This window comes from Melioribacter sulfuriphilus, from assembly GCF_052656625.1.
This window is the reverse complement of the sequence record NZ_JBQXXK010000007.1, coordinates 5,154-62,824: the sequence shown is the minus strand read 5'-3', so window position 1 is coordinate 62,824 and position 57,671 is coordinate 5,154. Positions and strand designations below refer to the sequence as shown.

At 37.3% G+C, this 57,671-nt stretch carries 59 protein-coding genes and 3 tRNA genes (1 of these 62 only partly in view); 58 read left to right on the top strand and 4 right to left on the bottom strand.

The window, feature by feature from the left end; genetic code table 11:
• Positions 1-1,234, top strand: partial view of a class II fumarate hydratase gene (gene fumC, locus ACUN8G_RS10275; RefSeq protein ID WP_437347521.1) — the 3' portion only. The gene continues 161 nt to the left of window position 1, outside the view; only the last 1,234 of its 1,395 coding nucleotides appear in the window; its start codon lies off the left edge, out of view; its stop codon occupies positions 1,232-1,234.
• Positions 1,215-1,607: a hypothetical protein gene (locus tag ACUN8G_RS10270; RefSeq protein WP_437347522.1), complete on the top strand. Its 393-nt coding sequence runs from the start codon at positions 1,215-1,217 to the stop codon at positions 1,605-1,607. Before fumC ends, ACUN8G_RS10270 begins: the two co-directional genes overlap by 20 nt.
• Here ACUN8G_RS10270 and ACUN8G_RS10265 read toward each other — a convergent pair.
• Positions 1,604-2,218, bottom strand: coding sequence for a YqaA family protein (locus ACUN8G_RS10265; RefSeq protein WP_437347523.1), 615 nt, complete (start codon positions 2,216-2,218; stop codon positions 1,604-1,606). The genes ACUN8G_RS10270 and ACUN8G_RS10265 overlap by 4 nt on opposite strands.
• 377 nt (positions 2,219-2,595) lie before the next feature.
• On the opposite strand from ACUN8G_RS10265, the gene ACUN8G_RS10260 reads away from it, so the two are divergent.
• The 30 genes from ACUN8G_RS10260 (at position 2,596) to ACUN8G_RS10115 (ending at position 31,712) form a co-directional block, all read left to right on the top strand.
• Complete coding sequence (locus tag ACUN8G_RS10260; protein ID WP_437347524.1) at positions 2,596-4,419, top strand: AMP-dependent synthetase/ligase; 1,824 nt, start codon at positions 2,596-2,598, stop codon at positions 4,417-4,419.
• Between the two features lie 163 nt (positions 4,420-4,582).
• Positions 4,583-6,628: a methionine--tRNA ligase gene (gene metG, locus ACUN8G_RS10255; RefSeq protein ID WP_437347525.1), complete on the top strand. Its 2,046-nt coding sequence runs from the start codon at positions 4,583-4,585 to the stop codon at positions 6,626-6,628.
• Between the two features lie 15 nt (positions 6,629-6,643).
• On the top strand, positions 6,644-7,612 hold the full coding sequence (locus ACUN8G_RS10250; RefSeq protein WP_437347526.1) for a DNA-methyltransferase: 969 nt from the start codon (positions 6,644-6,646) through the stop codon (positions 7,610-7,612).
• Between the two features lie 20 nt (positions 7,613-7,632).
• Complete coding sequence (locus ACUN8G_RS10245; RefSeq protein ID WP_437347527.1) at positions 7,633-9,600, top strand: peptidylprolyl isomerase; 1,968 nt, start codon at positions 7,633-7,635, stop codon at positions 9,598-9,600.
• Positions 9,569-10,399: a hypothetical protein gene (locus ACUN8G_RS10240; protein ID WP_437347528.1), complete on the top strand. Its 831-nt coding sequence runs from the start codon at positions 9,569-9,571 to the stop codon at positions 10,397-10,399. Before ACUN8G_RS10245 ends, ACUN8G_RS10240 begins: the two co-directional genes overlap by 32 nt.
• A complete protein-coding gene (locus tag ACUN8G_RS10235; RefSeq protein WP_437347529.1) occupies positions 10,396-11,661 on the top strand; it encodes a peptidylprolyl isomerase in 1,266 nt (421 codons plus the stop codon). Before ACUN8G_RS10240 ends, ACUN8G_RS10235 begins: the two co-directional genes overlap by 4 nt.
• 12 nt (positions 11,662-11,673) lie before the next feature.
• The gene (locus tag ACUN8G_RS10230) at positions 11,674-12,669 is read left to right on the top strand and encodes an AAA family ATPase (RefSeq protein WP_437347530.1); all 996 of its coding nucleotides are present in this window, start codon (positions 11,674-11,676) and stop codon (positions 12,667-12,669) included.
• 249 nt (positions 12,670-12,918) lie between these two features.
• Positions 12,919-13,176 carry a hypothetical protein gene (locus ACUN8G_RS10225; RefSeq protein ID WP_437347531.1) on the top strand — a complete coding sequence of 86 codons (258 nt, stop codon included), beginning with the start codon at positions 12,919-12,921 and terminating at the stop codon, positions 13,174-13,176.
• Positions 13,160-13,438 (top strand): hypothetical protein, encoded by a 279-nt coding sequence (locus ACUN8G_RS10220; protein ID WP_437347532.1) that lies wholly within the window; start codon positions 13,160-13,162, stop codon positions 13,436-13,438. Before ACUN8G_RS10225 ends, ACUN8G_RS10220 begins: the two co-directional genes overlap by 17 nt.
• A 68-nt stretch (positions 13,439-13,506) precedes the next feature.
• The gene (locus ACUN8G_RS10215) at positions 13,507-13,707 is read left to right on the top strand and encodes a M23 family metallopeptidase (protein WP_445480937.1); all 201 of its coding nucleotides are present in this window, start codon (positions 13,507-13,509) and stop codon (positions 13,705-13,707) included.
• 325 nt (positions 13,708-14,032) lie between these two features.
• Positions 14,033-14,200, top strand: a complete 168-nt coding sequence (gene lysW, locus ACUN8G_RS10210; RefSeq protein ID WP_437347534.1) for a lysine biosynthesis protein LysW — start codon at positions 14,033-14,035, stop codon at positions 14,198-14,200.
• The gene (locus ACUN8G_RS10205) at positions 14,201-15,361 is read left to right on the top strand and encodes a hydroxymethylglutaryl-CoA lyase-like TIM-barrel protein (RefSeq protein ID WP_437347535.1); all 1,161 of its coding nucleotides are present in this window, start codon (positions 14,201-14,203) and stop codon (positions 15,359-15,361) included. It begins immediately after the preceding gene.
• 48 nt (positions 15,362-15,409) lie between these two features.
• On the top strand, positions 15,410-16,255 hold the full coding sequence (lysX, locus tag ACUN8G_RS10200; RefSeq protein WP_437347536.1) for a lysine biosynthesis protein LysX: 846 nt from the start codon (positions 15,410-15,412) through the stop codon (positions 16,253-16,255).
• Positions 16,255-17,301 carry an N-acetyl-gamma-glutamyl-phosphate reductase gene (gene argC, locus ACUN8G_RS10195; protein WP_437347537.1) on the top strand — a complete coding sequence of 349 codons (1,047 nt, stop codon included), beginning with the start codon at positions 16,255-16,257 and terminating at the stop codon, positions 17,299-17,301. Before lysX ends, argC begins: the two co-directional genes overlap by 1 nt.
• Positions 17,302-17,312: 11 nt before the next feature.
• Positions 17,313-17,957, top strand: coding sequence for a class II glutamine amidotransferase (locus ACUN8G_RS10190; protein ID WP_437347538.1), 645 nt, complete (start codon positions 17,313-17,315; stop codon positions 17,955-17,957).
• Positions 17,948-18,739: a [LysW]-aminoadipate kinase gene (locus ACUN8G_RS10185; protein WP_437347539.1), complete on the top strand. Its 792-nt coding sequence runs from the start codon at positions 17,948-17,950 to the stop codon at positions 18,737-18,739. Before ACUN8G_RS10190 ends, ACUN8G_RS10185 begins: the two co-directional genes overlap by 10 nt.
• A gap of 9 nt (positions 18,740-18,748) precedes the next feature.
• On the top strand, positions 18,749-19,903 hold the full coding sequence (locus tag ACUN8G_RS10180; RefSeq protein WP_437347540.1) for an aspartate aminotransferase family protein: 1,155 nt from the start codon (positions 18,749-18,751) through the stop codon (positions 19,901-19,903).
• A 131-nt stretch (positions 19,904-20,034) separates the two neighbouring features.
• Positions 20,035-20,403, top strand: a complete 369-nt coding sequence (locus tag ACUN8G_RS10175; protein ID WP_437347541.1) for an NADH-quinone oxidoreductase subunit A — start codon at positions 20,035-20,037, stop codon at positions 20,401-20,403.
• Complete coding sequence (locus ACUN8G_RS10170; protein WP_437347542.1) at positions 20,394-20,906, top strand: NADH-quinone oxidoreductase subunit B; 513 nt, start codon at positions 20,394-20,396, stop codon at positions 20,904-20,906. Before ACUN8G_RS10175 ends, ACUN8G_RS10170 begins: the two co-directional genes overlap by 10 nt.
• A 1-nt stretch (position 20,907) precedes the next feature.
• The gene (locus ACUN8G_RS10165; RefSeq protein WP_437347543.1) at positions 20,908-21,399 is read left to right on the top strand and encodes an NADH-quinone oxidoreductase subunit C; all 492 of its coding nucleotides are present in this window, start codon (positions 20,908-20,910) and stop codon (positions 21,397-21,399) included.
• Between the two features lie 2 nt (positions 21,400-21,401).
• Positions 21,402-22,652 (top strand): NADH dehydrogenase (quinone) subunit D, encoded by a 1,251-nt coding sequence (gene nuoD, locus ACUN8G_RS10160; protein WP_437347544.1) that lies wholly within the window; start codon positions 21,402-21,404, stop codon positions 22,650-22,652.
• A gap of 33 nt (positions 22,653-22,685) precedes the next feature.
• A complete protein-coding gene (gene nuoE / locus ACUN8G_RS10155; RefSeq protein ID WP_437347545.1) occupies positions 22,686-23,159 on the top strand; it encodes an NADH-quinone oxidoreductase subunit NuoE in 474 nt (157 codons plus the stop codon).
• Positions 23,160-23,176: 17 nt separating this feature from the next.
• Complete coding sequence (gene nuoF / locus ACUN8G_RS10150) at positions 23,177-24,505, top strand: NADH-quinone oxidoreductase subunit NuoF (protein WP_437347546.1); 1,329 nt, start codon at positions 23,177-23,179, stop codon at positions 24,503-24,505.
• 71 nt (positions 24,506-24,576) lie between these two features.
• A complete protein-coding gene (locus ACUN8G_RS10145; RefSeq protein ID WP_437347547.1) occupies positions 24,577-25,131 on the top strand; it encodes a flavodoxin family protein in 555 nt (184 codons plus the stop codon).
• Positions 25,132-25,335: 204 nt separating this feature from the next.
• Positions 25,336-27,168, top strand: a complete 1,833-nt coding sequence (gene glmS, locus ACUN8G_RS10140; protein ID WP_437347548.1) for a glutamine--fructose-6-phosphate transaminase (isomerizing) — start codon at positions 25,336-25,338, stop codon at positions 27,166-27,168.
• Between the two features lie 17 nt (positions 27,169-27,185).
• Complete coding sequence (locus ACUN8G_RS10135) at positions 27,186-28,505, top strand: cyclic 2,3-diphosphoglycerate synthase (RefSeq protein WP_437347549.1); 1,320 nt, start codon at positions 27,186-27,188, stop codon at positions 28,503-28,505.
• Complete coding sequence (gene arcC, locus ACUN8G_RS10130; protein ID WP_437347550.1) at positions 28,502-29,449, top strand: carbamate kinase; 948 nt, start codon at positions 28,502-28,504, stop codon at positions 29,447-29,449. The genes ACUN8G_RS10135 and arcC overlap by 4 nt, the downstream gene beginning before the upstream one ends.
• A 48-nt stretch (positions 29,450-29,497) precedes the next feature.
• Entirely contained in the window at positions 29,498-30,430 is a 933-nt protein-coding gene (gene argF, locus ACUN8G_RS10125) for an ornithine carbamoyltransferase (RefSeq protein WP_437347551.1), read from the top strand.
• 84 nt (positions 30,431-30,514) lie between these two features.
• Positions 30,515-30,587, top strand: a tRNA-Phe gene (locus tag ACUN8G_RS10120).
• A 540-nt stretch (positions 30,588-31,127) separates the two neighbouring features.
• Positions 31,128-31,712 (top strand): CDP-alcohol phosphatidyltransferase family protein, encoded by a 585-nt coding sequence (locus tag ACUN8G_RS10115; RefSeq protein ID WP_437347552.1) that lies wholly within the window; start codon positions 31,128-31,130, stop codon positions 31,710-31,712.
• 113 nt (positions 31,713-31,825) lie between these two features.
• On the opposite strand, the gene ACUN8G_RS10110 is transcribed toward ACUN8G_RS10115, so the two are convergent.
• Together ACUN8G_RS10110 and ACUN8G_RS10105 are read right to left on the bottom strand one after the other, a co-directional pair.
• A complete protein-coding gene (locus ACUN8G_RS10110; RefSeq protein ID WP_437347553.1) occupies positions 31,826-32,986 on the bottom strand; it encodes a hypothetical protein in 1,161 nt (386 codons plus the stop codon).
• Between the two features lie 16 nt (positions 32,987-33,002).
• Positions 33,003-34,325, bottom strand: coding sequence for a multiheme c-type cytochrome (locus ACUN8G_RS10105; RefSeq protein ID WP_437347554.1), 1,323 nt, complete (start codon positions 34,323-34,325; stop codon positions 33,003-33,005).
• Between the two features lie 144 nt (positions 34,326-34,469).
• On the opposite strand from ACUN8G_RS10105, the gene pgeF reads away from it, so the two are divergent.
• The 23 genes from pgeF to ACUN8G_RS09990 all read left to right on the top strand — a co-directional run bounded on the left by pgeF (position 34,470) and on the right by ACUN8G_RS09990 (position 55,887).
• A complete protein-coding gene (gene pgeF, locus ACUN8G_RS10100) occupies positions 34,470-35,207 on the top strand; it encodes a peptidoglycan editing factor PgeF (RefSeq protein ID WP_437347555.1) in 738 nt (245 codons plus the stop codon).
• A 3-nt stretch (positions 35,208-35,210) separates the two neighbouring features.
• Entirely contained in the window at positions 35,211-36,125 is a 915-nt protein-coding gene (locus ACUN8G_RS10095; RefSeq protein WP_437347556.1) for a DMT family transporter, read from the top strand.
• A complete protein-coding gene (folB, locus tag ACUN8G_RS10090) occupies positions 36,122-36,490 on the top strand; it encodes a dihydroneopterin aldolase (protein ID WP_437347557.1) in 369 nt (122 codons plus the stop codon). The genes ACUN8G_RS10095 and folB overlap by 4 nt, the downstream gene beginning before the upstream one ends.
• Positions 36,480-36,983: a 2-amino-4-hydroxy-6-hydroxymethyldihydropteridine diphosphokinase gene (gene folK / locus ACUN8G_RS10085; protein WP_437347558.1), complete on the top strand. Its 504-nt coding sequence runs from the start codon at positions 36,480-36,482 to the stop codon at positions 36,981-36,983. The genes folB and folK overlap by 11 nt, the downstream gene beginning before the upstream one ends.
• 9 nt (positions 36,984-36,992) lie before the next feature.
• Positions 36,993-37,643 carry a deoxynucleoside kinase gene (locus ACUN8G_RS10080; protein ID WP_437347559.1) on the top strand — a complete coding sequence of 217 codons (651 nt, stop codon included), beginning with the start codon at positions 36,993-36,995 and terminating at the stop codon, positions 37,641-37,643.
• Positions 37,636-37,845: a hypothetical protein gene (locus ACUN8G_RS10075; protein ID WP_437347560.1), complete on the top strand. Its 210-nt coding sequence runs from the start codon at positions 37,636-37,638 to the stop codon at positions 37,843-37,845. Before ACUN8G_RS10080 ends, ACUN8G_RS10075 begins: the two co-directional genes overlap by 8 nt.
• Complete coding sequence (locus ACUN8G_RS10070) at positions 37,845-38,936, top strand: glycosyltransferase family 9 protein (protein ID WP_437347561.1); 1,092 nt, start codon at positions 37,845-37,847, stop codon at positions 38,934-38,936. Before ACUN8G_RS10075 ends, ACUN8G_RS10070 begins: the two co-directional genes overlap by 1 nt.
• Positions 38,926-40,482, top strand: coding sequence for a Ppx/GppA phosphatase family protein (locus ACUN8G_RS10065; protein ID WP_437347562.1), 1,557 nt, complete (start codon positions 38,926-38,928; stop codon positions 40,480-40,482). Before ACUN8G_RS10070 ends, ACUN8G_RS10065 begins: the two co-directional genes overlap by 11 nt.
• A gap of 78 nt (positions 40,483-40,560) precedes the next feature.
• Complete coding sequence (asnS, locus tag ACUN8G_RS10060; RefSeq protein WP_437347563.1) at positions 40,561-41,859, top strand: asparagine--tRNA ligase; 1,299 nt, start codon at positions 40,561-40,563, stop codon at positions 41,857-41,859.
• Positions 41,860-42,369 carry an NADH-quinone oxidoreductase subunit J gene (locus ACUN8G_RS10055; RefSeq protein WP_437347564.1) on the top strand — a complete coding sequence of 170 codons (510 nt, stop codon included), beginning with the start codon at positions 41,860-41,862 and terminating at the stop codon, positions 42,367-42,369.
• A 20-nt stretch (positions 42,370-42,389) separates the two neighbouring features.
• Positions 42,390-42,698 carry an NADH-quinone oxidoreductase subunit NuoK gene (nuoK, locus tag ACUN8G_RS10050; protein WP_437347565.1) on the top strand — a complete coding sequence of 103 codons (309 nt, stop codon included), beginning with the start codon at positions 42,390-42,392 and terminating at the stop codon, positions 42,696-42,698.
• 7 nt (positions 42,699-42,705) lie between these two features.
• Positions 42,706-44,646 carry an NADH-quinone oxidoreductase subunit L gene (gene nuoL / locus ACUN8G_RS10045; protein WP_437347566.1) on the top strand — a complete coding sequence of 647 codons (1,941 nt, stop codon included), beginning with the start codon at positions 42,706-42,708 and terminating at the stop codon, positions 44,644-44,646.
• A gap of 17 nt (positions 44,647-44,663) precedes the next feature.
• Positions 44,664-46,187, top strand: a complete 1,524-nt coding sequence (locus ACUN8G_RS10040; RefSeq protein WP_437347567.1) for an NADH-quinone oxidoreductase subunit M — start codon at positions 44,664-44,666, stop codon at positions 46,185-46,187.
• Positions 46,188-46,194: 7 nt separating this feature from the next.
• Positions 46,195-47,559, top strand: a complete 1,365-nt coding sequence (locus ACUN8G_RS10035; RefSeq protein ID WP_437347568.1) for a sodium:proton antiporter — start codon at positions 46,195-46,197, stop codon at positions 47,557-47,559.
• A 1-nt stretch (position 47,560) separates the two neighbouring features.
• Entirely contained in the window at positions 47,561-47,926 is a 366-nt protein-coding gene (locus ACUN8G_RS10030; RefSeq protein WP_437347569.1) for a hypothetical protein, read from the top strand.
• 2 nt (positions 47,927-47,928) lie between these two features.
• Positions 47,929-49,359: an NADH-quinone oxidoreductase subunit N gene (locus tag ACUN8G_RS10025; RefSeq protein WP_437347570.1), complete on the top strand. Its 1,431-nt coding sequence runs from the start codon at positions 47,929-47,931 to the stop codon at positions 49,357-49,359.
• A 4-nt stretch (positions 49,360-49,363) separates the two neighbouring features.
• Positions 49,364-50,932 carry an NAD(P)H-hydrate dehydratase gene (locus ACUN8G_RS10020; protein ID WP_437347571.1) on the top strand — a complete coding sequence of 523 codons (1,569 nt, stop codon included), beginning with the start codon at positions 49,364-49,366 and terminating at the stop codon, positions 50,930-50,932.
• The gene (locus tag ACUN8G_RS10015; RefSeq protein ID WP_445480936.1) at positions 50,883-51,320 is read left to right on the top strand and encodes a VanZ family protein; all 438 of its coding nucleotides are present in this window, start codon (positions 50,883-50,885) and stop codon (positions 51,318-51,320) included. The genes ACUN8G_RS10020 and ACUN8G_RS10015 overlap by 50 nt, the downstream gene beginning before the upstream one ends.
• 85 nt (positions 51,321-51,405) lie before the next feature.
• Entirely contained in the window at positions 51,406-52,068 is a 663-nt protein-coding gene (locus ACUN8G_RS10010) for an energy transducer TonB (RefSeq protein WP_445480935.1), read from the top strand.
• 129 nt (positions 52,069-52,197) lie between these two features.
• Entirely contained in the window at positions 52,198-52,995 is a 798-nt protein-coding gene (locus ACUN8G_RS10005) for an ABC transporter ATP-binding protein (RefSeq protein WP_437347574.1), read from the top strand.
• Entirely contained in the window at positions 52,992-54,020 is a 1,029-nt protein-coding gene (locus ACUN8G_RS10000) for a YdcF family protein (RefSeq protein WP_437347575.1), read from the top strand. Before ACUN8G_RS10005 ends, ACUN8G_RS10000 begins: the two co-directional genes overlap by 4 nt.
• Before the next feature lie 75 nt (positions 54,021-54,095).
• Positions 54,096-54,608, top strand: coding sequence for a transcription antitermination factor NusB (gene nusB / locus ACUN8G_RS09995; protein WP_437347576.1), 513 nt, complete (start codon positions 54,096-54,098; stop codon positions 54,606-54,608).
• Positions 54,541-55,887 (top strand): MFS transporter, encoded by a 1,347-nt coding sequence (locus tag ACUN8G_RS09990; RefSeq protein ID WP_437347577.1) that lies wholly within the window; start codon positions 54,541-54,543, stop codon positions 55,885-55,887. Before nusB ends, ACUN8G_RS09990 begins: the two co-directional genes overlap by 68 nt.
• A gap of 1 nt (position 55,888) precedes the next feature.
• Here ACUN8G_RS09990 and ACUN8G_RS09985 read toward each other — a convergent pair whose 3' ends face one another.
• Positions 55,889-56,554, bottom strand: coding sequence for a M50 family metallopeptidase (locus ACUN8G_RS09985; protein WP_437347578.1), 666 nt, complete (start codon positions 56,552-56,554; stop codon positions 55,889-55,891).
• Positions 56,555-56,904: 350 nt separating this feature from the next.
• Between ACUN8G_RS09985 and ACUN8G_RS09980 the strand changes: the two genes are divergently transcribed.
• The 3 genes from ACUN8G_RS09980 to ACUN8G_RS09970 all read left to right on the top strand — a co-directional run bounded on the left by ACUN8G_RS09980 (position 56,905) and on the right by ACUN8G_RS09970 (position 57,535).
• Positions 56,905-56,977, top strand: a tRNA-Gly gene (locus ACUN8G_RS09980).
• 161 nt (positions 56,978-57,138) lie between these two features.
• Positions 57,139-57,213 (top strand) — tRNA-Val (locus ACUN8G_RS09975).
• Between the two features lie 40 nt (positions 57,214-57,253).
• The gene (locus tag ACUN8G_RS09970) at positions 57,254-57,535 is read left to right on the top strand and encodes a GIY-YIG nuclease family protein (protein ID WP_437347579.1); all 282 of its coding nucleotides are present in this window, start codon (positions 57,254-57,256) and stop codon (positions 57,533-57,535) included.
• Positions 57,536-57,671: the final 136 nt, after the last annotated feature.

The following is a 57,671-nucleotide window of genomic DNA, read 5'->3' as shown; positions in this document are numbered from 1 at the left end:
CGCATTAACCAATAATGAATTGGGTCTTTTACCCAACGAGAAAAAGGAATTAATAATTGAAGCTGCCGACGAAGTTATCGAAGGAAAATTAAACGATCATTTCCCACTGGTTGTCTGGCAAACTGGAAGCGGAACTCAGACAAATATGAATGTAAACGAAGTTATATCGAATCGAGCAATTGAAATTGCCGGAGGTAAGCTCGGCAGTAAAACACCAATTCACCCAAACGACGACGTAAACAAATCCCAATCCACAAATGATGCTTTTCCTACTGCTATTCATATTGCTGCAGTTGAAGAAGTTCATCGCCGTTTGATTCCGATGTTAACAAAATTAAGAGATGCCTTAGAGGAAAAATCGAAAGAGTTTGCCTCGATAATTAAGATCGGAAGGACACATTTAATGGACGCTACTCCATTAACGCTCGGGCAGGAATTTTCGGGTTATGCGCAACAATTAACAAATGGATTAGCAAGAATTAACGATGCTTTAAATCGGCTTTATGAAATACCTCTGGGAGGAACAGCTGTAGGTACGGGATTAAATACGCATCCGGACTATGCTGTTAAAGCTGCACAAAAAATTTCTGAGCTTACTGGCAAACCGTTCCGTACTGCTCCGAATAAATTCGAGGCCATGGCAGGTAAAGATGCTCTTGTTGAATTCAGCGGGGTTTTGAAAACAATAGCAGCCTCATTAATGAAAATAGCAAATGATATACGCTGGCTCGGTTCAGGTCCTCGTTGCGGAATTGGTGAAATTATTTTGCCTGCTAACGAGCCTGGAAGTTCAATTATGCCAGGCAAAGTGAATCCGACTCAATCAGAAGCAATGACAATGGTATGTGCACAAGTATTTGGCAACGACGTTACTATTAACTTTGCAGGCGCAAGCGGTAATTTTGAACTCAACGTTTTCATGCCAGTAATCGCCTTCAATATTTTACAATCAATTCGTCTATTAGCTGATGCATGCGAGAGCTTTACGGATAATTGTGTCGTTGGAATAGAACCGAATCATGAAGTCATCAACAAACATCTGAATAATTCTCTTATGCTCGTAACAGCTCTTAATCCTGTTATTGGATACGACAACGCAGCTAAGGTGGCTAAAAAGGCTTACGCTGAAAACAAAACCCTGAAACAGGCTTCTATTGAATTGGGGTTGTTAACGGCAGAGGAATTTGACAAGTATGTAAGACCGGAAAATATGGTTGGTCCGAATAAAAAATAATAGATTAAAAGGGGCTGCCCACATTTATGGCAGCCTGTTTATTATGAAAGAATTGATATTAAATATTTATGTTGAAATCCAGAACAAAAACGTCGTCGGTTTCCGGGCAATTTCATATGAAGCTGAGGGTACGGACACCGAAAAAATAAATTTTTTGAAACAACAGGCGCGTAGCGACTACGAACGAGCAATCAGTTTCGAAGCGCCCACAAACGACGATGGAAACTTCATTTCGTACAAAAAATTTTCGCGCCTCGAATCTAGGGGATATCACTATAAACTCTACGAAGAAATATTTGACTATTTTGGTGTCCCGGACAATCCCTTAATTTGCGTAACTCCCGTTGTCGACGGTAAGATACTCGCAGATTAAATCAGGTATTTTATTGCTACAAATCCACCAATTAGCAATACCGTAAATAGAATAGCCAGGATATTGAAATACTTATCGATAAACGTTCTGATTTGTTCGCCGAATTTCCATATTAATCCTGCAACCAGAAAAAAACGAAGTCCTCTACCAACCACTGAGGCAACAATGAAAAGAAGAAAATTGATATCGAAAGCACCACCTGAAATTGTAAATACTTTATAAGGGATGGGTGTAAAACCGGCGGTAAAAATTATCCAGAAGTTCCATTCGTTATAGAGGTTGCGTACGTTAAAAAATAATTCTTTTGTAAAGCCAGGAACATTGGCAAAGAAGAAATTGGCTAAAGAGGAAAAATTTTCGGGCGAATCCCACCATAAATAGTGACCTAATCCAAATCCCGCTGCAGCGCCAAATACAGAAGCTACTGTACAAATTAAGGCAAAACGGAAAGCTTTTTCTCTTGAACCGAGTACCAGAGCAATTAATAAAGCATCGGGCGGAATCGGGAAAAAAGAAGCCTCGGCAAATGCCAGTACAAATAATGCTGCCGCTCCATACCGAGTTTCCGACCAATGAAGTACCCAATCGTATAATCTTCTTAGAAATTTCATATAAAATAAATTTTAATCCGTAATTATAGCAAAAATATTGTCAGGATAAAATCATTGATGAAGCGGGTGATCGAGAAATAAGCTGGAATAAATATTTCAAATCGCAAAAAAAATTTGCCGCTTCAGGAGTGAAAACTTTTTTGAATGACTTACGGCATCAGAAAGTTATGGCGGACAAAACTGTAGTAATAAAAATTAATGGCACAATACTGCCGGAAAGGTAAAGAAGAGAATTGTGTTATTATTACTTATTGCACTAAGTAACAATTTGAAAAGTAGATAAAAAGTAATACTTCAAATTAATATTGGCCATTAGAATTTGATTGCCTTTTTTATTCTGTCAGTTTATCTTGTAATAAAATATTTTGGGGAATGATATGCCAATTATAAAAGACTTTAAAACAATTCCTGAATTATTTCACATCGTAGCTGTAGAATTTGGTAAGGGTAAGGATAAGCCGGCATTCAAATACAAGGATAAGGACAGGTGGATAGACATAAAATACGATCAAGTGTATGAAGTAACCGAACTGCTGGCTTGTGGTCTGGCTTCGTTAGGAATCAAAAAAGATGATAAGATTGCAATTATTTCAGAAAACAGACCTGAGTGGGTTTATGCCGATATGGCTATATTGGGACTTGGAGCTATCGATGTTCCTCTTTACCCGATATCGACAGCCGATACAATCGAGTATATTCTTAATAATTCCGAATCTGTGGGCATTTTCGTTTCAAATAAATTCCATCTAAATAAAATTTTGAAGATAAAAGACAAATGCAGACATCTTAAATTCATAATTGTGATGAACAATGCCGAAAAATCGCCAGATAAAGGAGTTTATGCTTTTGAAGATATTTTAAATATGGGAAAAGTATTTCGAATGGAAAATCCTGGATATTTCAAGGATAAATGTGAACTCGTAGAAGAAAATCAACTTTGCACTATTATATACACATCTGGAACTACAGGCGAGCCGAAAGGAGTAATGCTTACGCATAAAAATATTGTTTCGAATATTAAAGCAGCACACGAAGTTTTCGATATCAATGAAAACGATATTTTCCTTTCTTTCCTTCCGTTGTGTCATATTTTCGAAAGGATGGCAGGGTATTATACTGCATTTTCGTGCGGCGGAACAATTGCCTATGCTGAGTCAATTGAAAAAATTGCGTCGAATATGCTTGAAATACGACCGACAATTATGACAGCCGTGCCCAGGCTATTCGAAAGAATGTACACAAAAATTAAAAGGAACGTTGAAAATCAATCAGTAAAGAAACAGAAAATATTTAATTGGGCAATCGAAACAGGTAAAGAATATCAATTAGCAAGAAAATCTGGGCAACCGGTACCCATTTCATTGACTTTGAAGCATAAATTGGCAGACAAACTTGTTTTGTCGAAGTTGCGCGAGAGAACGGGCGGAAGAATGAGATTCTTTATTTCTGGTGGCGCAGCTTTAGCCCGCGAGCTCGGAATATTTTTCGAGGCTGCAGGTATTCTTATAATCGAAGGTTATGGTTTGACCGAATCTTCTCCCGTCATTGCAGTTAACAGATTAAACGACTATAAATTCGGAACTGTGGGAAAGCCTTTGCCCGGCGTTGAAGTTAAGATTGCTAAAGACGGCGAAATTCTTGCTCATGGACCAAACATCATGCAGGGATATTATAAAAATAAAAAAGAAACTGAAGAAGCAATAAAAAACGGCTGGTTACATACCGGCGATATTGGCGTCTTCGACGCAGAAGGTTTTCTGATTATTACAGACAGAAAAAAGCATCTGTTTAAGACGAGTCAGGGCAAATATATTGCACCGACTCCAATAGAAAGCATGTTCCTTGCAAGTAAATATATCGAGCAATTTGTTATAATAGGCGATCGAAGAATGTTTATCACGGCATTAATTGTCCCCGATTTTGAAGCTTTGAAAGAATATGCCGATGCCAACAGAATTCAATACAAAGACGAAAAAGAACTGGTGAAGATGAAACAAATTTATGAATTGCTCGATAGAGAACTTGAGCAATTTCAAAAGAAACTTTCCTCTTTCGAAAGGATTCGTAAATTCACTCTCCTCGACAAGCCATTTACAATCGAAGACGGCGAGCTGACTCCCTCATTGAAAGTGAAAAGAAAAGTTATTGAAGAAAGATACCGCGATTTAATCGACGAAATGTACAAAGGGCTGGAGGGTTAAACTTATTCACCGATTTAATCTAAGGTTAACGATGGCTCCAATTGTCGGTTGATGTCAATTTCGGGAAGAACTTTATTATTTATCTCATGGTATCCTTTCCCATTCTCACGATTCTTATTCTTGGAAATTTCTTATATTTGTCCTCAATCATTAATAAAAATGAGTGGAAAAATTGAAGAAAGAAAAGGTCTTAGTTACGTCGGCTTTGCCTTATGCCAATGGAAGAATTCATCTCGGACATTTGAGCGGAGCTTATTTACCGGCTGATATTTATGTTCGTTATAAACGACTCAAAGGCGATGATGTGATTTATATTTGTGGTTCCGACGAGCATGGCGTGCCTATTACAATTACAGCGGATAAAGAAAAAGTAAGTCCCAAAGTTATCATCGACAGATACCATGAATTAAATAAACTGGCATTTGAAAAGTTTGGTATGAGTTTCGATATTTATTCGAGAACGAGTATACCGATTCATCATAAAACTGCACAGGAATTTTTCAAATGTTTTTATGATAATGGACTACTCATCGAGAAAAAATCGATGCAGTTTTACGACCCCAAAGCAAAAATGTTTTTACCAGACAGGTACGTTGAAGGTACATGTCCTAAGTGTGGCAACGAAGAAGCCAGAAGCGACGAATGTGAAAAATGTGGCTCGTTATATGAACCTTCCGAATTGAAAAATCCCAAAAGCAAAATATCCGGCGAAACGCCAATATTAAAAGAAACTTCGCACTGGTATTTTCCTCTGGGTAAATTTCAGGAGCGTCTTGAAAAATACGTCGACGAAATGAATAAAAATTACGGCTGGAAAGAAAATGTTCTTCAATATTGCCGCGGTTGGTTTAAAGATGGATTAAAAGACAGGGCTGTAACAAGAGATCTCGACTGGGGAATTAAAGTGCCTCTCGAAAATGCAGAAGGGAAAGTAATTTACGTCTGGTTCGAAGCAGTCCTCGGTTATATCTCTGCTACAAAAGAACTTTCGGAAAAAAGAAATGATCCCGACTTATGGAAAAATTACTGGCAGAATCCAGAAACCAAATATGTTGCCTTCATCGGAAAAGATAATATTGTTTTTCATACAATTATTTTCCCTGCAATGTTGATGGCATGGAACGATTACAATGACGACAAATATATTTTGCCTCAGAATGTTCCGGCAAATGAATTCCTGAATTTTGAAAGTAAAAAATTTTCTAAGTCGCGAGGATGGGGAGTCGATGTGCTGGAATTTCTCGATATGTTTCCTCCCGATCCATTGCGGTATACTTTAGCTGCCAACCTTCCTGAAAATAAAGACACGGATTTTTACTGGAAAGAATTTCAATCGCGAAATAACGGCGAACTTGCCGACATCTTAGGTAATTTTATTAATCGTACTTTTACTTTTGCTTTTAAGCATTTTGAAGGCAAAGTGCCCCCTCTTTATGAGCTTAAGGATATCGACAAAGAGATGATTGAGCTGGTTAAAAGTTATCCTGAAAAAGTAGGCAAGTTAATCGAAAGGTATAAAATCAAGGATGCAGTCTTTGAAATGATGAATCTTGCAAGGGCTGCAAATAAGTATTTTAATGATTCTGAACCGTGGATTACAGTTAAAAAAGACAAAAACAGATGCGCTACAACGATAAATATTTGTCTTAATACAATTTACACTCTGGCAGAAATATTTGAACCAGTTATTCCTTTTACATCTCAAAAAATATTCAACATGCTTGATGCCGAAAAAGTCCCGTGGTATGAATCCGGCCAATTCCATCTTGAAGCTGGCAAAGTATTGAAACAACCTGAAATTCTCTTTACTAAGATCGAAGACAAAATTATTGACCAGCAACTTTCCAAACTCGATTCTGGAGAGACGTCAAATGAAGATGAATTGATTTCGATAGACGACTTTAAGAAAGTTAAATTGATGGTTGCAAAAGTAATTGAAGCCGAAAAAGTACCTAAGAGTGATAAACTTCTAAAATTAAAATTGCATACTGGTAATGACGAAAGACAGGTTGTGGCTGGCATTGCAAAAAGCTACAGTCCTCAAGAATTAATTGGAAAGAATATATTGATTGTTGGAAATTTAAAACCGGCAAAACTATTTGGAATCGAATCGCAGGGAATGATTTTAGCTCTCGATACAGATGAAAAAGAGAGAGTGAAAATAATTGAAATCGATCCTTCAATTTCACCCGGTCGCCTTGCTAAGTAATTATGGATTATTAATATGAAGGCAGGGCAAAAGGCGAAGTCGAGAAACAAGACCATTATTCTTCATGATGATGAATTGAACGGGTACTCGAAAAAGTTACTAAAATTAAATTCTAAAGTCGAAGCAGATTCTTTGATCAACAAAACAATTAACCAGGATTTCTTCGATGCCGTAAAATTTATGCCCGACAATTTCGTAGATCTACTGATACTCGATCCTCCGTATAATTTAAATAAGTCGTTTAACTCAATTAAATTTACTTCTAGAAGTATTGATAAATACGCTGCTTGGATTGAGAAAATTATAATAGCTCTTAAACCACTTTTAAAGAAGAACGCTTCGTTATATTTTTGCAGCGACTGGTACACTTCGATTTCCATTTCGTCGGTACTCAGCAAGCATTTTATAATCCGTAACAGGATTACTTGGGAAAGGGAAAAAGGCCGAGGTTCGGTAAAGAACTGGAAAAATAATTCCGAAGATATCTGGTTCTGCACAATGTCGGATAAATATAAGTTCAATGTAAATGCTGTTAAACTGATTAAAAAAGTTATTGCCCCTTACAGGGATTCGAACGGCCTTCCCAAGGACTGGATAGAATTCGAAAATGGAAATTTCAGATTGACTCATCCTTCGAACCTGTGGACAGATATTTCGATACCGTTCTGGTCGATGTCGGAGAATACAGAGCATCCCACACAAAAGCCTGAAAAATTGATTGCTAAACTTATATTAGCCAGTAGCGAGGTAAACGACATTGTGTTTGATCCTTTTGTCGGTTCGGGTACTACATCAGTTGTCGCAAAAAAACTCGGGAGAAAATATGTCGGCATCGAAGCAGATAATTATTTTGCATGCCTTACAGAAAAGCGATTGGAATTAGCAGAAACAAATTCCGATATTCAAGGTTATAATTACGGTTTTTTCTGGGAACGTAACACCAAACCGTTTCCAATCAATTTTAATGTCAAAAAGAAGCGTTAATAAATAGCGGGAGGAATCTCATGTCGTTAAAATCAGTCAAAATTCTGAGTCTTATTTTTATTATCGTCCTGTCTGCATGCTCTGCTCAAAATTCTAAAATTGTGGTTGCAGAATTTGGTGGTAATAAAATTACGCTGGATGAATTCGAAAAAGCTTACGAAAAAAATGCTGCTCTTGAAAAAAATTCCGACGATTCCCTCGATAGCTATAAGAACTTTCTCGACCTTTATGTTAATTACAGAATGAAATTAAGAGATGCTTTTGTAAGAGGTTACTACCAGGACGAAGATTTAAAAAAAGAATTGACTGATTACAAAGTAAATATCGGCACAACTCTTTATTATGAAAATGAGATTATTAAACCCGGAATTAAAAAACTGTACGATAAACGAAAAGAAGAGTTCAAAATTGCTCATATCATGCTCGTGCCAGATTCAGCACAAACAAGCGAAGATGTGTTTGCCTTAGGTAAGGAATTAATTCAACGAATTAATAACGGCGAAGATTTTGCTGCACTGGCTAAAGAATATTCTAAAGATAAGTTTACAAATAATAAAGGCGGAGAAATTGGTTTCATTACAGCAGGCGATATACCATTCCCGGAAATTGAAGACGCCATTTATGCAACAACTCCTGGTTCTGTTTATCCTCAACCTGTAAAATCGAACTTCGCATATCACATTTTAAAAGTGATCGAAAAACAACCACGTCGCTATATGATCAAAGTTCGCCACATAATGGCTTCTGTAATGGATTCGAATAATGTAATCGATACTGCGGCTTCTTACAAAAAAATTCTCGAAGTTGAGGAAAAGTTGAATAACGGTGGCAATTTTGAAGAACTTGTAAAAGAATTTTCAGACGATAAATTCAGTTCGAAAAAAGGCGGCGACCTCGGTTTTATTGCAAGAGGTAGAATGGTAAGGGAATTTGAAGACGCCGCATTTCAATTAAAAGTGGGTGAACGTTCACCAATTGTAAAAACAAGATTCGGATACCACATTATAGAAGTAACCGAAGAAAAGCCAACTCCCCCAATGGATGATATAAAAGAAGAATTGAAAAACATCTATCAAAAAACACGATACAATTACGACAAAAACAAATTTATCGATAGCCTTAAACAAAAAGCTGGCTTTACGATAGTTCAATCAACAATAGATAAAATTCTGGAAAATGTCGATTCGATGAAAATGGGAGATGATTATTGGAGATGCAAAATACATAATGATTTTGGCAATTTGCCCGCTTTTAAGATCAACGGCAGGGACGTTTCTGTTGACTCGCTATTTAATTTTATGATAACCAAAAAGAAAATATCCAGAGGTAAAGTTGGCGAAACGATAATAAATAATTCTATCGATGAGTACTCCGACGAATTGGCTGTGCGGGACGTAGTATTGAATTACGATAAAGTTAATTCGCAATTTGCTTCTCTGATGGATGAATATGAGAAAGGCGTCTATTTATTTAAGATACTTGACGAAGAAGTCTGGTCGAAAGTTAACATCGACAGTACAATGGTTAAAAATTATTACGAAAAGAACAAAGAGAATTTTAAATGGAACGACAGAGTTCAGTATAGTCAGATACAGGTAAAGTCGGATTCGCTTGCAAATGTAATCTACGAAGAATTGAAAGCAGGAGCCGATTTCGATTCTGTAGCTTCAAAGTATACCCGTTCCACTATTAAATCTGAATTAGTGGAAGTGAAAAACGACGGAAGTCTGGCGGATAAAGCTCTTGAGCTGCGCGAAGCAGGCAAAATTTCAGAGCCCTTTAAATTCAAGGGCAACTGGGTAATAATTAAATTGATTAAACACGAGCCTGCGAGACTCAAAACACTCGAAGAAGCGCGTAACGAAATTACGGGTATCCTGCAGGAAATGGAAAGCAAACGTCTTGAAAACGAATATATCGATAAATTGAAAAAATTGTATCGTCCAAAATATTATTATGATGAACTCGAAAAAATTGTTAAAAAATAGCGTTTTTCTTGCTGTTCTGTTTGCTTTATTGTTTGTAGCATGCGAACAAAAAAAAGAAACAGGCGAAGAAGTAGTGCGTATCGACGACGCTGTGTTGACCGAAGATGAAATTGAAAAAGAAATTGGCAAAGGCGCTTCAAAGTCAATTTATCGAGAACAATTTATTAATAACTGGATCGAAAAAGAAGTGCTCTATCGTAAAGCAATTGAAGAAGGCATTACCAATTCAGATGAGTATATCAGTTTGATTGAAAATTCCAAAAAAGAACTTGCCGCAGCATTGCTGATTAAAAAGTACTTAATGGAAAATCCGCTTGTTATAGAAGAAAATGAATTAATTGATTTTTACAATAAGTACAAACACGATTTCGTGCTTCAGCAGGATGCATATAAATTGAATTATATCTCATTTAATAACGAGGAAAGCGCAAAAGAATTCAGAAGAATATTGATTGAAAGCGATTGGAATAAAGCGCTGAATGTCTTTCGTGACAACGGCTCAATTATTGAAAACGAAACCGATAAACTGTTTTATGATTATCAGATTAATCCCGTCGCTCTAAATCAAATAGTAAAGAACCTCTATGAGAACGAAGTCAGCATTGTAACTGAAGTTAATCCGGGTAAATTTACTGTTATACAATTTTTGAAACGTTTTGACAGGGGTATTATTCCTGAATTCAAAGAGGTGAGAAATATTGTTTACGAACGGTATAAATATTTCAAGCAAAAAGAAAAAATAAAAGAATTCATCGAAGAGTTAATTTCGGAATCCGATATAAAAAGGGAATCAGAATGAAAAAATTATTTTTGTTTTTATTACTCGCATCTGGAATTTATGGGCAACAAGTAGTTGATCGAATTGTGGCTGTAGTGGATGATGATATTATACTTCATTCAGAGCTCGAATTTCGTGCAAATCTGGAAGCGGCACAAAGGCAATTGCCTCGGGTCGATTCGACTTTGCTCAAAAATGTTTTAATGCGTATGGTGGAAGAGAAACTCCTATATGCGCAGGCAGAAATCGATTCGGTAGTAGTATCAGACGATCAGGTAAAAAGTCAACTTGATTACCAGATAAATTATTTCATCCAACAGTACGGTTCCCAGGAAAAACTCGAAGAAGCATACGGAATGCCTGTCGAAAAAATCAAAAGAGTTTTGAGGGAAGACACCAGAAAGAATTTAATGGCTCAAATGCTACAGCAAAAAAAGTTTGGCGAAGTTCAGGTATCGCGTAAAGAAGTGGAAGATTTTTATGAAGCCTACAAGGATTCGCTTGGAATGGTGCCTGAAAAATTTGAATTGTCTCATATATTCCAGAATCCCAGAACGGGAGAACAAACAAAAAAGCGTGCTTATGAATTTGCCAGATCGTTACTCGACAGTTTAATACAAGGAGCCGACTTTGCTTATCTTGCAAAAAAATATTCAGACGATGCGGGCAGCGCTTCAGCCGGAGGCGATCTCGGTTTTGTTAAACGAGGCATCTTTTATCCTCAATTCGAAGCAGCTGCATTTTCCCTTGTACCCAATCAAATTTCGGATATTGTCGAAACACCCGTTGGCTACCATATAATTCAACTTCTTGAAAGAAGAGGTGAAGCGATCCACGTAAGACATATCCTCGTTAAACTTAAAGCAGACGAAGAAGCCGACCTGAGAGCTATCGAATTTCTTAACGAACTCCGTGATAGTATATTAGCCGGCAAAAATTCTTTCGAATATTATGCAAAGAAATATAGCGACGACAAAGAGAGCGCAAAATTCGGTGGTAAACTCGGTATTTTCGAGGCAAGTCAACTCGATAAATCCTTGCTCGATTTAATCTACAAAATGAAAGAGGGCGATATCTCCTATCCAAAAAGAATGGAGATTGACCCTAATTCTTATGGGTACCATATTGTCAAATTAATACGCAGAATACCTCAACATAAACCAAATCTTGAGCAAGATTACGATGAATTAAGTAGATTGGCTGAATATTACAAAAGACAAAAAATTTATAACGAATGGATGCAGGAAATTAAAAAAAGAATCTACTGGGAAATAAGACTTTAATAAGGGAAAGAATTGAAAAATAAAAACAGTAATGCGGTTGATCTTGAACTCGCAGAAAAATTAAGCGAGAAAATTAATAACGTCAGGAAAGAAATATCAAAAGTAATTGTAGGTCAGACTGATATAGTTGATAATTTATTGGTCTCTTTGCTTTCGCAGGGACATTGTTTGCTTATTGGAGTGCCCGGTCTTGCTAAAACATTATTGATCAAGACACTCGCCGAGGTGATGGACTTAAAATTTAGCCGTATTCAATTCACACCCGACTTGATGCCAGGCGACATTACAGGGACTGAAATCATCGAAGAAGACTTAACTTCAAAAAAAAGGAACTTCCGGTTTATAAAAGGACCTTTATTTGCAAATATTGTTCTTGCAGATGAAATTAATAGAACGCCACCTAAAACTCAATCCGCTTTACTCGAAGCCATGCAAGAGCACAGGGTTACAGCTGCTGGCACTACTTACAAACTCGAAGAACCGTTTTTTGTTCTGGCTACCCAAAATCCAATAGAACAGGAAGGTACTTACCCTTTGCCCGAAGCTCAACTCGATCGGTTTATGTTCAGTCTATGGCTCGATTACCCTTCGGTCAGAGAAGAAATAGAAATCATCAAACAAACAACAAGCGATTATTTGCCGCAATTAACAAGAATCATCACATCTGAAGAAATAATTGAATTCCAGAATTTGATTAAACGCGTTCCTGTTGCTGATAACGTTATTGAATATACAGTTAAGTTTGTCAATACTACCCGCCCTGGTGACGGCAAACCAGAATTCATAAACAAATGGGTGAATTGGGGTGCAGGTCCAAGAGCATCGCAATATCTTATTATGGCTGCCAAAACTAAAGCTGTCATTGAAGGCAGATTTACCCCAGGTATAGACGACGTTAATAATTTTCTATATCCCGTACTCAGGCATCGCATAGTTCCTAATTTCTCAGCAGAAGCAGAAGGAATTTCTACTCTCGATATTATTACAAAACTGCAAAATCAGTTATAGCCAATCATCAGATACTGTACCGGAAAAAATGTTGAAAGTCAGAAAACCTGTCCCTCTTCTTTTATGAGCGACATTATTTTTCGCCTGCGCCGAAAATTCGAAAGTATCCGAAAAACATCAATTCAAAAAACTCATACATGATTGTTGCCGATACGCTACAGATAGTTAGATAGTTTCGGGTAAAGTAAAATCTGACAAACCATTACCGATTTACAGGCTAAGTATGCAAGCCATTCTTTTATTTATAAAATGAAGGAAGCAGCGAGAGGTGTTGTCAATTTAAGAAGTATTAAGAGTGGCAATACATATAGTATTTATTTAACAAAAGATTCACTTAACACACCCAGATATTTTGTTTATGACGAAGATATGATTAACTATGTAATCTTTGAATTCGGTGATTCAATTACTGTCACAAGGGGTGAGAAAGAAAAATGTGTAGAATTGAAAGTTTCGAAAAGCAGTATTGTGTATTCTCTTTGCGACACGCTTGAAAAAAAATCTTAATATAGACCAGGCAATTACACTCTCGGATATTTATGCCTGGCAAATCGACTTTTTCAGGATTCAACCGGGTGATAGTTTCAAAGTTTACAGCGAAAACATATATGTAGACGACCAATTAGCTGGAACGAGTAGAATATTAACGGCGCAATTGTTCAAACGAGTGATAGAATCCAATGCATTTTATTTTGAAGATGTAACGAGTCGGATAACTACGACGAAAAAGGTAAAAGTTAAGAAAAACATTTCTGAAAGCATCTCTTAAGTACAGCAGAATTTTATCGAGATATTCAACGCTCGACTGCATCCGATATCAGGACGGGTAAAGCTCACTTGGGGACACATTATGCGGCTTCCATCGATACGCTGATTTTGAGTGTTGGCGATGGAATAGTGATAACTGCGGGTTATACAAAGGGTAATGGAAATTATATGAAGATAAAACACAAATCGGTTTACCCACTCAGTATTTGCTTATGTAGTGTTTTGCAGAATACATTTGTAAAGGAACTTATGTTAAACAAGGACAGGTGATTGGATATGTAGTTAAAACCGGACAGGCTACGGGTCTACATTATGCTATCGGTTCTGGAAAAACGGCCGTCAGGTGAACCATTTAAGAGAATTAATTTGCCAGTCGAGAGGAATTCCTGTAGGAAATAGACAGAGTTCGATTCCCTGAGATTTGCATATCTTGAAAAATTAAATTCTTGAGAAATATAAAGAAGAATTTTTAGTACCAATCGATAATTTATAATTATGCATAATTGTGCATAAAAATAATTTTTATATTTTTGTAAAGGCATAAAATTTTTTTTATTTTTACAATTAATTTTTCCCATAACAACGAGGTTAAAATATGAAAGCAGAATGCCCGGTCTGCGGCGCAGAAATAGAATTAGTCGAAGGTACCGTTGAGGGTGAATTGCTCGAATGCCCCGACTGTGGAACCGAGCTCGAGGTTGTTTCACTAAATCCACCCAAATTAAACGAAGCTCCTCAAGAAGAAGAAGACTGGGGTGAATAATTGGTCTGGGTTTTAGATTCCACCTTAAGAGAAGGCGAGCAAACACCAGGTGTTTATTTCGATAAGCACATTAAACTGGCCATTGCAAATATGCTCGACGAAGTGGGTGTAGACATTATTGAAGCAGGACACCCGATGGTTACGCCGGAAATACATGCTGCCGTAAAGTCGATTGCTCAAAAAAATTATAAATCTATAGTAGGGGCGCATTCGAGATCCTTAAAAGCAGATGTAGACCTGGCACTCGAATGTGGCGTTAAATTTATTGGCGTCTTTTATTGCGTTTCCGACGAACGTCTTAATACAGTATTTAAGAAGGATCTACATACGGCAATTAACCAGATTACCGATGTAATTAAATACGCAAAATCTCAGAAACCAGACCTGCTTATTCGTTACACCCCTGAAGATACTGTACGCTCCCAATTCGAGAATGTTGTAACTGCTGCAGTTGCCGCAGTAGAAGCGGGTGCAGACATAATTAGCGTGGCTGATACCACGGGATATATGGTCCCCGGTACAAAAAGAAGCATGTACGATTATATTTCTCGTCTCAAAGATGAATTCACAAAAAGAAATTTGAATCCTAAAGTTGCAGTTCATTGCCATAACGACAGAGGACTCGCATTGGCTAATTCACTCGATGCATATAGAGCGGGTGCAGACATAATTGATGCTGCAACTCTTGGTCTGGGTGAACGTGCTGGCATTACTGATCTGGCACAATTGCTGGTTGTTCTCACGGTCGATTTCGGAGAAAATAGATGGAACCTGAAAAAATTGCCTGAATTGTACGACCTGGTCAGTAAACATTCCGGAGTTCCCATCCCCCATAACTTCCCTATGACAGGGAAAAATGCATTTACACATTGTGCCGGTGTTCATACACACGCCGCTTCAATTAATCCGATGCATTATGAAAGCCTTTCACCAGATTTGTTGGGACGCCAGCGCACATTTGCACTCGATCATATGTCGGGTATTGCATCTCTCAGATATGCCCTCGGCTTAATTGGCGAAAATAATATTGACGAAGAAATGCAATACGATATACTCAAAGAAGTTAAAGCCGTCGGACAACGCGGCAGAACCGTTGACCTTCCCGAACTTAAGCATATCGTTGAGGCTGTAAAACATCATCAGACCTATAAACATATTTGATGTTTTATAGCTCTTCTAAATAAATTACAATAAGAGGAGATAAGTAAAATGAAAGTTGGCTTGCTTCATTCATTATTAAGAAAAGATGAAAAATATTTAATCGACGAATTAAATAAGGTTAAAGATGTCGAACTTGTTATGATTGACGACAGAAAGATCAAATTTAATGTTGGGAAGGATAATTTTGATTTAGATGTGGTTGTCGAAAGATGCATTAATCACTCGAGAGCATTACACGGTTTGCGCCTATTCGAGGCTGCTGGTGTTAAATGTGTCAATTCGTATAAAACAGCTACAATTTGCGGCGATAAACTATTAACCTCAGTAGCTTTAGCTGAAAACAACGTTCCCCAACCAGAGGTACGAATCGCATTTACTGAAGAATCCGCTTTAGAGGCAATCGAAGAAATGGGCTATCCCGTAGTTCTTAAACCTGCTGTCGGTTCATGGGGTAGACTGCTTTCCAAAATTAACGATAGAGATGCTGCCGAAGCAATACTGGAACATAAAACCATCCTGGGCTCTTATCATCATTCGATTTTCTATATTCAAAAATATGTTGAAAAAAGGGGAAGAGATATTCGCAGTTTCGTAGTCGGCGACGAATGTATTGCTGCAATATACAGGACATCTTCTCACTGGATTACAAATACGGCTCGTGGCGGAAAAGCTTCTAACTGTCCTGTGACGGATGAAATAGCAGATATTTCTATTAAAGCGGCTAAAGCCGTAGGCGGCGGTATTGTAGCGATCGATATATTTGAAACTGATGAAGGTTATGTCGTTAACGAAGTAAACTATACGATGGAATACAAAAACAGTATCGATACGACTGGCGTTAATATTCCAGCTAAAATGGTTGAGTATATTTTAAAAGTTGCCAGAGGGGAATAATGGAAAAAGTGAAAGTTTCTATTGTTGGTGCTTCAGGTTATACAGGTGGTGAATTACTGAGACTATTATTATTTCATCCAAATGTTGAAGTAAAACAGGTTACATCTGAATCATTTACCGGCAAATTCGTCTATAAAGTCCATCCAAATTTGCGTAAAGTAACTCAGCTTAAATTCAGCTCTGTAAGCGAGCTTGAGGAATGTGACGTTTTATTTCTCTGCCTTCCACATAATAGTTCGCAAAATAAAATTGATGAGTTTATGAAACTTGCTCCAAAAATTATTGATTTGAGTGCGGATTTCAGACTTAAGGACAGTCAAGAATATAAAAAATGGTACGGTCACGATCACTCACGTCCGGATTTATTAGGCAAGTTTGTTTACGGAATTCCAGAAATTCATCGCGAAGAAATGAAGAATTCGAATTATATTTCGAGCGCAGGTTGCAATGCCACTGCTTCTATTCTCGGCCTTTACCCTCTTTATAAAGAAGGATTGGTGGAAGAGGAGAGAACTGTAATTGAAGTTAAAGTCGGTTCAAGCGAAGGCGGTAATAAAGTAAATGAAGGTTCTCATCATCCCGAGCGCAGTAATGTGGTTCGTTCTTACATGCCAACAAGGCATCGTCATACAGCCGAAATAATTCAGGAATTGAGCTTCGGAAAAAAAATAAATATTCATTTTTCGGCAACGGCCATCGACCTTGTGAGAGGTTTGCTTGCCACCTGCCATCTATTTCTGAAAGAAAATCTTGATGAAAAAGAGATCTGGAAAATTTATCGTAAATATTATTCAAACGAACCATTTATCAGAATTGTAAAAGAAAACGAAGGCATTTACAGATTTCCGGAACCAAAACTATTAGCCGGTACGAATTACTGTGATATTGGCTTTAAGAAAGACGAGCTGTCTAATAGATTGGTTGTTATTAGTGCAATCGACAATTTAATGAAAGGAGCTGCAGGTCAGGCTCTCCAGGCATTCAATATCATGAATGGATTCGATGAAAAAACAGGACTTGAATTTCCTGGGCTTCATCCAATTTAATCGGATTAACTATGTGTCGCTTATTCTATCTTAATTCAAAAGAGAAAATAAATGCAGGAAAGTTTCTTGAAAAATTTGCACTTATTTCCCGTAATAGCAAAGAATATCAGGGACACGGATGGGGTATGGCATATTGGGTCGATGGTGAACGTAAAATATATAAAAATATTAAACCCATCTGGGAAGACGATCTCACAAAATTTGGCTATACGAATAGAATCATAGCACATGCCAGAAGCGCCTTCAGAGATGAGGGCATTGTTGTGGAAAATAATATGCCTTTTTACGACGATAAATATGTATTTATTTTCAATGGTGAATTAAGGGGCGTTAGAATTAAAGAAGACGGTAGAATTGGCGCCGAAAAAATTTTTAATTACATTAAAAGATTTGATCGAGGTTCAATTAAAGACGCATTATTAAAAGGCGCTTCGATAATTTCGAAGAAAAGCGCTTATGTAAGAGCAATGAATATCATTATAGCAGATAACTATTCGGCTTATGTCTACTCAAAATTTAACGAAGATCCCGATTATTTTACAATGCACAAAAAAATTGACAACAATATTATTCTCGTTTCATCAGATCCGTTTCCTAATGAATCTAACTGGCAAAAAATTGAAAACGAATCAATAACGGAGTTCAGATGCTTTTGATTAAAATTGGCGGCGGGGCAGATATTAATATTAAAGGAATTGTTGCAGACCTCGCAAAAATTAACGACAAGTTTATTATACTACACGGTGCAAATGCGTTACGCGATTTAATTGGCGAAAAACTCGGATACAAAAAGCGTATTGTTACCTCAGTTTCCGGTTATGATTCTGTGTTTAGCAATGAAGAAACAATCGACTTGATGATGATGACTTATGCCGGCCTCAGAAACAAAAGAATTGTAGAACTGTGCCAGCAAAACGGAATCAATGCAGTCGGTTTAAGCGGGCTGGATGGCAAAGTTATTCAGGCCAGAAGAAACAGCGGTATACGCGTGCGTCAAAATGGTAAAACTCTTTTGCTCAAAGATTTTTCTGGTAAACCTAATTCTATCAACAAACACTTGCTCGATCTTCTTCTCGACAATGGTTATACACCTGTACTGTCCGTCCCTTTGTTGGATGAAAATAATTTTGCTGTAAATTCAGAAAACGATGATATACTGGCTCTGCTTCAAAAAGAATTTAATGCTGATAAAATTATTTCTCTAATCGAGGCACCAGGCTTTTTGCTCGATAAAAATGACCCTGATTCACTATTAAAAAATATCTCGCGTAACGAACTCGAAGCGATGGAACAGAAAGTGGAAGGTAGAATGAAAAGAAAGATACTTGCACTCAGAAAATTATTCGAAGGCTCGCCTACGACTGTAATTTTATCTGACGGTCGCACTGAACATCCGCTTGAAGATGCTCTTAACGGGAAAGGAACAATAATTTCATAAAGGTGGATTATGAAAGACTTTAAAGCATTACAGCAGCAGTACGAAATTGACGTTTATCCAATGAGAGATGTTGTATTCGTTAGAGGAAAAAATTCAAGATTGTGGGACGACAGGGGAAATGAATACATCGATTTATCTTCCGGAATCAGCGTAGCTAATATTGGTCATTCCAACGAAAAAGTAGCACAAGCAATATCCGAGCAGGCGCAGACTTTAATTACATGTGCCAATACATTTTACAACGACAAGAAAGCTCTATTTCTGGAAAAACTTTTTTCTGTCGTACCTAAAAATCTAAAGAAAGCATTTTTAACTAATTCCGGCACTGAAGCAATCGAAGCTGCTATCAAGTTTGCCCGATTTACCACAAAAAAGAAAAAATTTATAGCAGCAATGAAAGGATTTCACGGCCGGACGATGGGTGCTCTCAGTGCTACATTTAAAAAAGAATACAGGGAAGCATTTGAACCTCTGGTGCCCGGCTTTTCTTTTGTGCCTTACAATAATTTTGAAAAATTAGCAGAAGCTATTGACGAGGACACTGCCGGAGTCATTCTTGAACTTGTGCAGGGAGAAGGTGGAATTAATATAGGCGATAAAGAATATTTTCAAAAAGTACGTAAGCTTTGCGATGAAAAAAATATTTTACTCATAATAGACGAAATCCAAACCGGCTTTTGCAGAACCGGCAAAATGTTTGCTATCGAACATTATGGAATTGAAGCCGATATGATGACCCTTGCAAAATCGATTGCTGGCGGTTTCCCGATGGGTGCTGTGCTCTGTTCAGATAAAATTCAAATCGAAAGAGGTAAACACGGTTCGACTTTCGGAGGCAATCCTCTGGCTTGCGCCGCCGGAATAGCTGCCATCGATTTCATGGTGGAAAATAAATTATGGGAAGCATCGACAGCAAAAGGAAATTATTTCAGAGAAAAGCTCGAAAAATATCAACTCTCTAAAGTAAGAGAAATCAGGCAAATCGGTTTAATGATCGGTATTGAATTGAAAGAAAAAGTTCAATCCTACATTGTTGAATTACTGTCGCAAGGAGTCGTTACGCTGCCTGCAGGCACAACCGTTTTGAGATTACTTCCGCCACTTACAATCGATTATGCCGACCTCGACACAGCAGCTGAAAAAATTGCCAAAGTATTGGCTTAAAAAAAAGAGGCTTTCTCTTTAATTATCATTCAAAAATTCATATCGAGAAAGCCTTCTCTTTTTAATTGAGATACTTTGACTTTATACCCACTTTTAACTTATTTTACTGAATAAAAAAATAAGATTTATCAATGTTATTAGATTATCTTCCAATTTTTCTTGTACTTGCTTTTTCTATAATAGTAAGTCTTGCAATAGTTTTTTCCTCGCGGTTATTCGGCCCATATCGACCCAATAAAGTTAAAACCATGTCGTATGAAAGTGGAAAAGACCCCGTTGGAAGCACCCACGAGCGAATTTCTGTTAAGTACTATCTCGTAGCTATGTTGTTTATTATTTTTGACATTGAAGTTATTTACGTTTATCCGTGGGCTGTTGAATTCAGGAACATGTTTCAGTCTCACGGATTATTTGCCTTTATGCCGATGTTTATATTTTTAATTGTACTTGAGCTCGGTTATCTCTACATTCTTATGAAAGGAGGATTGAAATGGGATTAGAAGCCAAGTTGACTAAAGATGGATTTATTACAACGACTATAGATGCTATTATTGCATGGGCTCGTAAAAGTTCTGTTTGGCCAATGCCTATGGGCATTTCATGTTGTGCCATTGAAATGATTGCCTCGGCAGATCCGAAATACGACCTGGCACGTTTTGGTTCGGAAGTTATGAGATTTACACCGCGCCAGTGTGATTTGATGATCGTAGCCGGTACCGTTACTTATAAAATGGCACAGGTGGTTAGAAGAATTTATGACCAGATGCCCGAACCAAAATGGGTAATTGCTATGGGTGCTTGTACTTCATCCGGCGGAATGTATCGTTCATATAACGTTGTTCAGGGTATCGACCAGTTTCTGCCCGTCGACGTCTACACTGCTGGGTGCCCACCAAGACCCGAAAATTTGATTAATGCAGTTATGACAATTCAAAAGAAAATTGGAAATACCCGCGCAAGGGATTTTCAGGATAAACCATTATTAGAACTTCAGAATAGATAATATGGATCAAAAAAGTATTACCTCAAAAATCAAAGAAAAATTTGGAGAATCGGTTTTTGAAATTACTGAATTCAGAGGCGATGTTTCAATATCTGTCGATCCGAATAAGATAGTTGAGATAGCGGAATTTCTAAAAAACGACGACGACCTTCAATTTGTGATGTGTAAAGACATCACGGCAATCGACTGGGCTACCCGAAAGAATCGATTTACAGTAGTTTATCACGTTTACTCGTTTAAGAATAATTTTAATCTCAGAATTAAGGCAACGATTTCTCAGGATCCACCTTCAATTGATTCTGTAACTTCTGTATGGCGAAGCGCAAACTGGTACGAACGAGAAACTTATGATATGTATGGAATAAATTTTCGAAATCATAACGACTTAAGAAGAATTTATATGCCCGAAGGATTTGAATATCATCCTCTGCGCAAAGAATTTCCTGTATTAGGAATACCGGGCTCATTACCACTTCCAGAAAAACCAGAATAACTATGACTAGTAACAAAAAGGTTTATACAGACGAAAAGATTTTAAAGAAATTAATGGAAGATTCGAATATAACCATCGAAGACGCTCTCGAAAACGAGATGGTTATTAATATGGGTCCTCAACATCCTGCAACGCATGGAGTGCTCAGATTGGTACTGCGAATTGATGGCGAAACAGTCGTTAATTGCGTCCCTGAACTTGGATATCTCCATCGTGGATACGAAAAGATGGCTGAGGAGATGAGTTATATCGAATTTATTCCACATACCGACCGCCTCGACTATACTGCCACAATGTGCAATAACGTTGCCTATGTTCTGGCAGTTGAAAAGTTACTGGGAATCGAAGCTCCGAAACGTGCACAATATATTCGTATGATGGTTGCAGAATTATCGCGTATTGCTGCTCATATGGTAGCTATCGGTACCTACGCAATGGATGTGGGCGCAGTTACTATGGTTATGTGGACTTTCCGTGAAAGAGAAAAAATTCAAAATATATTCGATCGCCTTGCCGGAGCTCGCTTTACGACCAGCTATACAAGAATTGGAGGAGTGGCTGCTGATGCTGATGAAGAGACTCTGAAAATGGTGCGTGATTTTCTTGACCAGTTCCACCCGGCGCTCGAAGAAATGGACAAGCTTTTGCTTTCCAACAAAATTTTTATCGACCGTCTTGAAGGAATCGGTGTGCTGAGTAAAGAAGATGCAATCGAATTGGGTGTTACAGGCCCAAATCTTAGAGCTTCGGGAGTGGCTTATGATGTTCGCCGGGCTAAACCATATCTGTTTTATGACGAAATCGATTTTAATATTCCTGTATATACCGAAGGCGACTGCCTTGCTCGTTATTTTTTGAGAGGCGACGAAGTACGCGAGAGCGTCAAAATTCTTTATCAAATTCTTGATAAAATGCCTTCAGGTGAAATTATGGCTAACGATCCTAAGCATGTATTGCCTCATAAAACTGAAATCTATACAAAGATGGAAGAACTGATTCACGATTTCATGATTATTAATTATGGCATCAACCCTCCTGAAGGCGACGTCTTCTTTTCGGCAGAAAATCCAAAAGGCGAATTGGGATTCTATATTGTAAGTAACGGCAAAGGTAATCCCTGGAAATTGAAAATTCGCTCTCCTTCATTCTGCAACTTGCAGGCAATTGCTCAGCTTTGCAAAGGAGCAATGATATCGGACGTTATTGCTATAATTGGAAGTCTCGACCCCGTAATGGGCGAAGCTGATAAATAATTATTTTTGAATAGCTGTCGGGAATAAGTAAATATGAGTTTTAAATTTACCGAAGAAAATCTTAAACGAATAGAAAATGAACGGAAAAAATATCCCGAATCTTTAGCCGCTGTTATGCCGGCTATTTATATAGCCCAGGAACAAAACGGTTATATCACAAACGAAGTAATGGCCGAAATTGCCGATGTGCTCGGAATAGATAAAGTTGAGGTTCTGGGAGTTGTTACTTTTTATACTATGTTTCATACCAAACCTGTCGGTAAATATCATATTCAGGTTTGTACAAATGTCTCGTGTATGCTTCGAGGCGGTTACGAAATTTGGGAGCATATTAAAAGCAAGCTCGGAATTGACAATATGGAAGTTACTCCCGACGGAAAGTTCTCAATCGAAGAAGTAGAATGCATGGGTGCTTGTGGGTATGCGCCAATGATTGCAATTAACGAAGATTATTATGAAAACTTGACTAAAGAAAAAGTAGAAGAAATTCTCAATTCTCTGAAATAATTTTAGGTCTGTCAATAATGGAAAGAATTGTATTACCAGAAATACCGAATTTAAATCAAATTGATGTCTATCTAAAAAATGGCGGTTTCGAAGCAGCTAAAAAGGCTTTTTCTCAAACACCCGATGATATTATCGAACAGGTGAAAAAATCTGGATTGCGAGGAAGAGGCGGCGCAGCATTCTCAACAGGTTTGAAATGGAGCTTTATGCCCAAAACGACAGACTTACCCAAATATCTTTGCATTAATGGAGACGAAAGTGAACCAGGTTCTTTTAAAGATAGACAAATATTCGAATACAATCCTTTCCAGCTAATTGAAGGAGCAATTATTGCGTGTTATGCAATAGGTGCGAAAATTGCTTACCTCTATATTCGCGGTGAATACCACAAATGGATTAAATTGATGCAACAGGCAATCGACACTGCTTACGATAAAGGATTTCTCGGTGAAAAAATGAGAACCACTTTCGGTGTCGATTTCCATTGTGATCTTTATATTCATAAAGGTGCTGGCGCATATATATGCGGTGAAGAGTCTTCATTAATGAATTCAATTGAAGGGAAAAGAGGGTATCCGCGTGTAAAACCGCCTTTCCCGGCTCAAAAAGGTTTATGGGGCTGTCCCACAACAATTAATAACGTAGAAACAATTACAAACGTCCCCCCAATTATTTTGAAGGGATGGGAATGGTTCTCAAAAATCGGGGCACCAAAACATCCGGGTACTCTTCTATTTGGCATTAGTGGACATGTCAACAAGCCCGGTGTCTACGAACTGCCCACAGGTATTTTGTTAACTGAATTAATTTATGATGTAGCAGGTGGAGTTCCTGGTAACAAGAAAATTAAATGTGTAATACCTGGGGGCTCGTCTATGCCACCACTCAGAGGCGATCAACTCGAAGGGATAAGAATGGATGCCGAATCCCTTAAAGAAGCTGGTTCGGCTATTGGAACTGGTGGTGTCATAGTAATGGATGAAGATACGAATCTTCTCAAAGTTTTGTTAAGAATTACACATTTTTATCATCACGAAAGCTGTGGCCAATGCACCCCCTGCCGTGAAGGTACAGGATGGATGGAAAAAATTCTTAAAAGAATTGACCAGGGCAATGGTACATCTAAAGATCTGGATTTATTGGTCAGTGTGGCACAAAACATTGAAGGCAATACGATATGTGCACTTGGGGATGCGGCAGCATGGCCTGTTAAATTTATGATTCAGAGATTTAGAGATGAATTTGAAAAGTATGTTAAACCTCAGGTTGTCATCCCTGTACCGAATAAAGTTCATTCAATGAGGTTTACTAAAATTTCACTCGATAATATTGTATTAAAATCCTAAATATTTTACGCAATCTGCCAGAAGGACAGAGGGTATTAAAGTTTACTATAAAATTTTTTTCAGGGCAGGAGATGGGCAAAGTACTTATCCTTTACTACAGCAAGGACGGCAGCACAGAAAAAATGGCTAAGTACGTTGCGGAAGGAGCTTTGCAAATTCCGGGCACCGAAATACGAATAAAGAACATTAACACAGCTTCGAGAGAAGATATAATCTGGTGCAATGGAGTTGCGGTAGGTTCGCCAACGCATCTGGGAATTTTATCTTCCGAAATGAAAAAATTCTGGGAAGATTTATTACCCGATTGGCAAAGGATCGATGGTAAAATTGGCTGCGCTTTTAGTTCTCAAGGGGGCTGGGGCGGTGGTGCAGAATTAACATGTATGTCGATTCTAACTGTTATGATGAACTTCGGATTTCTGGTATTCGGCGTTACCGACTATAGCGGGCATCAATTTACAGCACACTATGGTGCAGTTCAAGCTGGCGAACCAAGACTCGATAAAGAAATTGAAGCATGCCGCCGCTTAGGAAGAAGACTGGCAGAATGGGTGGCCGTATACTTCGATGGAAGAAAGGACCTTCATCCATTGAATAATCTATATAAGAGAAATCCATGGGATTGAGTTTAAGGTGGTATTGACTATTCACAACTTTTTTTCATAATTTTTCTGCACAAATTTTTTGTGAATATGTTAATAAAACACCCTCATAAAACAAGCAGACTCTTTATCTCATCAGAACTCCTTCTATTGCGTCCTTGCCCTGACCACTAATTTCATTATATTGAAATTCATTTTTATTTAATTAAAAACATAGGAGATCCATCTATGTGTGGTATTGTTGGCTATATTGGCGACAAGAATTGTGTTCCTATTTTAATCGAAGGGCTCAAACGCCTGGAATATCGGGGTTACGACTCGGCCGGTATTGCAGTGGTCGGTCAGGACGAATGCAAAACAATTAAAACTAAAGGAAAAGTCTCGGAATTAGAAAAAATTGTTTATTCGGAAAATATTTATGCCAACCTTGGCATCGGACATACACGCTGGGCTACACATGGTGAACCGAGCGTTACAAATGCACATCCGCATAGCAATAATGAGAATACTCTTTTTGTTATTCACAACGGCATTATTGAAAATTACTCCACACTTAAAAAAAATTTAATAGATGAGGGTTACATATTTGTTAGTGAAACAGACACAGAAGTTCTGGCTCATCTTATCGATCATTACCTAAAATTGAAAAATAATTTATTTCAGGCAGTCAGGTATGCCCTTAACGAAATTGAGGGTACTTATGGATTGGCGGTGATTTACAAAGGAGAGCCAGATAAAATAGTAGTTGCTCGAAAAGGATCTCCTTTAGTAGTTGGCATCGGAAAAAACGAGAATTTCGTAGCCTCAGATGTAAATGCACTAATTGTTCATACTAGCCAGGTGATATATCTTGAGGACGGTGAAATTGCAGAGGTCTACAAGGACCATTTTTCTGCTAAAACAATTCACGACGAAGAGATAATAAAAGAGATTCACAAGATTGAAATGAACGTCGATGAAATCACGAAAGGTGGATATCCACATTATATGCTAAAGGAGATTATGGAGCAACCCGATTCAATATTTAATTCGATGCGTGGTAGATTGCTACTCGAAGAAGGAATTTCCAAACTTGGCGGTCTACACGGTTATGAAGATAGAATTGCACGATCACAAAGGATCATTATTTCGGCTTGTGGAACATCGTGGCATGCCGGCTTAGTGGGCGAATATATGCTGGAAGAATATGCAGGTATTCCCGTAGAAGTTGAGTACGCATCGGAATTTCGTTATCGACGCCCGATAATTCGTCCTGAAGATACTGTCATTTTTATATCGCAAAGCGGCGAAACCGCCGATACTTTAGCCTCGCTTAGAGAAGCCAAAAAAAAGGGAGCTCTTTGCCTGGGAGTTTGTAATGTTGTAGGCAGTTCAATTGCACGAGAAAGCAATGCCGGCGTTTATATTCACGCTGGTCCAGAAATCGGTGTAGCTTCAACAAAAGCATTTACATCTCAACTGGTGGTTCTGTCTTTGATAACATTGTTGCTTGCTCGCAAGAAAAATCTCAGCCTGCTTGAAGGTCAAAAAATAATACGCGAGTTGCAGTCCCTGCCGGATAAGGTGAAAAAAATATTGGAATCGAACGATCAGATCGAAAAAATTGCCGAAGAATATATGTCGTGCAGAAACTTTCTTTATCTTGGACGTGGGTACAATTTTCCTGTAGCGCTGGAAGGGGCGCTTAAATTGAAGGAAATTTCTTATATCCATGCCGAAGGATATCCCGCTGCAGAAATGAAGCACGGACCGATTGCATTGATTGATGAAAATATGCCGGTGGTTTTTATTGCAACTAAGGATGCCGTTTATGATAAAGTTATAAGCAACATAGAAGAAGTTAAAGCTCGTAAAGGAAGAATTCTGGCTATTGTTAACGAAGAGGACGATTATATTGAAAAATTAGTCGACCACGTCATCAAAGTACCAAAAACGATTAATATGCTTCAACCGATTCTAAGTGTAATACCACTTCAGCTGCTTGCTTATCACGTGGCTGTTAAGAAAGGATTGAATGTAGACCAACCAAGAAATTTGGCTAAAAGCGTAACTGTAGAATAAATAAACAGAGGTGTAGTATGACTAAAAGAAAAGTAATTATTATGGGGGCAGCGGGACGCGATTTCCATAATTTCAATGTCTATTTCAGGGACAATGAAAACTACGATGTGGTTGCTTTTACAGCAACACAGATCCCTAACATCGATGGAAGAGTTTATCCTGCCGAACTCGCAGGTAAACTATATCCAGACGGTATTAAAATATACGACGAAAGTGAACTCGTCGATTTAATTAGAACGCTCAAAGCAGACGAAGTAGTATTTGCTTATTCTGACGTCCCTTTTGAATACGTTATGACAAAGGCTTCAATAGTTAATGCTGCTGGTGCTTCATTCAGGTTGATGGGTGCTAATGAAACGATGATTAAAAGTAGCAAACCGGTTATTTCGGTACTCGCTGTGCGAACTGGATGCGGTAAATCTCAAACTTCCAGAAAAATCGTAAAATTATTATCCGAAGCGGGCAAAAAAGTTGTAGCAATACGTCATCCAATGCCCTATGGCGATCTGGTCAAACAAAAAGTACAACGCTTTGCTTCTTATGAGGACCTGGATAAATATGAATGTACAATTGAAGAACGAGAAGAATACGAACCACATATTGCACGCGGAGGTGTGATTTATGCAGGCGTCGATTACGAAGCTATTCTCAGACAAGCAGAAAAAGAAGCTGATATAATTCTGTGGGATGGCGGCAATAATGACATGTCGTTTTATCATTCCGACCTTACATTTACGGTGGTCGATCCGCATCGCCCCGGTCACGAATTGAAATATTATCCAGGAAATACTTCACTTCGAATGGCAGATGCGGTTATAATTAATAAAATCGATTCAGCAACTAAAGAGGGTATTGAAACGGTAAGAGAAAATGTTCACAATGTAAATCCAAATGCAGTGATTATCGAAGCTGCATCACCCATTATGGTAGACAAACCTGAATTAATAACAGGCAAACGCGTTCTGGTAGTCGAAGATGGTCCAACATTAACTCACGGCGAGATGAAATATGGAGCTGGTACTGTAATTGCTCAGAGATTGAATGCAAAAGAGATTGTGGATCCACGACCTTACACCGTTAAATCGATCGCCGATACATACAAAAAATATCCAAATATTGGCAAATTGCTTCCTGCTATGGGATACGGCGAGCAACAAATCAAAGATCTCGAAGAAACAATTAACCGTACTGATTGTGACTCGGTTGTAATCGGTACTCCAATCGACCTGGGGCGAATTCTTAAAATCAATAAACCTACAACAAGAGTAATGTATGAGCTCGACGAGAAAGGAGAAGTTACTGTCGAATCCGTTCTAAGGTCGAGAGGTTTGTTATGAATAAAATAGCCGTTGTCGCATTGGGCGGGAATGCCCTTTTGAGGGGGGACGAAGCAGGAACAATCGAGCAGCAAGAGAAGCATACGCTCGAAACCTGTGAAAAATTAATAGGTTTGTTAAAAAACGGTTATAACCTCGTTCTAACTCACGGCAATGGACCACAAGTTGGCAATATTCTACTCAGAAACGAAGCCGGCTACAATCAATTTAATATTCCCAAAATGCCTCTCGATATCTGTGTGGCCGATTCCCAGGGTGGAATCGGCTATATGATCGAAAGGCAAATGCGTAATGCAATGAGCAAGACCGACATTCAAAGAAACGTCCTGGCAATCATTACGCAGGTTCTTATCGATATTAACGATCCAGCATTTCAAAATCCGACTAAACCGATTGGAAGATTTTATTCTAAAGAAGAAGCCAGCAGCCTTAACAGAGAAAAAGGCTGGATATTCAAAGAAGATCCAGCTGGAAGAGGATGGAGGAGAGTGGTTCCTTCACCTAAGCCTGTTGACATTATGAATAAACAGGTAATTAAAGAAATGGTAGAAAGGGGGCATATTGTAATTGGTGTCGGAGGAGGCGGAATACCGGTTTACTGGCATCAAGATACCAAATACCTCGAAGCTATCGAAGCGGTTATCGATAAAGACCTGGCCTCAGGTTTACTTGCCAGCGAAATTAACGCCGACCGTTTCTACATTATTACGGATGTACCAAAAGTTTATATCAATTATAAAAAAGAAGACCAGAAGCAGCTGGATCAATTGAGTGTTACAGAAGCCAAAAAATTATACGACGGCGGGCACTTTCCGCCCGGAAGCATGGGACCGAAAATTCTTGCTGCAATTCAGTTCGTCGAAAAAACTGGTAACGAAGCCATCATAACAAATCAGGAAGAAATTGAAAAAGATAACTGCGGAACGAGAATTATTCCTTCATAATTAATTCTTTTTTTTATTTTTGTATAAAATCAAAATTTCAGGTGAACTATGGCAATTAATATGAAAGGGAAAGATCTTATTTCCATCAACGATTTAACAGTTGAGGAAATTTATCAAATATTCGACTTATCGAAGTCTTTGAAAGAAAAACAATTAACGGGCGAACCACATCGTCTATTGGAAGGAAAAACTTTAGGGATGATTTTTCATAAACGCTCGACAAGAACCAGGATATCGTTTGAAACAGGAATTTACCAATTGGGTGGACTGGGACTTTATTTTGGACCTGACGATCTGCAACTAGGCAAATCTGAAAATATCCACGATACTGCAAAAGTATTGTCGAGATATTTGAATGGTATAATGATCAGAACTTTTTCGCACGATGATGTTATCGAATTAGCAAAATATGCTGACATTCCAGTAATAAATGGATTGACAGATTTGCTTCATCCCTGCCAGGTATTGACGGATCTATTTACTATTCTTGAAAAGAAAAGAAAGCTGCAGGGTCTTAAACTGGCATATATCGGGGACGGAAACAATATGGCCCACTCTTTACTTCACGGCTGTTCAAAAGTAGGAATGGATATAGCTATTGCCTCGCCGTCGGGATATATGCCGAAAAAAGAAATTGTGGAGAATTCAAAGAAGAATGCCAATTATATGGGCAGTAAAATATTAATTACATCAGATCCAGTAGAAGCCGTTAAAGATGCCGATATTGTTTACACCGACGTATGGGCAAGTATGGGTCAGGAAGCCGAAGCAAATGAACGTCGTAAACATTTTGAAAAATATCAAGTCAATAATGAACTAATTAAATTCGCCAAAGATGATTATCTGTTTATGCATTGTCTGCCTGCTCACAGAGGTGATGAAGTAACTGATGAAGTCATTGACTCGCCTAATTCAGTTGTATTTGACGAAGCAGAAAACAGATTACATGTACAGAAAGCGATAATGGCACTTGTTATGTAATTTTGTATGAAATTGTTTTGATTTTATTCCTCTTTTTCTATAGATTTGTTGCCACAATTTAATAGCCTAAGGCAATTTAAATTTGGGCAGATAGCTCAGTCGGTAGAGCAAAGGACTGAAAATCCTTGTGTCGGCGGTTCGATTCCGTCTCTGCCCACATAAAAAAAGGATGAAAAAAAATCATCCTTTTTTCGTTTTAAAGGATAAGGCGGTTCGATGGAGTTTACCACGCCGCAGGCGTGGTCTCTGCCCACATAAAAAAAGGATGAAAAAAAATCATCCTTTTTTCGTTTTAAAGGATAAGGCGGTTCGATGGAGTTTACCGCGCCGCAGGCGTGGTCTCTGCCCACATAAAAAAAGGATGAAAAAAAATCATCCTTTTTTCGTTTTAAAGAATAAGGTGGTTTGATGGAGTTTACCACGCAGGCATCTGATATGGCTGTTCTAAACTACAAATGAATTTACATTGTCAAAAAAAGAAAATTGTGATCAAATCATAAGCATAAAATAACAATTGAATTATAAAATGTAAGTTGAACTTTTAGGGTGAATTTAATGTAAAGTGACAAGTATTTCTTATATTTCATCTGTTAAATTCATAAGATTATTATTAACAATGCAGAAACCACACGAAAGAATAAATGATATTTTATTAGGACCTTTAGAAAGACCAGCCCTAAAATGGTTAGCCTCCAAAATGCCAGCATTCGTAACCCCCGACAAGTTAACATTATTTGGATTGTTTGGATCCTTTTTGACAGGACTCAGTTATTATCTAACAAATTACAATAAGAATTATTTATGGCTGGCGAGTTTAGGACTTGTTATTAATTGGTTTGGTGATAGCCTGGATGGCACAGTAGCTCGTTTCCGGCATATCGAAAGACCACGCTACGGTTTTTTTATCGATCACACTCTCGATTCGGTAAGTATGATTTTCATTGCTTTTGGAATAGGTCTTTCGCCTTATGCTCATTTTGAATTTCTTTTAATTGCATTACTCAGTTATTTCCTTATGTCGATTCTCGTTTATATCAGAACATATATACAGGGCATCTTCAGATTGTCGTATTACAAAATAGGTCCCACCGAAGTAAGAGTGCTCATTATAATTTTGAATACAATTCTATATTATTTTGGAGCTTTCCCATTTTTATTGGGGAGAAGAATTATCACTATAATTGATTTAGCTGCACTTGTACTGGCTGTAGGTTTATTTATCATATACATTGCTTCTGTAATAATCGAGGGGCAAAAACTGAAAGATGAGGAAAAAAAATGAATTCGGAGCTGTCCAGAAAGTAAAAAGCTCGCTGAATAATTCGTGAAAATATGTGAAATTAATCTCCTTTTTCTTTGACGGAGATCATTTTTAGACAGCTCCGAACTTTTTAATCAAAATGCAGAAATTATTCCGAGACTAAACTGAGCAAACTCGTCTTTTATATTGTATGTACATTCACCAATTACTCTGACATTTCGATTTAACAAATGGCCAATACTAAGTGTAGCAGTTTTATAGTCGAGCGCATTCCATTCTGAATCGACCCAATTGAAAAGAGCCACACTGTACCATTTACTTTCGTCACCATTTGGACTATAAATTAATTCTGCCATTCCGCCTTTTGTTGCGATGTCTCTGTTGAAATAAGTGGCTTGTTTGTCATTCCGATATAGATACTGAAAATTTAATTCCAATTGATTTTCAAACGTCAGAGTAAAATCGGTTCCAAAGGAATAAAACTCATTTGTAAAATTATAACCAAAATCGTCTTCAATTTCGTCGTTACCATAATAACCAAATGCACCGAGCCTGAAACTGTTGTTTATATCCTGCGATATTCGCATAAAGAAATTTTTGTATTTGTCGTCATCGAATATTTTAAGATTATTTGCTTCGCCTATTCCATTGCCGTTAAGTATTTCCAGAATAATGTCGGTTCCTGTGGGAGCGCCGTAAGTAATCATTAATCCTCTATCGTAAGTTAAAGCCGATCTGGCGTAGGCGGGTTTGGCTTTGTATATTGTATAATCTTCGAGTGTCAGTCTCAATTCTCTTTTAAATAGTGGATCGGAAATCTGGAATTGTCCTAAATATATGTCGAGGTTGTATCCAAAAAGGTCGTTATACATCAAGAATGCATCTTCGATTCCTGCTATTTCACCTCTCTCGCTAAAAAAGAAATAGAAATAATAAGAAATCTTATTCGATAGTTCCCCGCCAGAAAGTAATTTTAATATGTAAGGTGCAGTAAAATCAAATTTATCCGAATTATTCATGTTGTAAGTTGTATAACCTTCCAGTCTTATAGCAAATGGTAATTCCCTGATCAGAAAGAGATCGTTGTCGCCAGTGTTGACGTAATATCGAGGGGCTTCTTCTTCGGATAATCTAAAACCATTACCTGCGAATTCGTCACCGTAAGGTTTCAATTTTGGAAAGGGCGCATGGCATGTTTGGCAACTCATTCTGTACTTTCTTGCAAAAGCAGGGATACCGTACATAAATTCAGCGGAAAAGAGGAGCAATAAAAAAAGAAAGAGTAATCTTTTCATTTTAATATTCCCGTTTTTATGGTAAAATTTCAATTTCGGTTGAGTGTCTGTTAACTTCCACAACTCTGGATTCTTCCTCCGGTACACCGAGAAAATCTGCTACCGGTTTAACCAGAAGCTGATAATTTAAAACTGCCGTAACTGTTAGTTTGCCCGGCGGTGCGTCATTTGGGATATTGAATGTAAATGTTTCAATTTTAGTCTCACGTGGGCCAATTCTGTAGTCTACTCCGAGTGAGGCGGTGTTCCACTGTTGAATTGTCATTCTGCCTTTAGGGTCGAAATAGGGCATTCTAAAAATTCTGTCACCTGATGGTATACCATCTCGTTCGACTCCTTTAAAGTCAGGAATGTTAAGCGCAATTCCCATATCCTGATAAGCCAGCGATTTGTCTGCAATAGTATATTCCTCTCCTTCAAATCCTTTTTTATCCACCGGTAAATGATAAACTTTCCCATTTGCGTCTACTGCTTCAACATGCAGCCATACGATTCGGTCTTCAACCGAGCCGGTTGGGAATTTATGACCTGTCTTTTGATTGAAAAGAGCTAAGGTAAATTTTACAGTTTCTCCAGGTTCAGCCTGGCGTGTATCGGGATTAATCCGTAATTCTATAACTCCGCGAATTTTGCCCGGGTCGTGAGCACCGTGGAAAAGATGAAGCTTGGCGTCTTTATAAGTAGGTCCCATAGATGCAGTTTTCATCTCACTCTTAGTCATATGGCAATCCTGACATTGTACGCCTTCTTTGTAATATGGTCCATCTTTCCATTCCAGTTGAGTTGATTTTACCCATACGTCATAAGGACTTTTTTCGTTGTGACAGATGCCGCAAAAATCACCGCTCTTATGGAGTTCTGTAATTTCGATTTCATGAACGGGTGAATCGACTGTATTTTTCCTTGATGTATATTTTATTTTACCCGGTTCGATTATGTAATTGAAATTATATGGCACATCTCCCGAATAGCCTTTTATACTATGGCAAACATCACATGACACCGATTCATTTGCACGTGAATTTTTTTCAGGCAATGGAGGTGGAGTATCCCCAACTACGTATGCAATTGGAGAATGGCAACCATTACAGCCCGCTTTTACTTCAGCTACTTTTTCGTCTTTCTCTGCATGGGGCACAGCCAATTTAAAATATTCAATTTCATCCCATTTATGTGTGTATGCCTGAGACATCATTGCCTGTTTCCATTGTTGATAAAAATCGTTGTGACACGAACGGCAGAATTCGGGATTCTTAAAATCTTCATAAGAAAATTTTTTCACTCCCGACTGAGCTTTTATTAATCCTACAATCAATAAAAATAAGATGAGTTTTTTCATGTTTCCCTCCGGATTTAATGAGAGGTTAATCTCTTGTTTAATTTAATTATCGCTTTTACCAGTGTCAAGGATTATTTTATCGATATAAATTTTGTTCTCTATTATGCAGAACTTATTTTTATATTGTTATCCTAAAAAGAATTTATGATAAAAATTATTCAGAGCAAATTATTTCAGAAATTTGAAAATATCGTCTTCGGATTTTCAACAAAAATAGGACTCGGAAGAAAAGGTCCATTTTATTTTAATCTGTCGTATAACGTAGGTGACGATGAAAAGGTCGTCAAAGAAAACAGGGATGCGTTTTTCGGAGCCTTAGGTATTGAACCTGAAAATGTAGCTTATCAAAGGCAAGTTCATTCGGACCATATTCTAATTGTTAACAAAGGTGGATTCGCAGGAGAATCCGACGCAATGATTACAACCAATACAAGAATTGCACTGGCTATCTCTTCGGCAGATTGTGTCCCGATTTTTATGTATGACAAAAAAAATAAAGTTATAGCAGGAATTCATTCAGGCTGGAGGGGTACAAAGGCAAATATTCTCGGTAAAACTCTCGATCTTTTAATAAATAAATTCAATACTCAGGTCGATTCACTCTTTGTATATATTGGTCCCTCAATATCGAAAGAAAATTATGAAGTCGGTCTGGATGTAGCATCTCAATTCGATGAAAAATATTTATCGAAAAACAATGGGAAATATTACCTGGATTTGCGACAAGTATGCCTCGATGTTTTGGTTGATTATCAAATTCGAGAATTGAACATCGAAGTTTATGAAGGTTGTACATTTAACGAAAAAGATTTGCTCCACTCTTACCGAAGAGACGGAAAAATGTCAGGGAGAGCTCTTGGCTTAATTTATATGAAGGAATAAAGTTTGGAAAATCTAAAGATTGTACTCGGTTACATAGTTATCTGTATAATTTGGGGCTCTACATGGCTGGCAATACGATTGGGGCTCGACTCGATAGATCCAATAATATCGGTTGGTATCCGTTTTCTGCTGGCTTCTGTGTTCATATTTGTCTTGATGAAAATTAATAATGTTGTTTTTCAAGTTGATAAAAAATCAGCAAAGATTTATTTAATGCTGGCAATCTTTTCTTTTATAATTCCGTTTGGACTAGTTTACTGGGCCGAGCAATTTATTCCCTCTGGACTTGCTTCCATACTCTTTGCAATAATGCCGTTTGGTGTAATTATTTTTTCTCGTTTAATGCTACCAAAAAATCGGATAAGCTTAAGTCAACTAACAGGAGTTGTTCTTGGATTTGTGGGCATTTTGATAATCTTTTCTGAAAACATCAATATCGAAATTACGAACTACTTTTGGGGTACAATTGCTGTGCTTGCCAGCTCGATGATGCAGGCTTTTATTGCTGTCGCTATGAAAAAATATGGTGAACATTTGCATCCGTTGTCGTTAAATTTTATACCTCTGTTGATTGCGGGAATTGTATTGATAACAGTTGCATTTATTTTCGAGAATCCAGCACATTGGATATTCGACGAAAAATCGATAGGCTCTATTTTATATCTTGCATTCTTCGGGACAGTAATCACTTTTACAACATATTACTGGCTATTAAAAAGGATGAATGTTGTAATTCTTTCACTGAGCGCTTTCATAACGCCGATAATTGCCGTTTTACTCGGATGGTTGATTCTGGATGAATATCTTTCGCAAAAAGTAATTATTGGTAGTTCTTTGGTGCTTATCGGTATATTATTTGCTAATTTTAAAGGGTTGATTAAATATTTTTATGTGAGAAGGAGCAAAGTTAATTTATGACGAATATCATACGACTGAAGAACGCGGTTTTTTATGCATATCACGGCGCATTAAAAGAAGAACAAAATATTGGAGGAAAGTTTGAAGCCGACGTTGATATTTATACCGATTTTTCAGAAGCTGCTGCAAGTGACGACTTGAAACTTACAATCAATTACGACGAAGTTTATAAATACATAAATAGCCTGGTTCATAAAAAAAAATTGTATTTAATTGAAACTCTGGCCACAATCATTGCTGATGGTTTATTGGAAAAATATCCTTCGATAAAAAAAATTGCCGTGCGTGTGAGAAAACACCACGTCCCGGTTGGTGGAGTTATTGATTACGTCGAAGCGGAGGTAATAAAGGAAAATGGTAGATAATATCTTTATCGGTCTCGGCTCGAATAAAGGTAATCGCCTTCAGTATCTGAGAGAAGCAGTAAAAAAAATCAAAGAGCACGAAAGTTGTAAAGTGCTTGCAGCATCTTCGGTCTATGAAAGTAAGCCTTATGGCAATCCTAATCAGGAGAATTTTTATAATGCGGTCATCGAAATCGACACGGGACTTGGAGTCATTGGATTGTTTGAATTTCTAAAAAGTATCGAAAAGGAATTGGGCAGAAAAGATGAAGGCATTAAATGGGGACCGCGCGAAATTGACCTCGATATTCTTTTCCTCAACACTCTGATTTACGACACGGGGAATATTACTATTCCACATCCCGAAGTCTTCAAAAGGGATTTTGTGATTGTTCCTCTTCTGGAAATTGCACCCGACTTTGTACCCCCCGGTCAAAAGAAAAAATTACGAGAAATTGATTTCTCAAATCTCGAGCGATATATTATTGGTAAACACGATTCAACTTTAATATAAGGCTTAGCAGTGCAGGATATCAGATATATTGCAATTGAAGGAGTTATCGGTGCGGGTAAGACAACACTTGCCAAAATGCTTGCCGAAAAACTCAATGCGAATCTTATTCTCGAAGAATTTCAGGAAAACCCTTTCCTCGAAAAATTCTACGAAGACCGTCATCGATATGCTTTCCAGACGCAAATGTTTTTTTTGGTAAACCGCTACAAACAGCAACAACAGCTCAATCAACAAGATTTATTTACCCGGTATATTGTTTCGGATTACATCTTCGATAAAGATAGAATATTTGCATATCTAAATTTGCAGGGTGAGGAATTAAAACTCTACGAGTCGATCTTCCCGTTATTAGAACGAGATATTCCGAAACCAGATTTGGTAATATTCCTGCAGGCGAGCATCGACCGCTTGATGCACAATATTAAAAAACGAGCCAGACCGATAGAAAAACACCTGACTCGAGCTTATATTGTCGAATTAGCCGAAGCTTACAACAATTTCTTTTTCAAATACAATCAAACTCCTCTACTAATTGTCAATACCTCAGAAATTGATTTTGTAAATAACGAAAGAGATTTCGACGAACTATATGAACAAATTTTCAGAGAAGATAGAGGATTTATCGAATATTTCAAACCGGAGGCGAGAAATAATGATTAATTTTTTAAGAATAATTATATGGATATTAATAGTATCGATAATTTACCGCCTGATTAAAACTGTCTATCGTGTGCTTACATCTGACAATGCAAAAGAAAATAATTCAGGAGGAGGAAAGAATTCAAAATATAAAATCAATAAAGAAGACGTAATAGAAGCAAAATTCGAAGAAATTAAACCGAAAGAAAACAGTAATCCCTGATGTCTCATCAAAAGAAAAATCCATTTGAATCATTCCTAAAAAAATATTTTTCGGCCGAAAGGCTGAACGATTATAATCTCGGCTTACCAAAAAAAATTTTGATTGTACGACAGCATAATCAACTTGGCGACATGCTGGCAAGTGTTTCTCTTTTCAGAGCAGTCAAAGAATCATTTCCCGAGTCGGAAGTAACATTGATTGCAAGCCCTGACAATTTTTACGCAGTAACAAAAAATAAATTCATCGACAGACTCTTTGTTTTTGACAAGAAAAAAATATTCAGTCCATTCTACCTTCTAAAATTATTCCGTGTTTTAAGAAAAAAATATGATATTGCAATTGTACCGGCTACTGTTGCAATATCGAAAACCAGTTGTATATTGGCTGCGTTTTCAAACAGTGGAATTAAGATAGGCCCTGCCTCTTTGAATGGTAAGGAAAATCATATTTCGTATTTATTTAATTATCGTATAGATCTCGATTGGCGTAAAAATCCCGACGCGCATGTTTCAGATTTTATTCTCGACATTCTCCGACCTTTCAGCATTTCGACGAATGAATTTAAATCTCACATTGAGTTTGATAAAAATGATATCGATAAAGCTGAGGAATTTACAAGAAAGCTTAAAGGGGAAAAACTGATCGGGTTTCATGTAGGAGCTGGCAAACCTCAAAACAGATGGCCAATGGAAAATTTTCTGGAACTAATTAAGTATATAAAAGAAAGGTTTAATGCACGAATTTATATTACCGGAAGCAGCGCCGATAAGCATGAAATTGATTTCCTTAAAAGTAATCTCAATTTCGAAGTGGGATATTTTATAAACAGAAGTATTCCTACGATTGCAGCTCTGATTTCAATGAGCGACCTTTTTATTACAAATGATACAGGAATAATGCATGTGGCCGGAGCTACCGATACACCTCAAATTTCTCTTTTCGGACCGACGAACCCCTTCAATTGGGCACCTCTGGGCAATAATAAATTTTTTTTACGAAAGTCCGATTTTGTTTCTGATATTAGAGTTGACGAAGTTATTACTCTGTGCAATTCAATTTTAAATACATCGGATAAAAACAATGATAAATAAAAATCTGGCGGCAATCGATATCGGTACAAATTCGTTTCACCTCATTGTAGTAAAAATTAAAAACAAAGGAAATTTTGAAATTATTGATCGGGAAAAAGAAGTTATCCGATTGGGTGAGGGTAGCAGTACGGATATTAAAAAAATATTACCGACTGCAATGAAGAGAGCTGTCGATTGTCTGGTGCGATTTAAGGAGATAGCAGTTTCGCATAATGCAATTATAAGAGCAGTTGCCACAAGCGCCGTTAGAGAGGCGCACAACAGCAATGAGTTTATTGAACTGGTAAGGGAAAAAACCGGAATCGAAATAGAAGTTGTAAGTGGACACGAAGAAGCACGTTTAATTTATCTGGGAGTTTTGAAAGCTCTCCCTATTTATAACAGCAGGACATTAGTCATAGACATTGGCGGCGGGAGCACTGAATTTGTTGTTGGTCTTAAAGGGCATATCGATTTCTCTGTTAGTATGAAATTGGGAGCGGTAAGGCTCTCCGAAAAGTTCTTCCCCGATTTTAAGCTTACTCCATCACGCATCGAAGCTTGCAGAAGATGGGTCGAAGGCGAAATTTATCCTGTGACAAATCAATTGAAACAATTTCGTCTTGAAAAAATTGTTGGTACATCGGGCACTATAATGTCATGTGGATTAATGATAAATGCTCAAAAGAAGAAATCGAACGATGTGACCATACTGAATAATTTTACTTTTACAAAAAGCGAGTTAAAAGATGTTATCGACGAAGTTTTATCCCACAGCACAACCGAAAAAAGAAAAAAAATAAAAGGGTTGGACGAAAAAAGAGCAGACATAATTCCAGCTGGTGTTATTATACTTGAGACCATATTCAAATTGCTCGAGATCAAAGAAATGACCATTTCCGGTTATGCGCTGCGTGAAGGAATCATTATTGATACCTTACAAAAAAGTGCTTCGGAAAAATCGAAACCAGTGCTCACGGATATTCGTAAAGAAGCTGTTATGCATCTTGCAGAAAAATGCGAATACGACAGGGAGCATTGCATCCACGTTTCGCAACTTGCTCTTCAGCTTTATGACGATCTTATGCCAATCCATAAACTTAAACCCGAATGCAGGGAGTTTCTCGAAGCCTCTGCAATTCTTCACGACGTCGGTTATCATATTGCGCACACAAATCACCACCATCATAGCTATTATATTATAAAGAACAGCGAGCTACTCGGCTTTTCGGAAAATGAAATCGATATAATAGCACATACGGCTCGTTATCACAGAAAAAGTCATCCCAAGCCAGGTCATCCTGAATTTATGAAGTTAAATGAACAAACCAGGACAATAATAAAAAAACTTGCGTCGATACTCAGGATTGCCGATTCGTTCGACAGGACACACAGGAAAATCGTAAAACAGTTAAATGCAGTGATTGAGCCGAAGAAGGTAAAAATTATTGTTAATCACAAAAAAGGGATTGAACCTGCTATCGAATTGTGGAATTTAGAACGCAGGAAAAATCTATTCGAGGAAGTTTTCGGTAAAAAGGTTTATACAGAATTGATAGAAGAGTGAACAGAGAGTTATCTTTTTTTGCATTATAATAAATCACTTCATTATATTTGATTATAATTTTTCGAGAATTTCCAGATAATGAGACCTACTGTTTATATTAAAGATTTAGGAAAGCACGTCGGCGAAGAAGTCAGCTTAAAAGGCTGGCTCTACCACAAACGCTCAAGCGGAAAAATTAAATTCCTTATAATGAGAGACGGCTCGGGTTACCTCCAGTGCGTCGTTTTTAAAGGGAACGTTTCTCCCGAAATTTTTGATTTAGCCGACAGAATCACACAAGAATCCTCTTTCGAAGTTAAAGGCACAATAAGAGAGGACAAACGTGCTATCGGTGGTTATGAACTCGATGTCACCGATCTGAAATTGATTTCAATGTCCCAGGAGTATCCGATAACCCCAAAAGAACACGGTATCGAATTTTTGATCGACAATCGTCATTTGTGGGTAAGATCAAAAAAGCAGGTAGCAATTCTTAAAATAAGGCATCGGATTGTTAAAGCCATTCGCGATTTTTTCGATTCACGTGGATTTACACTTTTTGACGCTCCAATTATTACTCCAAATGCGTGCGAAGGCACTTCTACTCTCTTTGAAATGGATTATTTTGACCTAGGGAAAGCCTACCTGACACAATCCGGTCAGCTTTATGCTGAAAGTGGTGCTATGGCTCTGGGAAAAGTTTATACTTTTGGTCCAACATTCAGAGCCGAAAAATCGAAAACTCGAAGACACCTCACCGAGTTCTGGATGGTTGAGCCCGAAATGGCTTTTTATGATTTGAACGATAATATGGATCTTGCAGAGGAATTTTTAGAGTATATTGTGCAGACTGTCCTTGAAGAAAGGAAAGAAGAACTCAAAGAACTCGAGCGCGATACCTCCCGATTAGAAAAAGTAATACGTCCTTTCCCGAGAATTACTTACGACGAAGCAGTTGAAATTCTTAAGAAGAACGGCGTCGATTTCAAGTGGGGAGACGATTTCGGAGGTGCTGACGAAACTATTATTTCAGAACAGTTCGATCGACCTGTCATGGTTCACCGCTATCCGGCTGAAGTAAAAGCATTTTATATGAAAAGAGATCCTGAAAATCCTAAACTTGCTCTTGCTGTCGATGTACTTGCACCTGAAGGATACGGGGAAATTATTGGTGGTAGCCAGAGAGAGGACGATTACGATACGCTTATTTCCAGAATAAAAGAACATAATCTACCACAAGAATATTTCGAGTGGTATCTCGACCTGCGCCGATACGGTTCGGTTCCTCATTCAGGATTTGGACTTGGATTAGAAAGAACCGTTAGCTGGATCTGCGGACTTGAGCATTTACGAGAAGCAATACCATTTCCCAGAATGATATACAGGAATACACCTTAAATGGAATTAGCTCTTTTTATAATTCTGGCGTTGATAGCGTCAGTCTCATCAATAATGATGATTACAAGAAGGAATGCGGTAATAAGCGCTCTCTTTCTTGTTCTCAACTTCTTTGCGCTGGCAGGGCTCTATTTATTGCTCAATGCTCAGTTTATTGCTGTCGCCCAGATTATCGTTTATGCCGGTGCTATTATGGTGCTTTTCCTTTTTGTTATAATGCTGTTGCGTACGGATAGCGAAGCCAAAATTTTCAGCGAAAAAAAAATATTGAAGTATTTTGCAATTGGAATTTCGATTTTCGTTTTTCTTCAGGTAGCATATATAATTTTTTATGGAGCTCCATCAAGAAGCATATCACCTGACTTAATGAAAAGTGTAGAAATTGGAACAATCCAATCAATCGGAAGAGAACTTTATACCAATTACATAATTCCGTTTGAAGTTGCGGGCTTCCTATTGCTGGCTGCTACCATCGGAGCGCTGATTCTGGCTAAGAAAAAACTTGAATAAATTCCTGTGGAGTAGGTAAAATGTCAAATATACCAATGGAGTACTACCTTGTACTAAGTGCATTTATGTTTACTGTAGGTGTAACAGGTGTACTTTTGAGGAGAAATGCCATTGTTGTTTTTATGTCGATTGAATTAATGCTCAATTCAGCAAATCTGGCATTGGTTACTTTCTCATCGTATTTGGGAAATCCTGCAGGACAGGTATTTGTTTTTTTTGTGATGACAGTGGCAGCCGCAGAAGCAGCCGTCGGACTTGCAATTATTATTGCAATCTTCCGTAATAAACTTACGGTCAATATAGACGAAATCAATATTTTCAAATGGTAAGGTATTAATGATCGACTTAATCTATTTAACTGTTGTATTTCCGTTGCTCGGGTTTTTGATTAACGGACTGTTCGGCAGAAAGATTAAAAATGAAAAAATAATCGGTATAATTGGCAGCGGCACCGTAGGAATTAGTTTCCTTATAACAGTTCTCGCTTTTATTGAAACGATCGGCTTGCCTGCAGAAGAGAGGTCGAAAACAATTGAATTATTTACGTGGATTTCTGTTGCAGGTCTAAAAATTAATGCGGCTTATCTGATCGACCAGCTTTCTCTTACAATGGCTTTGATTGTAACCGGTGTCGGATTTTTGATTCATGTCTATTCGATCGGTTACATGCATGGTGATAAAGGCTTCTGGCGTTTCTTCTCTTATTTGAACCTATTCATCTTTGCTATGATGAATTTAGTCCTTGCGGATAATTTTGTGCTTTTGTTTCTTGGATGGGAAGGAGTAGGCCTTTGTTCTTATTTGCTAATTGGATTTTGGTACGACAGGAAATTCGAGAAAGGAACTACTGCCGAAGCTGCTAAAAAGGCATTTGTGGTTAACAGGATTGGAGACTTTGGTTTCTTGCTCGGCATGTTTTTGATTTTCTCTACATTCGATTCGCTGGTATTTAACGAAGTTTTTAGCAAAGCCGCCTCATTGCCAGTATCAGAAACGACATTTAGTTTGATCGCATTATTTTTATTTATCGGGGCAACGGGTAAATCTGCTCAAATACCTCTCTACGTATGGCTTCCAGATGCAATGGCAGGTCCAACACCGGTATCAGCATTGATACATGCAGCTACGATGGTTACTGCGGGTGTCTATATGGTATCTCGTGTCTCAGTTATATTTGCATCAGCTCCTGGTGTAATGACTGTTGTTGCTGTAATTGGACTGATTACTGCAATTTTTGCGGCAACAATTGGATTGGTACAAAACGACATTAAAAAGGTATTGGCATATTCGACGGTCAGCCAACTAGGGTATATGTTTCTTGGTGCAGGTGTTGGTGCTTTTGGTGCTTCGATATTCCATGTCATGACCCATGCATTCTTCAAAGCTCTCTTATTTCTCGGCGCCGGATCTGTGATTCATGGAATGCACGAGCAGCAGGACATTCGCCATTACGGCGGATTAAAAAAATATATGCCGAGAACATATATAACGTTTTTGATTGCAGCGCTGGCAATTTCGGGCTTTCCCGGATTTTCTGGTTTCTTCAGCAAAGATGAAATTCTCTGGTATTCATATGCCAATGGCGGTTTATTCTACTGGATTGTCGGCGCAATTACTGCAATGTTGACGGCATTTTATATTTTCAGACTTTTCTCGTTGACTTTTTTAGGAAAAGAAAGATTCAATCACCACGAAGTGCATCCTCACGAATCACCAGCTGTAATGACGGTTCCTTTAATTATTCTGGCTTTTTTATCGGTGGTGGGAGGTTATGTTGGAATACCGGAAGTATTTTCAGGTGAGCACGGAAATCTTTTCGAAATATGGCTTGAGCCGGTATACCAGCCTGCCCTCGAAAAATTATCGATTTACGGTTTTCATACGCATTTCGAAGAAATAATGCTAATGGCTCTATCTATAGCACTTGCATTGACAGGAATTTATTTAGCATTACATATTTATACGAAGAAACCCGAAATTGCTCAAAAACTCTCTGAAAAGTTTGCCGCTCTTTATAGAATTTTATTGAATAAATACTATGTGGATGAATTGTACGAAGCTGCTGTAGTTCAGCCAATTCAAAAAGGTTCAGAAAAATTTCTTTGGAAATTTACAGATGCAGCTGTAATAGATGGACTCGTAAACGGAACAGCGCGTGTAATAGGTGGCATATCGGGAGTAATCAGAAAAGTTCAAAACGGCTTCGTCCAATTCTACGCTTTTATCATGATGATTGGTATTGCCATAGCGCTCCTATGGCTTATTATGAGTTTATAAATAACACGATATAGATTATGGAATCCAGTTATATATTAACATATTTATTGTTCACCCCGATTGTCGGCAGCATCATTGTCCTCTTTTTCAACAAGGAAAATGAGAAATTAATTAGATGGACAGGATTGATTGTCTCTTTGATTACATTTCTTATTTCTCTTTCAATTTATGCTGGATTCGACTCTACTAATTCGGGATTCCAATTTACTTACCAATCAGTTTGGATTGAAAGTTTAAACGTCAGTTATTTTGTCGGAGTTGACGGAATTTCATTAATACTTGTATTATTGACCACGTTTTTGACACCATTGACTTTGCTTTCTACATGGAAAGCTATTGAAAAGAATGTTAAGATGTTTACTTTCTCCATGCTGTTTCTCGAAGCAGGAATGATAGGAGTGTTCATTTCGATCGACTTATTTCTGTTTTATATTTTCTGGGAAGCGATGCTTATACCGATGTATTTTATTATTGGAATATGGGGAGGAGAGAGAAGAATATACGCTTCCGTGAAATTTTTCCTTTATACGATGTTCGGAAGTTTATTAATGCTTGTTGCTATTATATGGCTGGCTGTTTACGCTGCCAATCAAACGGGCACTTTTACAACCAATCTGCTCGAGCTTTATAAAGTTGCTCCGACTATAGCGAGAGATATTCAAAACTGGATGTTTCTGGCTTTCTTCTTAAGTTTTGCAATTAAAGTCCCATTGTTCCCTTTACACACTTGGCTGCCTGATGCGCACGTTGAAGCTCCCACCGCAGGTTCCGTAATTCTGGCAGGTGTTCTTTTGAAAATGGGTACATACGGGTTGGTACGTTTTAATTTGCCTTTATTCCCGCAATCGGCAATAGAATACGCTCCGATTATATCGATACTTGCGGTAATTGGTATAATTTACGGAGCTCTGGTTGCGATGGTACAACCGGATATGAAAAAATTGGTGGCATATTCATCGGTGTCTCATCTTGGATTTGTTGTACTTGGAATTTTTGCATTCAATGCTGAAGCGCTACAGGGTGCTGTAATTCAAATGATCAATCACGGACTTTCAACCGGCGCCTTATTCTTGCTGGTCGGCGCTATTTACGAACGAACTCATAGACGAGATATTGCATACTATGGTGGAATTGCTAAAATAGTACCTCTCTATTCTACTATATTAATGATCGTTTCACTTTCTTCGATCGGGTTGCCAGGTTTAAATGGATTCATTGGTGAATTCCTGATTTTACTCGGAGCCTTTAAGTCTGGTGTACTCAATAGTTGGTGGTACGTTGTTTTTGCAGCTACTGGAGTTATTTTTGCAGCGGTCTATTTATTATGGATGTATCAAAGAGTTGTTTTCGGTGAAGTAAAAAATCCAGCTTTGAAAGAACAGCTTACTGACTTAACACAACGTGAGATGATCGTATTAATACCTATTCTCATTTTTATCGTATGGATTGGGGTTTATCCTTCAACTTTTTTAAATATGACTCAGATTTCGGTTGATTCAGTATTGAGACAGATTTCAGAGTATACGTCATTAATTAAATAATGAAAAGATGAAAAAATTATTTTTGTTACCACTTCTTTTATCGAAAGATATTTTTGCTTCGGATGCGGAAGTGTCTCATGCCTTGCCCAATCCATGGATGGTTATTCCGTTTATTGTTCTGTTGATCATGATTGCAACAGGTCCTCTTTTTTATCATCACTTCTGGGAAAAAAATTATCCTAAAATTGCAATCGGACTGGGAAGTATTACTACATTTTATTATTTAGTTTTATTAAATGATACTCATTCCTTATTGCATACAGCTGCCGAGTATATTTCTTTTATTGCTCTACTCTCATCGTTGTTTGTAGCCTCAGGTGGTATACATATAAAAATTGACAGAAAATCAACACCGATACTCAATATTATTTTGCTTCTATTTGGCTCAGTTATTGCAAATATAATAGGAACCACAGGCGCATCAATGCTATTGATACGTCCGTACATTCGCATTAACAAAAACAGAATTAAACCTTATCACATAATTTTCTTTATTTTTTCTGTAAGTAATATTGGCGGTGCATTAACTCCAATTGGCGATCCACCATTGTTCCTTGGATTTTTAAGAGGTGTCGATTTCTTCTGGTTCATTGTACATATCTGGTACTTATGGTTACCCACATTAATTGTTTTGATGGCAATATTTTATATAATTGATTCAAGGAATAAAGCTGCGGAGACTGACACTGAATATACTGGTAAGATAGAAATCAAAGGCACAAAAAATCTAATCTATTTATTGGTAATTTTAATTTCGGTATTTATCGATCCTAAAATTTTTAATTGGGTGCCTTCGTTGGCTCCTTTACCGATTGGTATACGAGAAATCATAATGTTTACAATTGTTTATCTTTCGTACAAAAAAGCGGATAAAGAAATACTCGAAAAGAATGAATTTAATTTCGAACCGATCAGGGAAGTGGCTTATCTTTTCATCGGAATTTTTGCCACTATGATACCTGCGCTTCAATTAATTTCTTACGAAGCTAAATTGTATGGCGAGCAATTAAACGCTGGAATATTTTACTGGGCTACTGGTTCGCTATCAGCGTTCCTTGATAATGCTCCCACGTTTTTGAATTTCCTTAGTGCCGCGCTGGGCAAGTATGGCCTGGATGTAACAATAAAACAACACGTGAGCGAGTTTGCCTGGTCGCATCCCTTGTATTTGCAGGCAATCTCTGTTGCGGCCGTATTTTTTGGTGCAATGACTTATATTGGCAACGGTCCAAACTTCATGGTTAAATCGATCTGCGAAAGAGCAGGCATTAAAATGCCCAGTTTCTTTGGATATTTAATTAAATATTCAATTCCGATTTTGTTACCATTATTTACAATTTTATGGTTAATTGCTTATTATGGTCGAGGTTAAAATGAGAACATTAGATGAGGTCTTGAAAAATAATATCAATGGGCTTCATTATGGTAACAGAGTGCTTCTTCCCTTCAAAGCAGACATTCTTAAAGCAGTTGTAGAAAACGATATTATAATGGACTTCAGCCATCAAAGAAAAGAAGCATGCTACAATAAGCATGATTATTTTACTGAAATTTATTTTTTTGAATATCCAAGTCTCGAAGAAGTGGTCACAGAATTTGAAACTATTAAATTAGTTGTTGTTGAGGATGGTAAAGATATTTTTGATTTTCAGAATCACAGAAAATTAGTTTTGCACATAAAAGAAAATCATAAATTAATTATTGAAGAAACCAACGAAGACATTTTGTTTATAGAGTAATTATGCCTACAAGTAATCAAGAATATTTAATGATGCTTCCCTTCGTTTTGTTGGGAGCTACTATATTAATATCGATAATTATAGAAATATCATTAAAACGCAGCGAGGAATTTTTACCCTGGTTTTCCGCCGTTGCTTTTTTGGCAACAGGTATCATATCGCTCTGGAATATAAATGATCAGACAATGCTTTTCGGCGGTATGATAGGCATAGGGGGAAAGTCTGCTATATTTAATTTTATTTTTAATATCGCCGCAATGCTTGTTGTTCTGGCTTCTGCAGATTATCTCAAAAAATACGGTACTTATTACGGTGAATATTATATTTTGATACAATCTTCGGTTCTTGGAATGATGTTGATGGCAAGCACTCAAGATTTGATAATGATTTTTATGGGGCTCGAATTGATGTCGATTTGTTTTTATATTCTTGCCGGAATTAACAGAAAGAAATTAACCGCAAACGAAGCTGCATTGAAATATTTTCTTTTAGGAGCTTTCGCATCTGGTTTTATTCTTTATGGATTAGCTCTGGTTTACGGTTCAACCCAAACCACGAGTATCTATTCAATAGTGGATAAAATCTTTTCATTGCAAGGAAATATCTTATTCTGGACAGGTGTATTACTCTTGGTAGTGGGCTTCAGTTTTAAGATAGCAGCTGTACCATTCCATATGTGGGTGCCCGATGTTTATCAGGGAGCAGCGACTACAGTAACTGGATTAATGTCCACGGCTGGTAAAACAGCAGCCTTCGCTGTCCTTATAATCTTTCTTGCACTTTCCTTTCCTGTAAATGGAAATAATGTTTTACAGCCGTATTTTGCAATAATTGCTACTCTATCGATGATAGCTGGAAGTATTATTGCACTATCTCAAAGTAATTTGAAAAGACTGCTGGCATATTCTTCAATTGCACATGCTGGCTATATGTCCATAGGTCTTGCTGCTAACAATGTAGAAAGTATAAGTGGTATTATTTTTTATCTTGCTGCATATACTTTTATGAATATCGGAGCGTTTGCTGTCATATCCGTACTTGAGGGCGAATTGGATACTAATCTGGATCTCGATTCGTACGCGGGATTGAATTCTCGCAGTCCTTTCCTTGCGGCAGTTATGTCGCTTTTTATGTTTGCTCTGGCGGGCATTCCTCCGCTTGCAGGGTTCTTCGGTAAGTATTATGTATTTCTCGGGGCAATTGAAGGTGGTCTAACGTGGTTGGCAATCGTCGGTGCACTGTCGAGTGTAATTAGCGTCTATTTCTATCTTAAAGTTGTTGTATATATCTATTTCAAGGAACCTCAAAAAGAATTAAGCTTAAACGTCAGTCCTTATAGTTTATCTGCAATTGTCATCTCAGCACTTTTTGTATTATTATTTGGAATATTTCCTGACTTGCTTTTAAGAATCATCAGCATTGCTGTTGGTTAAAGTTATGATTCCATTATTTACATCCCAACAAGTACGAAGCGCAGATAGGTTTGCGATTGAAAAGCTCGGTTTGCCCGGAACGGTTTTAATGGAAAATGCTGCACGGAGTATTTTAGAACAGATTAAATCTCACTTTGTCCTCTCCGAAAAGATGGTATTCGGTATTGTTGCGGGTAAGGGTAATAATGGAGGAGATGGATTTGCGCTTGCACGCCAACTCTTAATAAATGGTTACAGAGTCAATGTAGTTGCACTTGCAGATGACAAAGAATTGAAAGGCGATGCACTTTTGAACTTTGAGGTTCTGAAAAATCTAATCAAATATTATCCCGATTCAAAATTAATAAAGTACAAAAAGCTATCCGACCTTTCCGTACTAAATACCGCCGATGTTATCGTTGATGCTATACTGGGTACGGGTAGTAAAGGAGAATTAAGAGAGCCGTATAAATCGATAGTTGAAAAATTAAATACTATCGATGCTTATAAAGTGGCCATCGATCTGCCAACCGGACTTGATGTTGACACCGGATACGGTAGTGTTGTTTTTAATGCCGATTTGACTGTAGCACTTTCAGAATACAAGTCGGGGCTTTTTTATGGCAGGGGTTATACTCACTGTGGTAAAGTTGTAAAAGGCTCGATTGGAATTGGGTCAGAATATTACAATCAGTTGGAAACAGATACTTACTTAATCGAACCTGAAGATGCTTTCCTGAATTTGCCAGAAAAGAAACGGGATGTACACAAATATTCAGCAGGGAAGGTGTTGCTAATTGCTGGTTCTAAGAATTTACCAGGAGCTGCTGTGATGGCTTCGGAATCGGCTCTGAGGGCGGGAGCTGGTGCAGTAGTTCTGGCCGTACCAGATTCAATTGCAGAAATGATTCGTATAAAACTCGGTTCGGCGATTGTATTTTCGTATAATGATGATCAGAAAGGCTTTTTAATTGAAAATGCATTATCTCAGCTTGAAGAAAAAATAAAATGGGCAGATGCAATTGCAATTGGACCTGGACTCGGACACGAACCTGAAACAATTAATGCTGTAATAAAAATTCTTAAGAGCTATAGCAATAAAAAATTCGTTATTGATGCAGATGCAATTATTGCACTGAAAAACTCAAAATTAGAACTGAAGAATTGTATATTGACACCGCATACCGGAGAATTTGCCAATCTTGTCAGTGTTACAATTGAAGAGTTGAAATCAGATCTAATACCAAAGGCGAAAAAATTTGCTTTAACGAATAAATGCCATCTTGTTCTGAAAGGTGCTCCTACAATTATATTTAATCCTGCCGGAGAAGTATTTATTAACACAATTGGTAATCAAGGAATGGCTAAATTCGGAACAGGCGACATTTTAACAGGCCTCGTCGCTTCGTTCGTTGCACAATCCAGCAACATAGAAGCTTCGGCCATAGCAGGTGTCTATCTACACAGTCTTGCTGCTGATTTGCTAGCTCAAGAAAAAACAATTTACGGTTTCACAGCTAATGATATAACGGAAAAAATTCCTTATGCAATCAAATTCATTATTGATACGTTTTTACCAAATATTGAGAAATAATCCGCGTCTTTATGTCTACACGCCACTTTTAATATATTGGTTATTTCTATTTTCTCTAACAACAATTCCCGCTGATAAATTACCTCAAATATTTATATGGCAGGATAAATTACAACATTTCATCGCATACCTTATCTTATCTATGTTGTTGACACTTACTGTCCATTTCCAGAATAAAATTTACAAATTTGCACAAAGACCATTTAGCGTTACATTTTGGTTTACTACTATTTATGCTTCAATTGACGAAATACACCAGGCGTTTATTCCAGGCAGGTATTGCGATATATTCGATTTGATTTTTGACATTACTGGAGGTACGGTGGGAATATTTATTATACATAAATTTTTAAATACTGTAAAAGAGCAGAAACAATTTAAAATATGAGAGGTAAAAGAGGAAAAACAAATTGACTATTCACTCTCAATTTTTTAAGTTTGCTAAGGCTAAATGTGTAAATAGGAGATAAATTGTGGCTTTAAAGAAAAATCCAAAGGCAGATCTAAGGAGACAGTATAAGAGAGTTTTTGAGATTAGTATTATTATCTCTCTGGCTGTCATAATTCTTGCCTTCAAGTTTTTCCCTGAGATGAAGAAAGAAGATGTAAAACTTGAAGCGGCGCAAGAATTGGTAAACGTTGAGGATGTAGTAAATACTAAACAGGAAGCGGCTCCTCCTCCACCTCCAAAGCCGCCAATTCCGATCGAAGCTCCATCCGAAGATGTATTGGAGGATATAGCAATTGGGGAAACCGAACTCGATGTAAACGAGCAGGTGACATCAGCTCCGCCACCACCACCTAAAGAAGAGGCTAAAGAAGAAGAAGAAGAGGCTGTTTTCTTCGTTGCTGTTGAAGAACAACCCGAGCCAATAGGTGGTATTGAAGCTATTCAGAAAAGAATTATTTATCCTGAAATAGCAAAGCGTGCCGGTGTCCAAGGTAGAGTTTATATCAAAGCTTTTGTCGATGAAAACGGAAATGTTGTAAAGGCAGAAGTTATTAAGGGCATTGGTGCCGGTTGCGACGAAGCTGCCGTTAAAGCTGTTACGGAAACTAAGTTTAAACCTGGCAGACAAAGAGGTAAACCTGTTAAAGTTCAGGTATCCATTCCCGTTGTATTCAAGCTTCAATAAAATTTTGGGGCTCTCTAAAAGTAAGTTTTTTCGCAAATTGCGTGAAAACTAAATCTAAAATTGAATATACTTTTAGAAAGCCCATTTTTTTTATTTTTTCCGCTTTTATAAAATATCCGCAGTATTAAATTGATAATTGAGATAAACAACCTTCGTTTTAGTTACCAGAATCACTCGGGATATAATCAATTCAAACTCAGAGTTGACGACTGGAGCGTAAAGAAAGGTACATTTTTAAGTCTACTTGGCCCAAATGGAAGCGGTAAATCTACACTTCTTAAGTTAATTCTTCGCTTTATTGAACCTGAAAAAGGGAATATTTTTATCGACGGTATTAACATTAACGATTATAAAAGAAAAGATTTAGCCAAAAGAATTGCCTATGTTCCGCAGAAAATCAGTTCCGCATTTCCGTACTCCGTGTATGAAACTGTGATGATGGGTAGAACTCCATACATGAATTTTATGGGATTTGAAAAAGAAGAGGATAGAAGAATAGTTAAACACACCTTAGAAATGTTCGAAATCGATCATATTAAACATAAAGGAATTAACGAAATTTCAGGTGGCGAATTACAGAGAGTGATGATTGCCAGAGCTGTTGCACAAAATACTTCTATAATCCTGCTCGACGAACCAAATGCACACCTCGATATCGAACATCAGGTCAGTATTTACGGTATTCTTAACGAACTGAGAAAACAAAAAAAAATTACGGTTATAGCAGTTACTCACGATCTTAATTTGGCTGGTGTTTATTCGGATGATATCGCTTTTATGGTTAACGGCAGCATCGTAATTTCTGGCAAAAAAAATGAAGTTCTTAACGAAAAAAATATTAAAGAGATATTCAAAGTAAATGTTGAAATAATTAAATATAAAGATGATATTTTAAACGTTTTGGTAAAACCTGATAAGCTGAATTGAAAGCCGCGAATAAACAAATTAAGCTACTTTTCTTTATTGCCGCATTTACGGTACTTTTTTTATTTATTTCTACACTCAAATATCTTAATAACGAATTGAGTCCAGTTAACTATAATCCTTCCTATTTTGGAAATCTGTTAAATATCGCTGTAACGTTCACAACAATTACTGGTTTACTTGTTGCCCAAAAGAAAAAGAGAAGTATTTCAAGGTTTTTTTTAACTCTGTTGCTAACACTTTCTATTCTACCTCTGATTCTGATATTAATAGATAAATTTACAGGATTACTAAACTTACTTGATTCATATACATCAGAAGAATACTTTTTTACTTTCCAGATTAAAAAGGTTCACATTGGTCTGCTTTTTCTAATCTCTTTTTTCTTTCAACTTTATTTAGCTGTCTATCTTTGGAGTAATGTATTTTTTAGAGAAAAGTTTGTTTACTTGTTTTCGCTGTTCAGAACATTACTTCTTTTAGCACTCTTTTTTATTATCAGTCTGTTTTATATTTGGTTTTATCCCGTGTCGTTGGATGAATCAAGTAGCAAGACATACGATTATGCACTTGTTCCTGGTGCGGCTGTATGGAATAAAAAGCTACCCAGCCCAATATTCGAGGCTCGATTGCGAAAAGCCCTTGATCTTTACAGAAATGGAAAAATAAAAAAAATAATTTTAACCGGCGGAAAAGCACCCGGTGAGTTGAGCGAAGCAGATGCCGCATATCTCTTTTTGTTGAAACTTGGAATTGATGATTCGTCCATTATAAAAGAAGATAAATCAGGTACAACACTCCAACAGGTTAAATTTCTTTATAATTATCAAAAAGAAAAAAATAATTCGGGAAAAATTGTATTTATCTCGGACAAATTTCATTTACCACGGATCAGTCAAACTTGTAGCTTCTTCGGTATTAAAGTGGATTTAATACCGTCAGGCTATAAGATGATTTTTTCACGTGCATTTTATTACAGACTGAGGGAAGGCATTGCATTAATACTTTTCTGGTTGTTTGCCATCTAAGAATTATTACCGAAGAATTTTTATTTTACCACTAAGTATCTTAGATTTGTGTGTTAAAAATTGGTCTTTTATATAATGAGCAAGAAATCAATAAGGCGAATTCTACGCGAAAGAGCGCTCCAGGTTCTTTATGCATATGAACTCAACGGCGAAGGTTTAGAAGCGTTAATAAATGGTCTGCTGTCTGATATTTCTGTTCAAACCGATATCGACTTTGCCAGAGAACTAATCGAAAAAACAATTATTAACAGAAATGAACTTGACGAAAAAATTAAGGAAAAAGTCGCTAATTGGGAAATGGACAGAATAGCATTAATCGACAGGATATTGCTCCGAATTGGCATTTGTGAATTGCTCTACTTTCCTGATATCCCACCCAAAGTTACCATAAACGAGATAATCGAAATAGCTAAGGACTTTTCCACTTCGAACAGCAATAAATTCATCAACGGCATACTCGATGCCATATTATCCGATCTAAAGGAGTCGGGCAAGTTAAATAAAAGCGGCAGGGGATTAATTGACCAGTCGCTTACCAAGTCGTCCCAAAGAAATTCATTGGATACTCTTGACAATCAAGAATCTTAGAAATAAAGAAAAATTCCGAATCTTAGTCTGGACCCTCTTTGACTTTGCAAATACTTCATATTCAATTGTTGTTGTTACATTCCTTTATGCAGTCTATTTCAAGCATACAGTAGCAAATGGTGAACCGATAGGGGATTTCTATTGGAGCATAGGCACAAGTGTTTCAATGTTTGTTACTGCTCTTATTTCACCAGTACTGGGAGCTATAGCTGACTATTCTGCGGGTAAAAAAAGATTTTTATTGTTTTTTACTGCTCTGTGCATTTTATCTACTTTTATGCTCTACTTTATTAATCGTGGCGATTTGATTTGGGGACTTATCCTTTTCATTCTGGCCAATATTGGATTTGAAGCAGGCCTTGTATTTTATGACTCATTTTTACCAGAAATTACAAAAGAAAGCAGTTACGGCAGAGTAAGCGGTTATGGATTTGCAATGGGATATTTAGGTTCCTTTACTACACTGCTTGTTGTTTATCCTTTTATAGAACGAGAAATGATTAAAGAAACATTTCCGTTATCAGCTTTCATTTTTTTTGTTTTTGCCCTTCCGTTATTTCTCTTTCTGAAGGATTCAAGAAAAAGTCGGGAAATAAACGAGTCATATTTCACAATTGGATTTGGCAGAGTGGCTGCCACGTTGAAGAATTTGAAGAATTATCGAAATCTTGTGATTTTTCTTATATCATATTTCTTTTTCATCGAAGGCGTTAACACGGTAATTTATTTCTCGGGAAATTATGCCAGTACGACGCTATCCTTTTCTATGAAAGAATTGATTTTGTTCTTTATGATTGTTCAAACTACTGCCATAATCGGTTCAGTAGTGTTCGGTGTGATATCCGACTCAATTGGGCAAAAAAAATCGTTAGTAATTTCTCTTTCAATCTGGATTGCAACCATATTACTGGCTTATTTTACAAGTACGACAGAAGCGCCATTAATTAAATTAACTGCATCGCTTTTTAATATTAATCTTGAATTTGATGGACATTTATTATTGAGTAGATATTTTTATCTTGTTGGATTGCTTGCTGGAATGGTAATGGGTGCAACACAATCGATTAGTAGAAGTATGATGTCCAAACTAACCCCTTACGACAAGAAAACAGAATTTTTTGGTTTCTATTCTTTTTTCGGAAAAAGTTCTGCTATATTAGGGCCACTTGTATTTGGAATTACAAGTTATCTAAGCGGTAGCCAACAATATGCCATACTGAGTATCGGTATTTTTTTTATCATTGGATTAATTTTTCTTGGGGGAGTACGCGAAAGGTGATTCAATTTTTGGTAATAATAATTTTTTTACAGCCGTAGAAAAACAAAACCACAAAAATTAAAATCCATATAATAATCCAGACCAGCCGGGGAATTCCACTTAGATAAGAAAGCAGGGCAACATCGGATTGCATCAAATTGTCTTGAGAATAGTCTGAAAGAATATCGTCTACGACATAAATTAGGCCAATTAAACCTGTTATTTTGAAAAATAAATTACTAAAAATAGACGGTGTAAATCTCACAACTATAAAAAATGATACAGCAATAAATAAAACTATTATTGATATTAGAGAATTGTTAATAAAATTTGCTGTGATAAAAATTAATGCCGCAGGTATGCCAAATTCAGTAATAGTTTTCAATTTATTATTGTATGCAGAAAAAAATAATATGATTGCAATAGTATAACTTCCGGGATAACCACTTAGAGCAATAATCAGATCATTCCCATTTTCAATAATGCAGCCACCAGATAGATCCCTGTTTAATTCGATTCCAATTACTTTTCCGCCAGTGACATAAGCTGCAAGTGCATGCGAAGCTTCGTGAAACAATATCAGTGAGAGTTTTATTGGATATATGATCTTTGTATTCCAGAAAAAAGTAATCACTAAAAGTGAAGCCGCTATGATGATCAATTCTGTTAACTTATTGAACTTTTTCATAGGTATAAACTTATAAAAAAATATTGAATCTGAATTCAACTGTTGATAATTTTGTAATTGATAAAGCTCGAATGTAAGCTAATGTTCATTGAAATAGTTATTTCTTATTATACAAAAATATTAATCAAGAACAAGCGGGCGTAACTCATCCGTCGATTGACGGAGGTAGAGTGACAGCTTGGAAAAAAATAATAAATTAAGAATAAGCGGGCGTAACTCATCCGTCGATTGACGGAGGTGGAGTGGCAGCTTGAAAAAAAATAATAAATTAAGGACAAGCGGGCGTAACTCATCCGTCAGTTGACGGAGGTAGAGTGGCAGGTTGGAAAAAAATAATAAATTAAGAATAAGCGGGCGTAACTCAGTAGGTAGAGTGGCAGCTTCCCAAGCTGCATGTCGCGGGTTCGAATCCCGTCGCCCGCTCTTAAAAATTTTCATGGGGTATTGAATATTTACTATAAATAAACTATAATTTGTACTCAATTTTTTGAAAATTTTTCTGAGTATTTAATTAAGTACTGTCTATTCACTTTTAGTGATATTTAGACATTACAAATTAATTACATTTTGAAAAAGAAATAATTGGGCGCTTAGCTCAGCTGGTTCAGAGCACCTGCCTTACAAGCAGGGGGTCGTAGGTTCGAATCCTTCAGCGCCCACAAGAAAAGACCTCGTAAATAAAGCGAGGTTTTTTTATTTATGAGTTATTATGTCTACATACTAAAATCTGATAAAAATTTCAGTTACATTGGACAGACTTCAGATCTGAACGACAGACTTACACGTCATTTTAATAACAGGTCAAAATATACGAAGGATAAAGGTTCCTGGAAGTTAATAATAAGTTATGAAGTTATTAGTCGTTCTGAAGCTGTAAGTCTTGAGAGGAAATTAAAGAAGATGAAAAATGTGGAGAAAGCCATAAAATATTTGGAAAAGTTGAAACAAGAGAAAGAAGCTGGTTCAGAGCATCCCGACTAAAAGTCGGGAGGGTCGTAGGTTCGAATCCTTCAGCGCCCACAAGAAAAGACCTCGTAAATAAAGCGAGGTTTTTTTATTTATGAGTTATTATGTCTACATACTAAAATCTGATAAAAATTTCAGTTACATTGGACAG

Bases quoted from the DNA above. Each gene is read 5' to 3' on its own strand.
- ACUN8G_RS10240 (WP_437347528.1), top strand. From the start codon at position 9,569: ATGATGAACTCGAAAAAATTGTTAAAAAATAGCGTTTTTCTTGCTGTT.
- ACUN8G_RS10265 (WP_437347523.1), bottom strand. From the start codon at position 2,218: ATGAAATTTCTAAGAAGATTATACGATTGGGTACTTCATTGGTCGGAA.
- ACUN8G_RS10165 (WP_437347543.1), top strand. From the start codon at position 20,908: ATGGATCAAAAAAGTATTACCTCAAAAATCAAAGAAAAATTTGGAGAA.
- ACUN8G_RS10065 (WP_437347562.1), top strand. From the start codon at position 38,926: ATGATAAATAAAAATCTGGCGGCAATCGATATCGGTACAAATTCGTTT.
- asnS (WP_437347563.1), top strand. From the start codon at position 40,561: ATGAGACCTACTGTTTATATTAAAGATTTAGGAAAGCACGTCGGCGAA.
- nuoE (WP_437347545.1), top strand. From the start codon at position 22,686: ATGAGTTTTAAATTTACCGAAGAAAATCTTAAACGAATAGAAAATGAA.
- ACUN8G_RS10185 (WP_437347539.1), top strand. From the start codon at position 17,948: ATGCTTTTGATTAAAATTGGCGGCGGGGCAGATATTAATATTAAAGGA.
- ACUN8G_RS10075 (WP_437347560.1), top strand. From the start codon at position 37,636: ATGATTAATTTTTTAAGAATAATTATATGGATATTAATAGTATCGATA.
- ACUN8G_RS10145 (WP_437347547.1), top strand. From the start codon at position 24,577: ATGGGCAAAGTACTTATCCTTTACTACAGCAAGGACGGCAGCACAGAA.
- arcC (WP_437347550.1), top strand. From the start codon at position 28,502: ATGAATAAAATAGCCGTTGTCGCATTGGGCGGGAATGCCCTTTTGAGG.
- argC (WP_437347537.1), top strand. From the start codon at position 16,255: ATGGAAAAAGTGAAAGTTTCTATTGTTGGTGCTTCAGGTTATACAGGT.
- ACUN8G_RS10260 (WP_437347524.1), top strand. From the start codon at position 2,596: ATGCCAATTATAAAAGACTTTAAAACAATTCCTGAATTATTTCACATC.
- nuoF (WP_437347546.1), top strand. From the start codon at position 23,177: ATGGAAAGAATTGTATTACCAGAAATACCGAATTTAAATCAAATTGAT.
- nuoL (WP_437347566.1), top strand. From the start codon at position 42,706: ATGATCGACTTAATCTATTTAACTGTTGTATTTCCGTTGCTCGGGTTT.
- ACUN8G_RS10250 (WP_437347526.1), top strand. From the start codon at position 6,644: ATGAAGGCAGGGCAAAAGGCGAAGTCGAGAAACAAGACCATTATTCTT.
- ACUN8G_RS10070 (WP_437347561.1), top strand. From the start codon at position 37,845: ATGTCTCATCAAAAGAAAAATCCATTTGAATCATTCCTAAAAAAATAT.
- ACUN8G_RS10040 (WP_437347567.1), top strand. From the start codon at position 44,664: ATGGAATCCAGTTATATATTAACATATTTATTGTTCACCCCGATTGTC.
- ACUN8G_RS10180 (WP_437347540.1), top strand. From the start codon at position 18,749: ATGAAAGACTTTAAAGCATTACAGCAGCAGTACGAAATTGACGTTTAT.
- ACUN8G_RS10175 (WP_437347541.1), top strand. From the start codon at position 20,035: ATGTTATTAGATTATCTTCCAATTTTTCTTGTACTTGCTTTTTCTATA.
- ACUN8G_RS10105 (WP_437347554.1), bottom strand. From the start codon at position 34,325: ATGAAAAAACTCATCTTATTTTTATTGATTGTAGGATTAATAAAAGCT.
- ACUN8G_RS10055 (WP_437347564.1), top strand. From the start codon at position 41,860: ATGGAATTAGCTCTTTTTATAATTCTGGCGTTGATAGCGTCAGTCTCA.
- ACUN8G_RS10170 (WP_437347542.1), top strand. From the start codon at position 20,394: ATGGGATTAGAAGCCAAGTTGACTAAAGATGGATTTATTACAACGACT.
- ACUN8G_RS10245 (WP_437347527.1), top strand. From the start codon at position 7,633: ATGTCGTTAAAATCAGTCAAAATTCTGAGTCTTATTTTTATTATCGTC.
- ACUN8G_RS10110 (WP_437347553.1), bottom strand. From the start codon at position 32,986: ATGAAAAGATTACTCTTTCTTTTTTTATTGCTCCTCTTTTCCGCTGAA.
- ACUN8G_RS10235 (WP_437347529.1), top strand. From the start codon at position 10,396: ATGAAAAAATTATTTTTGTTTTTATTACTCGCATCTGGAATTTATGGG.
- nuoK (WP_437347565.1), top strand. From the start codon at position 42,390: ATGTCAAATATACCAATGGAGTACTACCTTGTACTAAGTGCATTTATG.
- ACUN8G_RS10025 (WP_437347570.1), top strand. From the start codon at position 47,929: ATGCCTACAAGTAATCAAGAATATTTAATGATGCTTCCCTTCGTTTTG.
- ACUN8G_RS09970 (WP_437347579.1), top strand. From the start codon at position 57,254: ATGAGTTATTATGTCTACATACTAAAATCTGATAAAAATTTCAGTTAC.
- folK (WP_437347558.1), top strand. From the start codon at position 36,480: ATGGTAGATAATATCTTTATCGGTCTCGGCTCGAATAAAGGTAATCGC.
- argF (WP_437347551.1), top strand. From the start codon at position 29,498: ATGGCAATTAATATGAAAGGGAAAGATCTTATTTCCATCAACGATTTA.
- ACUN8G_RS10135 (WP_437347549.1), top strand. From the start codon at position 27,186: ATGACTAAAAGAAAAGTAATTATTATGGGGGCAGCGGGACGCGATTTC.
- ACUN8G_RS10030 (WP_437347569.1), top strand. From the start codon at position 47,561: ATGAGAACATTAGATGAGGTCTTGAAAAATAATATCAATGGGCTTCAT.
- ACUN8G_RS09985 (WP_437347578.1), bottom strand. From the start codon at position 56,554: ATGAAAAAGTTCAATAAGTTAACAGAATTGATCATCATAGCGGCTTCA.
- ACUN8G_RS10115 (WP_437347552.1), top strand. From the start codon at position 31,128: ATGCCAGCATTCGTAACCCCCGACAAGTTAACATTATTTGGATTGTTT.
- glmS (WP_437347548.1), top strand. From the start codon at position 25,336: ATGTGTGGTATTGTTGGCTATATTGGCGACAAGAATTGTGTTCCTATT.
- lysW (WP_437347534.1), top strand. From the start codon at position 14,033: ATGAAAGCAGAATGCCCGGTCTGCGGCGCAGAAATAGAATTAGTCGAA.
- lysX (WP_437347536.1), top strand. From the start codon at position 15,410: ATGAAAGTTGGCTTGCTTCATTCATTATTAAGAAAAGATGAAAAATAT.
- ACUN8G_RS10225 (WP_437347531.1), top strand. From the start codon at position 12,919: ATGAAGGAAGCAGCGAGAGGTGTTGTCAATTTAAGAAGTATTAAGAGT.
- pgeF (WP_437347555.1), top strand. From the start codon at position 34,470: ATGATAAAAATTATTCAGAGCAAATTATTTCAGAAATTTGAAAATATC.
- ACUN8G_RS10035 (WP_437347568.1), top strand. From the start codon at position 46,195: ATGAAAAAATTATTTTTGTTACCACTTCTTTTATCGAAAGATATTTTT.
- nuoD (WP_437347544.1), top strand. From the start codon at position 21,402: ATGACTAGTAACAAAAAGGTTTATACAGACGAAAAGATTTTAAAGAAA.
- nusB (WP_437347576.1), top strand. From the start codon at position 54,096: ATGAGCAAGAAATCAATAAGGCGAATTCTACGCGAAAGAGCGCTCCAG.
- folB (WP_437347557.1), top strand. From the start codon at position 36,122: ATGACGAATATCATACGACTGAAGAACGCGGTTTTTTATGCATATCAC.
- ACUN8G_RS10190 (WP_437347538.1), top strand. From the start codon at position 17,313: ATGTGTCGCTTATTCTATCTTAATTCAAAAGAGAAAATAAATGCAGGA.
- ACUN8G_RS10020 (WP_437347571.1), top strand. From the start codon at position 49,364: ATGATTCCATTATTTACATCCCAACAAGTACGAAGCGCAGATAGGTTT.
- ACUN8G_RS10015 (WP_445480936.1), top strand. From the start codon at position 50,883: ATGCAATCAAATTCATTATTGATACGTTTTTACCAAATATTGAGAAAT.